This window comes from Cytobacillus oceanisediminis, assembly GCF_003182355.1.
In the GTDB taxonomy this organism is placed as follows: Bacteria; Bacillota; Bacilli; order Bacillales; family Cytobacillaceae; genus Cytobacillus; species Cytobacillus oceanisediminis_A.
In genome coordinates this window covers 115,161-172,831 of record NZ_QGTW01000010.1, presented here as the reverse complement: position 1 = coordinate 172,831, position 57,671 = coordinate 115,161, and the positions used below count along the sequence as shown (strand labels likewise).

Sequence of the window (57,671 nt, the reverse complement as noted above, 5' to 3'; positions counted from 1 at the left end):
TTCCCATCCATTTCTAATGTCTCAACAGTAATATTGACGGGCGGTATACAACTTTGTGCCTTATCCAGGATGGTCAGTTTAAAACCGTCACTAATTTTATGCCCAACTACTTTCCCCTTTTGTTTCCCATCTATGTCCCTTTCTTCCTGAACCCCTATATATATTACTCCCCCTTGTTCAGAATTTGCGAATGCAACTAAATCCTCTGAATCAAGTCCCTTAATATGAAGTTTATACTCAACGTCCAAACCTTCTTCTTTTATGATTGTGCTGACCATGTTCTCCTCCGAAATCCCTGTCTCATTATTATGTAAAGGTATTTACCTTTGAACTTACCATCGAAATTTCAAACAAAAGACATTGTTACATCCCTAACACAGATAAAATAGGAAAGGAGACTAAATAAAATTAGTCCCCCAGTTCAAAAAATTCATTTTATCTAAACACCTGCTCCAGTTCTTTCATTCTCTTTGCGTTTTTTTCTAATGCTTTATTAATTAAATCATCCACTTCTTTGTTTCTCGGCACGCGAGTTCCGATTGGAATTGTAATAATCTGTTGCCGAGATGCTGCAATGACTGGTTGTTCGTTAACCTTTTTCTTCCTGCTAAAAATATTCTTAAAAATACTCAAGCCAGTCACCCCCTACTTTTATTATATTTTATACAACACGAGAAAAAATGTATAGGAATTAACAAAGTTTTTTTGCTGAAACAATTAATTGTGCATATGGCTCAATTATTTTTGTTAATGCATACTTTTCTGTTTCGCTTTCCTCAAGTATTGCATTGGAATGTAAATTAATTACACCAATTGCTTTCTCGGCATCTTTAGGAATTATCGGTATTCCTATAATACCTTTATAAACGCGATATGAATTTTCTTCAAAGCCATACTTTACCCTTGCTCCTTCTTCTGATACATCCGGAATCCAAACTATTTCTTTTCCTTGAACCACTTTACCGGCGAATTTATCGCCGATAGATATTTCTTTGGAGTTTATAACACCATTTGGAATATTATATTGTCCTTCAATTTTTAAATTCCCTGTTACTTCATTTATTAACATAATTGTTGCCTGTTTCATTAAAGGTTTAAGAATTTCCACTGAACTCATTTCAGAAAGCACCCTATCCAAGACATGGGAAAAATTATTCCTATCTGCTTCTTTATCAATTGCAAAATCTGTAATCACTTCAATTTGTCTAGACAGAGATTCAAAAACATCATTCGGAAAATGAGTGAGCTCCCTTAACCTTTTAATCAGCTCGGTTAATTCACTATTTTCCTTTTTATATTCCTCTACTTTTGCATCAACAACTGCCTTTGCAAAATAAGTTAACACCTTATTAAAATCCTCAGAATATTTCCCTGAAGCCTCTATAGAATAAAATGGATTTTTTATAAACCCTTTATAATTTATTGCCCATATAAGATGAATCTCCCTGCTTACAAAGTTTTTTTGTATTTGTTGATAAAATGCTTTTAATGAAAATAAGCATAGATATATGATAAATACCCAAATATATGTACTAAAATCGAGTGTAAACTTTTCTTGATAAGATTGAACAATTTTCTCAACAATCCATAAGCCGGCTATAACCAATAGCGGATAATTTAAAGGTAAAATCAATGCAAAGAATAGGTTTCCTAAAAATTTCACCAACCATGATAATTTCGTTTCATTTAACTTATTTAAGTATCTAGAAAAGCGTCCATCCTTTACCTGACTTGCCATATCATCATATAGCTTTAAAGGAACCATATAGTCCTTGTCCGCATTCGTGTTTCTTTTAGTTTTTTGTGAATTTCTCATGGTTCTTCCTTTTGCCAATTTTTTTATTTTCTAATTACTAGATTAATATATTTTTCTATTTTATGGTATCTTTTTTTGATTTTGGTTATAAACCGATGCTAGAGGTCCTTACTAGTTCAATTCCTTCACTTCATTCTTATAATGATTTTATACTTCCTATTTACAATTCCTTTTCTCGGTGTATTTCAAGACCAGCTCCGTTGGAAGGTGATAACTGTTCACTCTCCATTAGGCTCAACAAGGGGCTGAGAGCGATTTTATTGTCTCTTGGGTAAGAAATGTATGGAGTGATGATAATAATTGCAGAGGAAGGTCAGGAGCTTCTAAATAAGGTTTTCAGGCAAAGCCGTTCAAGTTCATGGAAGCATAGTTTATTAAAATCCTTTTTTACTCTTCTCTTTAGCACTAACCTTGGAGCAAGATAAAACCAGTTCGGACCATAAACCAGTTCCACCTTTTCGATTATGTAGCTCCTTAATGATTTTCAATAAAGTATAATTTGTAGTATGCCTTTTCATTATTTCGACCTTAGATTGAAAATTCTTTGCCATAAAAACTTTTACTCCTTCCTTTTAAAATTCATCTCAGGTTTTTAGAAAAAAATAATCGAGCCTTCTAAGTTAGAATGTTTTAGAGGTATGATAACAATAGCTCCACTTAGGGTGATTAATTTCTAATATAGGGTTCATCGCGTTATCCTATCTCAATCTTTATTGTTTTTTTATTTGTCTTATCTCAATCATTCCGAACAAAAGTACACTATATCTCAATGGTTGTGATTCTAATTTAGTTCATAAAGCTTGAGATAGGAGAAATATAGGTAGCTTAACTTAGCTCATTTGACCCTTTTTTGGCTGTCTCAATCTTTGTGAATTTAGTGGTTGATGTACCAAGGGTTTTGGTTGGTTTGTGTCTCAACCTTTGTGGAGTTGTCTCATCCTTTATGACGATATCTCAAACTTTCTGAAGGATTACAACGATACACAGCCCCTTTCGCATCCCTTGTATGCATTGTGCTCAGGACTAAATGACCAGTCAGAGCAGCCCTTACTGCTATCTTTGCTGTTTCTGCATCCCGGATCTCTCCAACCATAATAATATCTGGGTCATGGCGAAGAATGGCCTTTAAACCCGCAGCATAGGAAACGCCAGCTTTTTCATTAACTTGAACTTGGAGAACCATGTCATTTACTTTTTCAATGGGGTCTTCCAGAGTTATGACATTTCTGTGGAACATATGGGAAGTCTCATTTAATAGGGAATACAAGGTCGTGGTTTTTCCGCTTCCGGTTGGACCGGTGAAAATTATAAGTCCGTGGGCATGCTTAAGCAGTGCAAGCATTTTTCTGGTCATGTTCGGAAAAAGACTGATTTGAAAGAAAGGAATTTGTTCCTGCTGGGGAAGAATTCTGATTACAAGGCTTTCACTGTGGCTGGATGGAAGAGTTGAAAAACGGAGTCCAATCATTTGTCCATCGATTTCCAGAGAATAAGCCCCGCTTTGCGGCCTCCTCTTTTCACCAATATCCATTGAAGCAGTAAACTTAAAATGGGAAATCAGTCTGTCGCATTCTTCTTTAGGGAGATAAAGCCTTGGGGCCAGTTTGCTGCCAAATCTTAACTGGATAAGAGTGTCTTTTCTGCGGGGAATAATATGAATGTCTGAGGCATGGATTCTAACGGCATCTTTAATGATTCGCTCAGCAATTCGTTCGATTGTGCTCAATTGATTATAACACCACCTTTTTTTAATGTAATAAATGTATTCGACTTATTCTGAGCATTTCCTCTTCTTAACGGCATAAATTTTTGGCGAATTTGTGAATAAAAAAATGGGAGATATCTAAAAATATTATCGTAACAAGCCGAAAGGCATTTAATTCAATGGGCTATAGCCAAGCGGTAAGGCAACGGACTTTGACTCCGTCATGCGTAGGTTCGAATCCTGCTAGCCCAGTTGTTTATGGAAGGAAGATATCATGCTTCCTTTTTCTTTCTTTTTTTCGCTTCTTATTTTTAACTCTACTTAGGAGTAATCGGCATATTTAACTACATTTCTTTGATGTTTTCTCTCTGAAGCCCATTCCGAAATGCAATTAAATATGCCGGTGATTTTTCTTGATGATCATTCAGTGATGTTTTTCTTGGAGCTTATTCAACGGGCAACGGACTTTGACTCCGTCATGCGTAGGTTCGGATCAACACATTTAACTAAATTTTAACAATGAAGCTTTTACTGAAGGAAAAATTCAATTAAATGTGTCTGCGGAGTGAATACACGTGGTATTTCAGGAAGCCGTTCATGGGGATTAATCAAGTCCTGCTAGCCCAGTTGTTTCTCAGAAGGTAGCTAATCTTGCTCCCTTCTTTTTTTCGTGTTTTTATTTCTCTTGGAGAGGGAGTATTCTTGAAGAGATGCCTTTCTACAAATTCATTTGAATGGGCAGTCAGCCATTGCTTTGTTTTTCTGCAGGATGTACAGCTGGATACGTGAAAAAAGAACAGTTGGCTCGTTCCTCTTCACCTCACAATTATTTATTTTCTTATTTCATCAATAGTATTGATATCTTTTGTATGACTTTTGTACATTTGTTGGCAGCCGAATAAAAAATTAATTGTGAACATTTTCTAAACTTATAGTGATTACAGTGTTAACCTGCACCGCCTGTATTATAATGGGAGAAAGCAACGCAGTAAAGTTTAGAAATCAGGCTTTTTAGCGTGCAGTTTCCCAATAGCCTACTTCATGGCCCTGCTTTCTCGGGATATGGAACTGCCCGTACAACGGGACTAAAAAAACCTTTTTGAGGTGAAAATAAAATGGAACAGACATTAAAAATTACAAATGTGTTATCCGATCCAACTCGCTATTATATTTATCAATACATTACAAAAAGGCACAATGATGTAACCGTTCAGGAGATTGCTGATAACTTCAGCATCCATCCCAATGTAGCAAGATTGCATTTATCGAAGCTGGAAGATGTAAATATGCTCATTTCTGAAACGAAGAAAACAGGCAAAGGCGGAAGGCCAAGCCGGTTATATCGCTTGTCTGATGATGTAATCCAGCTGCATTTTCCTTATAGGGACTATCAGCTTCTTGCGAAAATTGCAATGGAAACTATGCTTGAATTAGGCGAAGAAAGCAGAAGAGCGTTATATGCTACAGGAAAGAAGTTTGGCAAAGAGTTAATTAATCAGGAGCTTAAAAGATTTTCCGGCTTTGAAGAACTTACTTTTGACCAGAAATTAAATATTTTAAAACATGCAGCAAATCTTTCAGGATTACATCCGGTATTTGATACTAATGAAGAAAAGTCTAAAGTATATTTCCAAATTTATAATTGCCCATTTAAAGAGGTAGCAGCCAAACATGCAGAGCCTGTTTGCAATATGCATTTTGAATTTTTGAAGGGAATGTTTGAAAGTTTGTTTGATTCCATACAATTGGTTGAAAAAGGAAATATGCTGACTGGCTGTGACACTTGCACCTACCAGGCAATTGTGGGAAAGTAAATAGAAAGATTATTTACTTTTAATAAGCATTTACTTTATAATATTGTAGTGATGGACTTGTAAGGGTAAAAGGAGGGATACATATGGATCGTATGTACAGAGTATTAGGATTCTGGACGGGAATTTTCGCCGTTATGTTTTACTTGGGCGATATGTATACAACGTCCCTGATTTTCTTCGGCCAAACAGGATTTTTCCTGCTTTTAAGCTACTTAAAGCTTTCCGAACGTATGTATATTTATGTTTTTGGAGCGTACCTAACAGTTTTCTTCGTAGGCTTCACTTACTGGTCAACTTTTATGATGACTCCAGGCGCGGGCGGCCACTAATAGCCCACGTGCAATAATAGCATTTATACTTAATAAAAAAGCGATGAATCTTCATCGCTTTTTTATTTGGCTTCTACCCCTTTATGCTGAAGGATGACATGGAATGCCGAACTCATTCCGGAAGGCATAATCAGGCTCCTTATAGCCCGGTTTCTTTTGCTGACCTCTGAAAATGGATTAGGGTCATAGTGGTCTTCCAGCTCCTGCAAAATTCCTGTTGATAGCAAGAATTCATCCTGCCTAAGCTTTTGAATAAATTTTAAACCATATTGATCGCCAATCCGGATCAGCGAGTCAAAATGGATATGGCTGGTGATGTCCATTTCACCAGGATGCTTAAGAATATTATTTATTTGCGCATGCTTATAATATCCCCGCAGGCTCCCATCTCTTCTAGCAGGCTCCTGCCACTCTTCATTTGAATACCCATAATCTACTGTTAACACCATTCCCTGCTCCAGTGATTCAGCTATGTATTTTATCATATTTTCCATTTGCAGAGGAATTTCAATCCTTTGTCCATTACTCAACTTTAAGCCGCTTTCCTCAAGGAAGAACAGAATATCTTCATTATTTAAAGGAACAGCCACTTCGGCCAACTGCCCCTCTTTAACCATCACCATCATCTCATACAGCCCGTCACTTTTTTTTTCAATTACATGAACAGGAAAAGCATCAAACAATTCATTTGAAAAAATCAGGCCTTTAAATGGCGATAATTCATCAAGGCTTTCTATTTGCCTGATATGATCTGAAAATGAAATTTGCTCTTGCTGCAGCTGGCGGTGATAAGGGCTCGTTTCCAATATATAGTATTGAAGCTGCCCATCTGTAAGCAATTTCCATTCATTAATAAATGCCTTGGCAAAGCGCCCATTTCCTCCCCCGATTTCACAAACATGAAAAGGCAGATGGTTATTACAGGCCTCATTATAAAACCACTTTGCGACTGTCTTTCCATAAATATCAGATATATTGCTGGATGTTATAAAATCGCCTTCAGGACCGATTTTGGGTTTACTTTTCATATAGTATCCGTATACAGGATGATAAAGAGCCTGCTGGATATACTCGGCATAGCTAATCATTCTTAATGTGGAATTCCCAATATAATTCTTTATATAATTCAGCATATTAACTCCTTTTTTCTGAGTGGAATCTGCATAAAAAACGTTGTTGATAACAGCCAATTATATTGTTTTATTTATCTATTTTCACTATTGACATAGTGTTTTCTGTGTTATATTGTTAAAGTAGTAGCTTAACTATATCCCCTCCCATTATATGAATAAAACATCCCCCAGAAAAGCCCTTCTCATTTGGAGAAGGGCTTTTCTATTTTTTCTAGAATCCATTCAGAAACGGATTTGAATCCATTTCCTGTCCAACCGTCGTAGCGGGCCCATGTCCTGGAAGCACTTCGGTTTCTTCAGGTAAGGTCAAGAGTTTGGCATGGATACTGTCCAGCAGCTGCTGATGATTGCCGCCCGGCAGATCTGTGCGGCCAATACTGCCATTGAATAAAGCATCTCCTGCAACTACGAGCTCTGCATCCTTAAAATATAAAGAAATACTGCCAGGGGAATGACCTGGTGTTTCAAGAATTGTAAATGTAAATTCCCCAATGCTTAATTCTTTTTCACCCGTTATAATATGATCTGCGGGCTTGGCTTTGATAAGCTTGCCAACTTTGAAAAGGTGTGAGCCGTTCAAGGCTGGATCAGGAAGCCATTCTGCCTCTTTTTCATGTATGTATACAGGGATGCCGAATTCTTCTCTAATATCGTCTACTGCACCAATATGATCAAAATGGGCATGAGTAAGAACAATGGCTAAAGGTTTTAGCCATTTTTGCTTAAGGAAGCTGCTAAGCTTTGCGCTTTCTTCACCCGGATCAAAAATTAAGCATGCTTTGTTTTCATTTGATAGTACATAACAGTTTGTTTGCAATGGGCCAAGCGGAATCTGGTTCCATTCCATCGCTGACACCTCCGATTGATGTATAAGTTACCTTTTATTCTACACTATAATAGCTGCATAATTAAATGGAATGTATAAACCTTGGATGAAGGAGAATAATATGAAAGTTCTTTATGGAGTTGAAGCGAACTATATTGTTGAAGAAGTGCCCGAATTTATGGATTTCATTAAAAAAGAAACTGAATTCTTTGATTTTCAGAAATGCCTTTTTTTATATGAAAACAAAGATCAAGCAGAACTTGCAAAAAGCCTGCTGGTAGAGTCAGACCTATTTGAAGGAACTTCACTGCTGTATTACATAATGAATGGCGAAAAGGGAGAAACTTTTGATGACTTTGGGTTAAAATCTGCAAAAGGATATTATTTATACTCAGAGCTCCTTTGCGCTTTCTTCATAACAGGAGGCGCTGCCGAAGCCATTCGAATGGCTGAATATCAGTTTCAGGAACATTTGGTTTTTACTGCGAAGGATGTTAATGCTGGCCAGATTTACTTTTCTGAGCTGCACTTACAGGATTTAATAAAGGGCATTGCTAAAGCATATGACATACAAGTGTCATTTTTAGACCTCGACAAATAGAGAAAAAAAATATAAAATAAATTACGAATGTATACTTAGGCACTACATACAGGGTATATTACCTGAAAAAAGATTTTAACATGGCTTTCGCCTGCTGATCACGAAATAAAGGGGGCTATCTTAATGGGACTACCTATTATCTTTGCATTAGTTGCAGTTCTTGCAGCTTTTGGTGCCATTAGCGCACTTAAAAACAAGAATTTCCTTGGATTGTTTTTTGCTGCCGGAACCTTTGCCGTTTTCGGATGGTTTGCTGTTATGACATTAATAAACAGCGGATACCCAGCGGTTCACTAAAATAAAAGGGCTGCCCTATACGGGCAGCCCTTTTATTTTAGCTTTCTAATTGACTTTCTACTCTTTGGACCTTTTCTTCCATTTTTCTTTTAATATCCCGCCTGTCATCAATGCGGATGTTCGTGGCCACTCTCATTAGCCCTTTTTCGAAAGGGACTTCATGCATCGCTTGAATTACCTCGAACAATACGGGAAGCTCGCCTTCTATGATGGTGTTCATTGGTGTTAATTGAAAACGTATTTTTCCGCTTTCTTCGTATTTTTTCAATACACGCTGTATATCGGCTACATAACTGCTGACACTTGGTGTTTCTGTTCCAATAGGAATTACTGTAACATCTGCGATTGCCATAATCTGACTCCTTTAGTATTACTTTATATTCCTTTATTCTCCACTAGCGGAACCTTTTCCTTGCTATCGAGAATAATTAACTCTTCAAGATAAAAACCTGCTAAGCAGGCTTTGCCATTAGGAGAGCAGCTAATTGGCGTATTTTCCATTCCTTCCATCACAACCTCTTTAGCACCCGTCTCACTGTCAAATGCAATAAGCTGAAAACCGCCTGCATACATATCACTTTCGGCACTATAGAGAGGCTGGAAGGTTATGAAATTACCTTCTGCCCAATCATAATAAGGTACCAGCCAGTCAGAAAATCTTGTTAAATGCGGGACTGTAAGTGACGACAATTTACGGAAATTATTATCCATGAACGTATAAACAGCTTGTTCCGATTCATCTGACGGCACCGTAATGGTCATAACTCTGTTTTTTGCTGCATCAAATTGAAAAATGTTATCCATAACCTCTGTTTCATTATCCCCATTAATAGATTGCATTATTAAAGGAGCAAAAAGAGACGGGTCTTCACTGTCCCAGCCAAGAAATAATAATTGACCATTCTTAGCCCATTTGGCAAAGGGTTCCCTGATTTTGAGTTCTTGAAGGCTGCCTGTCTCAATATCCATATGGAAGGAAGTAAAATCCCAATCCTCTGTAAATGAGGAAACTAAAAGGGACTCTTCATTATAAGGATTCCATTCAACAGCAAGATCAAATGATGATAGACTTTCATTCATTAGAACTTTTCCATTTCCTTTTACAACCGTCAAGATATTTTCATAAGTGCCTGGAGACGACCGAATCAGCACGTATTTTCCGGTTGGGCTTATCGTAACCGTGGCAATAGGCGCCGAACTTTCGAAAAGAAGGTTTTGCTCTCCGGTAAATAAGTTATAAACGTACACACTTGATTTGGTTCCTGCATTTACAGTGTAAACTATTATTTCATCGCTGAGCCAGCCATTTGCTCCCTGGAACTCCTCTGCTATAGCTTTGATAGGTACTATCCTATCTTTCTTATATTCAGCTGGAGATACGGACACTTCCGAAGATTGATCTTCCTGCTTTGATTCTGGCTGAATCTCAGTCTTTTCTGCTTGTTCACAGCCCACGATCGAAATAATGAAAATAAGGAGAAAAAGAAGTAAAAAAAGAAACCTGCATCTATGTGTAATATGTATAATTTTCATAATCCGCACCTCCTTTTCTCCCTATATATAAGTACGTAAATGGCGTAAAAATGTTTCAATTATAATAAAGATAATTTCAAGAATAGGAAAAAGCCGATTTTCCGGCTTTTAATTGGAAAAGCGGCTAAAACTCATGCTGCTGATAGCTGAAATAATAGTAATGATAGTTTATTTTAATCTCTGCTGAATTAAAAAACAATAAGAAACAGGCCGTGTAAAAAATATATTTTTTACATATAAAGCGATGCGAGGAAAATACCTAGAACTTCTTCATATATTTCATCAAACTGCGATAAAGGCAAAGGATTGATTCCACTTCCAAGTTCGATTGTGAATCCTGGCTTGCGAAATTCCTGAATAAACCAATCCTTATAGCCGGCAAAACTGTCAATAAATTGGACCGCTCTATAGCCGCTGACACGTTCAAATTCAGCAGCGATCACTTGTGATTCCGGAGGTTCCATTCCCTCATATCCCCAATAAAACTCTGATCCCTGGGTATGGAAAGCGAGCATTCTATCAAATTGGTTGTTCCTTGCCAGGTCAGCCATGGCTATTGCTTCCGGTTCTGTTAAGGGCGCTTCCCCAAGGTAGTCTCTTGGCGCAGGGGCATTTTGTTCTGATCTTTCTTTTTCAAATTCCCATTTGGCAGGAAATTGATTATTTAAATCCACCCCTCTAATATTTGCCTTCCAGCCGGAAAAATCAGTACTTCCTCTGTTTATCTCCATAACCTGTTCCCTTACTTCAGGCGGTGGACCGTTTAAAACCAGATCAACCCCATCCGGGTTAACCATCGGCACTATGGAAAGATCCACGGAATTATATAAAGGCATTGTTGACAAGCCCCTTATAGGCCTAACATTGGTTAAAGATAAAAGGAAATTGTTTAGTAATGCCATTAAAATCGGTGTTGTAATCCATTCGTTCGCATGGAATGAAGCATTTATTTGAACTTTTTTATTTCCCTTCCCAAGACGAATTTCCTGAATGGGCTTCCCGAGAACACTATTTCCAATTGTATTTATCTTAATAAATGGATAAATGGCAGCCAATGTGGATATATCAGCCATTAAAGCCTGAAAATCATATTGTCTCCTGCCTGCGACAATCGGCGAAATGACGCGTATAGGCAGTTTGATGACTGCTCCGATAGTCAGGCTATTTGGATTAAGGGTTTGATTAATCAGCAGAAGGGCATCTACGGACAGGTTTCGGGAGGCACCTAACTTCCAAAAGGTATCACCCTTTTTTACAGTATAGTTTTGTAAGGTAAAACCTGGAATATTTATCTCCTGTCCAATCTTTAAAGAAGCCGGATTTACGCTTGGATTGGAATCAATAATAAGATTCATTGGCATCATGAAGAGCTGGCTGTAATACCATAATGAATCTCCGGACCGGACTTTAACTTTCATCTTTCTCCCCCTTTCCATCGTTTCAATCTTATGAATGCAATAGAAAAAAGATGACTGTTTTTCCGCAGAAAAAAGCCTGCGAAACCGCAGGCTTTAGGCTATTCAGTACCATTCATATTTATTCTTGGTCTGCAGCTTCATAGAAACGCAGCAAGTCTCCATAAATGATCTTATCCGAATATTGGAGTTCATTTTTTGCTTTAGCCAGATATGGCTCGCAAGCGTTTTTGTCGGTTGGCTGTTCCGTTTCCTTGTCATAGCAGATATCCCGGGTATATACATACTTCTTAGTTACAAAGCTGCCGTCCCGCAATACTGTAAAATCCATTTTATCTTTTGCAAATAAATCAGCACCAAATTCAATCGACCCTTTTGTGCCAATGCCAAGCATATGAAGAATAGTTGGTTTAAGATCAATCTGACCGGAAACCTTGGAAATCGTCCTTCCTTCTTGTCCCGGAATGTGAATGATTAACGGAACTTTTTGCAGCTGTGTGCTGACAAAAGGCGTAACTTCTTTTCCAAGGAATTGGCCCATTGCTTCATTGTGGTTTTCGGAAATTCCATAATGATCACCGTAGAGAATAATAATTGAATCTTCATATAAGCCTTCTTCCTTTAATCGCTGGATGAAATTTTTGAGCGCCTCATCCTGATAACGGACAGTCGGGAAGTAATTATTCACTGTTTTATCTGCAGAATTATAGGGCTGGATGAATTGGTCTTCTTCCTCCAGATCAAATGGGAAGTGATTCGTAAGTGTAATAAATTTTGCATAAAAAGGTTTTGGCATCTCTTTTAAATGCTGTACAGATTGCTCAAAGAAATCAATGTCCTTTAAACCCCAGCCGACAGAATTCTCTTTGCTAACCTGATAATCCGGCAAGGAATAAAAACGGTCATAACCAAAGGACTGGTACATGATATCCCTGTTCCAAAAGCTTTTGTTATTCGCATGCAGGGCTGCTGTAAAGTATCCTTTATCTTTTAAGATAGCTGGAGTTGCATTATACTCGTTTCCGGAGTGAGTGAAGAATACCGCTCCACGGCTGAGCGGATACAGCGAGTTATCCACCAGGAACTCAGAATCTGATGTTTTACCCTGGGCTGTCTGATGATAAAAATTTTCAAAATAATAGCTTTCCTTAATAAAATCATTCAGAAATGGCGTTATCTCCTGTCCATTTACTTTTTCATTGATTACAAAATTCTGGGTAGATTCCATAGAAATAAGAATAACGTTCTTTTCTTTCGCAATCCCAAACATCTCTTCATTCGGCTTTTTATAATTCGCTGAAACGTAGTTTTTTATATCTGCCAGTTCACTTCCATCTGCAAGTGCCCTTTGGGCAGAAGATTTAGATTGGAGAAAAATATCATAGATATGATAATTGTAGGTTCCGATGTTTTTAACAAGCATCTCCCTGTCAAAGGTGCGGGTCAAAAGCTGCGGGCGTTCTGTTTCCGCCAATGCAAGATTAAAAAATGCAACAGCAGCCGCACCCAAAAAGTATGCCCTGCGATGCATTTTTGAGGCAGGGCGATAGGCTGCTAGGACAGGTTTCACGGAAACAATAAGGGCAAGGATTGCAAAGTCAGTAAAATACAGCAAGTCACTTACATTTAAAAGTTCATTTACACTGCTTCCAAGATCGCTCATATTACTTGTTTGGAAAAGCACAGGAATTGTTAAAAAATCGTTAAAAAATCTGTAGAAAACAACATTAGCGAATAAAACAGCCGAAATGGCAAAGCTGGAAATCAGAATATAGCGTTTTTGTTTTGTTTCCTTCATAAATAACCCGAATCCAAATACAAACAGAAGAAAGCTTAATGGATTGAGAAACAATATGAACTCCTGTTTCCAGTTTTCTATCTTAATTTCAAAGCTGGTTTTATAGACTATATATGTCTTAAGCCAAAGCAAGACCGTAGCAAGGGCAACCAGTGATAACCTTGACCATTGTATTTTTTTCATGATCTACTTCTACCTCCTAGAAGTTGTGGAAGCAAGCAAGCTCTTTGCATGATAAGGAATATTATATTTAGGCAAATCAAATCTTAATACTTTTTTTACACAAAATCAATTCAGAATTTACACTCAACTTGTAAAATTATAGAATGGCTGCTATTTTGTTTACCCAATTTATTAGACGTTTGAAACCTTATTTAGTTCCTACATTCACAGAATTCAGAATTATTAGATTTTAAATAAAAAAGAGTACCCGTATAAAACAGGTACTTTTAATGCTTTATTTATTTTTTGCCAGCCAGGCTGCTCCGATCACACCAGCATCATTCCCTAAAGTGGCAATATCGATTTCTGTTGATTCCCTCACTCTCGGGAATGAAAATTTGGCAAAATTTTCTACAACAGGTTTTAACAATATATCCCCTGCTTTTGATACGCCTCCTCCTAATACGATTTTTTCCGGATTAAGCGTATTAGCAGCATTGGCCAAAGCCAATCCGAGGTGTAAGGCTGTATCGCTGACAACTGAAAGGGACGTTGCATCTCCAAGCCTTGCTGTATCGAAAACATCTTTTGCCGTAATCTGGCCATTCTCTTTATAAATTTTAGCAAGCTCGCCGTCTTCGCTCAACTGCAGCTTTTCAATAGCCTGCCGTACAATCCCTGTAGCGGACGCGATCGTTTCAAGGCAGCCCGTCTTGCCGCAATTGCACTGTGCCCCTCCTAAAGGGACAGAGGTAATATGGCCAATCTCTCCTGCGGCACCGCTCACACCCTGAACGATATCTCCGTTGGCTATCACGCCTCCTCCTACACCTGTTCCCAGAGTGACGCAAACAAGATCTTTTGCTCCATTGCCGGCACCCTTCCACATTTCGCCAAGGGCAGCACAATTTGCATCATTATCAATAATGACTGGAAGAGACGTTTCCACTTCCAGCAGGTCCTTAAGCGGATAGTTATCATTCCAGCCGAGATTAACGGTATTATAAACGACACCAGTGGCCAGATTAACCGGTCCGGGGGCCCCCATGCCAAGCCCTATTATTTTGTCCTTCGTCAGATCAAGCTCTTCAAGTTTGCGGTCTATCGCTTTTGCAATATTAATCGTTATATTTTTACCTTCTTCACTATTATCAGTTGGGATTTCCCATTTGTGAAGAATTTCCCCATAGTAATTGATAAAAGCAAGTTTCGTAGTTGTCCCGCCTAAATCTACACCAATTAGCCACTTCTCTGCCAAATTAATCACCTTTTCTGTCTATTTTTTCTCTCTTAGACGCTGAATTTCAGTCCGTATAAGCAAAGCTGCACTTTGGTAGTCTTTCACGTCAATAAGCTGTGAATCATAAAGTTCTTTTAATTCGGATGCCATAAGCTCCAAGTCAGCTTCTCTGTCTCCTATGTATATAATCGTCCCATATTTCTTCAGGAATTGCTGTATATCATAAATGGTTTTCATCCTTTACCTCGACCTTTATCAATAAGTTTTTACCACATTAAAGTATAATCTAAATTATGCCCCTCCTCAAGAGGGAAGGAGCAGGCTGCACTGTTATGATAGCTATTTCTGCTATACCAAAAAGAATCCCTCCCTGATTCTTCCAGGGAGGGATTCTGAAGTAATCTAGCGGTCGGGATCCTTCGGATGAAGAAACCGCGGGCGCCTGTTTTTTAACGGGATGGGCGACCTGACCAAAACATCTCTAAATGCCCTTAAGTTGAAAGGGATAAACGGCCATAGGTACGGAACTCCGAAAGACTTCATTCTTGCAAGCATAATAATCAGCAGCACAATTCCAATTACATATCCGTATGTATGGAATAAGCTAGTCGCAATCAGCAATCCTATTCTGATTAATCGATTTGCCAGGCTCATTTCATAGCTTGGCGTTGAAAAAGTTCCAATTGCTGCAATCGCCAAATAGAGAATAACTTCATTAATGAACAAACCAACCTCAACAGCAACCTGCCCGATCATCAGAGCCGCCACCAGTCCTAGGGCTGTGGCAAGTGAGGAAGGTGTATGAATGGCAGCCATCCTCAGCATATCCAGCCCAAGTTCAATTATGAGAAATTGGACTACTAAAGGAAGCTGCCCTATATCATTCGGACCTATATATGATAAAGCCTCAGGCAGCAATTGCGGTTCAACAGCAAATAAATACCATAATGGCAAAAGAAAGATGGATGCCCAAACCGCTAAAAAGCGCACAAACCGTAAATAAGCACCAACAAGGGGCTTATTCCTGTATTCCTCTGCATGCTGCAGATGGTGCCAAAAAGTAGTTGGCGTAATGATAACACTTGGTGACCCATCCACAATAATACAAACATGCCCCTCATATAGATGAGTTGCTGCTGTATCGGGCCTCTCGGTATACCTGACCATTGGATATGGGTTCCAATGCCGTCCAGATATAAACTCTTCGATGGATTTTTCAGCCATGGGAAGCCCATCCGTGTCAATTTTCGAAAGAGACTCTTTAATTTTTTCCACCATTATCGGATCGGCTATGTCTTCTATATAGCTGACTACAATGTCTGTTTTGGAACGTCTCCCGACTTGCATATATTCCATTCGGAGTGTCCGATCTCTGATCCTTCTTCGTGTAAGAGCAGTATTAAAAACAAGTGTCTCTACAAAACCATCCCTTGACCCACGGACAACTCTTTCAATATCCGGTTCTTGAGGGCCTCTTACAGGATAGGTCCGTGCATCAATTAGAATGACCTGATCTACTCCATCCACGACCAGAGCAGTTGGGCCAGCCAGCACCATATCCACGACTTTATTTAAGTCGTCGTTTGCTTCTACCTCAACATATGGAATATACCTTTTAATCAGCTTGGAAAGGGTATCACCCTCAAGCTGTTCTTTATCCAGTCCGGCGAGAAGTTTCATCAAGAAGTGCAAAATATCATCTTTTACAAAACCATCTACAAGATAGAGGGCCATTTCCCTCTCTGCATATTCAAGATCCAGCTGAATAACATCAAAGCTTTTTTCTACACCAAGAGCCTCTCTTAGGTAGGCAATATTTTCTTTCAGCGACACCTTTACAGGCTCACGTTTAACCTGCTCCATAATCCCCACCTCAGCAATCTATTCCATTCTTTTCCTTGCATACTATTCAACAGGATAGACATGCAAAAAAAAAATCATACCAGCGAATGGTATGATTCTAAAAAAATGCCTGAATAGCACGGAATATTTACTAGGAGGAAAACAAAATTGCCGCCTGTAAATTAAACTTTATTGCTGCCCGGATGTTTCCAAGTCTGCAATTTGCTCTAAGAGCTGCTGATACTCCTCCTGTCCCGGATTCAACTCAGCCGCTTTTTGGGCATGCTGCTGTGCTTTTTCAGTATTTTCTTCCTCTAAATAGATGAGCGCCAGGTTATAGTGCGCCTCATGAAAAGCCGCTTTTTCATTAATAACGTGATCGAGATGCTCCTTCGCTTTCTGAAGATCACCCTCTTTAATTTCTGCATAGGATAAAAGAAAATAGACTTCAGGAGAAGCCTCTTCTTCATTAATAAAATCAGCAAGCAAAGAGCGCGCTTTATCATACTCCTCCGTCTTAATATACTCCTGAGCCATAACCATGGCTGTCTGTTCATTCATCAAATTTCCCGGTTCATTGAATCCATATTTTAATAAACCGGCAACTAAGCTTGCCGTAACGGCTAAAAATAAAAACTGCAGCCATGGTTTTTTCTTTTTCGGAAAATGAACGATGCCAGTGGCAAGAAAACCTCCTATTAGCCCGCCTATATGGCCCGCATTGTCAATTCCGGGAATCGTAAACCCGAAAGCCAGGTTTATTCCCAGGACAACAAGTATATTGAATCCCATCGTCCTAAAAAAGAGTTTGGGATAGATGAGCCCGAAATATAACAGTGCACCAAAACATCCGAAAATAGCTCCACTCGCACCCGCTGACAGGGTGGGACTGAAAATAAAACTGGCTAAAGTCCCTCCAAACCCCGCGAGGATATAGATGAACAAGAACCTTAAATTTCCGTATACCCGTTCCACTGCTGATCCAAGGTAATACAATGCAAGGGTGTTCATTAATAAATGAAGCAGTCCGATATGCAGAACAATTGGAGTAAAGAACCGCCACCATTCCCCTTCCAAAATAAGAGGATTAAATTTAGCTCCATACTTAATCAATGTGGAAGTGTCTGTGCTCCCGCCCTTCCATTCCAATAACATAAAAACAGCTATTTGAATAAAAACGAAGATATACGTAAAAAAAGGCTTTCCAAAATTGAATAACGCCTTTTCTTTTTTCGCTTTACTTACAGCTTTTGAAAGGGTTGCATGCTTTACCTCATCGGCGTCAGTTTCAGTAAACTCCCCGACAGGCATGGATAACGGATCATGAAAGATGGCCTCAATCCTGTTTATGCTCTCAGGATGACTGGAATCAAAAATCAATGTTTGAACAGAAGCCTTTCCCTTTTCAGCCATAAATGGCGCTGATATCCGGAATTCATAATCATCAACAGGCGGGTAGGCAGTAACATATATATTTAAAATTGGCAATTCCTTTCTGCCAAGCTGCCTTCTGATTGATTCAGCTTTTTGAGCGGTGTTTTCAATATCCCGCTGCATCCAATTGCTCCAATCAAGATTATATTTTAGCAGCCGTATTACCTTTGCTTCTTTATGTTCCAGCTTTTCAAGCCACAGTTCGTCCTGGCTTTTTGATAGTTGAATCATCCTATACTCTTGGTCAGATATAAAATAATGAGCTAATGCCCAAAATATATAATCCTCTTGAAAGCCCAATTCTTCCCCCACTCTCTTACTGCTTTTATTTAACTATAGGCAAAAAGTCTTCATTTTGTAAAAGAAAAAGCATTTTATGAATAACAGCAAAATAAAAAGACCTTTTACGGTCTTTTTACTCATCTACTGCCGCCCTTCCGAAGCTCCAGATGAAAAAACGGAGCTCATCATCCGGTCACGGATACCTGGAAAACTCATAACTGAGCTGACAAGGAACCTGCGGAGTAAGGCATTGCCAAAAAGGACATTTATTAATCGATAGCGGTTCTGATAGGCAAAGTAACCGCCAAGCCCAATCATGAATATGGATAATAATCGAGACATTCGAAATCCCTCCTCTTTATTATTTTGAGATGAGGGCGAGGCTTTTATCCATATTTCAGCAGAAGCAAAAAATAACAAATGCAATATCCCGAATGCTCAATAGATAAATATTAATTCTTAATAACAGGTTCCATTGTCTTTTTAAGCACCTTTACCGATTGGGTAAATTTATCCTGTTCGTCTTTGCTTAAATTTAGCTCAACGATGTCACGTATTCCATTTCTGTTAACAATAGCCGGAACGCCAATATAAACATCATTATGTCCATATTGTCCATCCAAATAAGCTGAAACAGTCAGCACCGAATTTTCATTTTGCAGGATTGCCTTTGTAAGCCGAACCAATCCCATGGCAATTCCATAATAAGTAGCGCCCTTCCGTTCGATAATCTGATAAGCTGCATCACGCACATTTAAAAATAAAGAGTCCAGATCCTCCTGCTTATAGGCTGCCTCTTTACTTATCCAGTCATCTATATTCTTTCCGGCAATGTCTGCATGGCTCCATACGGGCAGTTCCGTATCCCCATGTTCACCAATTATATAGGCATGGACATTCCGAGTATCCACTTTAAAATACTCGCCAAGCAGATACCTGAAACGGGCAGTGTCCAATATTGTACCTGATCCGATAACCCTTTCCTTGGGTAGCCCGGAGAACTTCCAAACCGCATATGTCAAAATATCAACAGGATTGGTAGCGACAAGAAAGATTCCGTCAAATCCGCTTTCCATTACTTGGCCAACAATACTTTTAAAGATCTTTGTATTCTTTTCCACAAGGTCAAGGCGGGTCTCACCAGGCTTTTGATTTGCTCCCGCCGTGATCACAACTAAATCGGCATCTTTGCAGTCAGAATAATCACCAAACCATATAGAGGTAGGAGATGGAGCGAATGGCATCCCGTGGTTTAAATCCATTGCATCTCCTTCAGATTTCTCTTTATTTAAATCAACCAAAACCAATTCTTCTGTAACACCCTGATTTAACAATGCAAAAGAATAACTGGATCCCACAAACCCTGTTCCAATTAATACGACTCTATTAACCCGACTCCTCATCAAAACCGCCCCTTTACCCATCATTTTATTAAATGAATGCGAAAACTTTTATTCCGATGCCGCTGCCATTATTCCCTTATGTCATTAATATATATAGAAGCATTCCCAGTACTGTTGAAGCTAAACCTGCAAAAAAATTGACAAAGTCATTATCAGCAATCCGTTTGCCTCCAATTAAGGACGTCTTCTTTCCGCAGTGATTCAACTTCTCCACTTCTGCTCCACAAACATTGCACTTGTATATCGCTTGCAGGTAAGCCCCCATTAAGGAATCAATTACATTTCCCGCAAAGCCGAAAGCCAATATTAACAAAGCTTCAAAAGACGTAACGTCGAACAAAAGGAATGCTATTAATGCAATGGCCGAGGCACCTGCCAGGGCGGCAAATGTCCCTAGAAGGCTGACAGCACCTGAAGTACCGGTTTCAGCAGGCTTCAAGGTGCGGATGGCCAACGGCGGTTTTTTACTCAATGAACCGATCTCTGATGCCCATGTATCCGAATTGGCTGAAGATAAGCTAATCAGGAAGCCCATAAGCCAAACAGAAGATGGGTAAGCAAGATAAAACAAACTTGCAATGGCCGCAATACCGCCATTGGCAGCTACCTGCTGCCAATCTCTGCGTGAGCCTTTTTCATGCTTGTCTTCGACTTTCACCTTTTGTTTACCTTTAAATTTTGACCATAGGCTTGAACTGGCAAAAAAGAACCCCAGGACAAGAAGCCCATGAAGCCCAAATCCCCAGCCAACAGCTATACCAATGATAAATGCAGCTAAGCTGCCTGAAATTGATAATAATTTCAAATAAAAGCCTGCGAGCGCTGTAATAAGTATAAAGAGTAAAATGAAAGCATTCTCAAGCATGGTTCGTTTTCCATACCTGCTCATCTGTAATAATCATTTCCACCGGCCGATCATGATCTTCAACCGGAAGGCTCTTAATCACTTGAAAGTCAAATGCCAATGATAGTGTATGGCCTTTGTAGCTCTCAAGGTAACGATCATAATACCCTCCCCCGAAGCCAAGGCGATAACCATTTTTTATATAGGCCACTCCCGGAACAATTAAAGTATCGATTTTTTCTCGCGGAATTTCTTCAGTTTTTTCTTCAATCGGCTCCCATAAGCCATAGTATACTGACTCCAGGTCACTGAACCGTTCCAAACTTCTGAATACCAATTCCTTTGTTTTGGGTAAGCACTTGGGAACAGCAACTCTTTTTCCTTCCTCCCAAGCTTTTCTGATGATTTGCCAAGTATCAGCCTCCGGCGGATTTGAAACTGTAATTCCTATCGTTTTTGCCTGAAGCCACAAAGGATTTTGATAGAGTTTCCGTGCTATCGCATAAGAGCGATGTTCATACTCTGGCTTGGCCAATATTTTTAGCCTTTTCAGCATTTCATTTCGAAGAACCTTCTTTTCTGCTTCCAATTTATAAACCTCCAACAGACAAATTTATGACAAGCAGCTTCCGTACAATTTAGCCAATAAAGGTAAGTATACCCATTAAAAAAAATCAACAAAAAAAGCAGTAGGAGTCATCCTACCGCTTATTTTGTTTCGCGATGTGTAGTCGAACGCTTATCTCTTGGGCAATATTTTTTAAGCTCAAGACGATCTGGATTATTTCGTTTATTTTTTTTAGAAATATAGTTACGATCTCCACATTCTGTGCAAGCTAACGTAATGTTCACACGCATGTAATTTCCCTCCAAACTATGTTCAAACTAGTTCGTTCATACGACTTTTCTATAATATCATTTTTTAAATCGAAATGCTAGTACGTTTTTTTAAAAGTAACTGGTTATACCGAAGAAGCTCTGATTTACTGTCACCGCTCACAATCCACGACTCTGCTTCAACTGTTCCTTTGCCTTCAAACCCAACATTGAAGACAAATATGCTTATGGCATTTCCCTTGACCATTGGGTGGTACCTTAGAATACCTTTATTTCTGCACTTCCAAATTTGATCACTATATAAATTCCAATATGGCTGAATCGAGCATTCCGCCATTTTCTTTCCGTTCAATTGCCCGTTAACCAAAAATACTTTTGAATCAGCCATATGGAAAATGACATTTTCTGCAGGAGAAATAAATGAGAAATGTTCACGAGAAGAATATTCATGTTTATGCTGTATTAAAAGCTTCACATTACGTGGCTTATCATCATGATTGGTAATATAACTTCTGAAAAAAGAAATTTTGGAATGGACATTATCCCGCTTTACATGGACAGAAATATTTTCTTCCGGAAATAATTCTTTAAACCCATTCTCCATCCAATAGGTTTTCCCATCTATCCATAATCCCGGAATCATTCTCAGCTTCCCTTTTGCCGCTTGCTCCATTTCTTCATAAACATCAGATCTGATCCAGTTTAATGTGTTCATCTCCATGCACCTTTTTCTATCGTATTTTGAAGTCCAGCGGGTATCCAAATGGCTTGGCAGTATTAAATTAACACAGGTTTTGCAAACTGCAAATGTCATACCAGATCTTCAAGTTTCTGGCTGATTAGTGTCTCTTCAAAAACTCTTTTGGTTTCTTCCGCAATACGTCCCCAGCTGAACAGACTTTCAGCTACCTTTTTTCCATTGGCCCCAATCGTTTTGGCTATATTCTCATTTTCCAACAGATGAGCGGCCTGTTCGGCAAAACTGGATGGATCACCTGGAGTCATGAGCAGCCCTGAATAACCATGCTTCACAATCCCTTTCAAGCCACCGGTGTTGGAGACTACTGCAGGTTTGCCCGATATCATCGCTTCAAGTGCAACAATCCCAAAAGGCTCATAATAACTTGGAAAAACTGCAAGAGTACACATACGGAATAAAGCCGAACGCTGCATGTCATTTATAAAACCCGGGAAATGGATGAGACTCTCCAATTTCAATTCTTTGGTTCTTTTCCTATATGTCTCAAGCATTGGCCCTTTTCCCGCTATGATAAAATAAACATCCGGAAACCTTTCTTTCATCGTGTCTGCAGACTCAATCAAGGTATCAAAGCCTTTTTCTTTTACCATTCGGCCAATAGAGAAAATCAGCCTGCCGCTATCCCTTACTGGAAGGCCTGCAAGTACGATTTGAGGATTCTCCAATCGAACTTCTTTGTTAATCCCATTAGCTATAACTGCCATTTTGTCACTGCTGATAGCAAATTGCTGAATCAATTCTTCCTTCATATAATCACTGCAAACAATCACTCGATCTGAGCCGTTCACCAGCTGCTCTTCTTTTTCGTGTATAAATTTTTGAAGCTCCGTGTAAATTCCATTATTCCTTCCATACTCTGTGGCATGGATGGTCGTGATTAAAGGAAGTTTAAGGCTCTCCTTTAATGATAGTCCGCAGGCTCCTACAAGCCAGTCATGGGCATGGATTAGCTCGAAATCATGATAGGATGACAGCTCCCTTGCTTTTTGCTCCATTGCCAGATTCAAACCCAATATCCAGTGCAGAAAGTTTGGGTCCTTTTCTTTAAGCGGACTGACACGATGAACCTGAGTTCTCTCATTATTTTCATAGCTTGGAAGGTTACCTGGGTTTGCAGTCAGGACATGTACTTCGTAACCCTTTTGATTCAACCCTCCAGCTAGCCCGTGTACATGTCTTGATAAGCCGCCCACTACATTGGGCGGATATTCCCACGTAAGGAGAAGGATTTTTGGCATCCCATTATTCTGCACATATTCTTTAGGTTCGGCAGTAATTGGTTTATTCATGGTTTATCCTTCTCCTTCACTTACAGTTTCATAATATGTGTATGTACTCACGCTTTCTGTCCATTCTGCTGCCTTCTGGATTTGCTCTTGGGGCCTCGAGATATTCTCAAATCCTGTTTCCGATGAATACAAAGCATCTGAACGGAGCAAAGGGAAGAAGATATTTTCTGTAAGCTTCATTCCCATTTCTATACAGTAGACCCTGTTAGATTTTAATCCTTTGAAGATCCATTCCGTATGATGTTCTTGGAGAACCACTTCATGGTCGCTCTGGGCATTTCCACCGTCAAAAATAACTCCTGTTACATCATAGATTCGCAAAGCCTTTCTCCAAGAGGAGATGGGCCTATTAAAATACTGTGCAACCATATTTTCTTTATAAATAGAAAGCTTCCAATCCACCTTAATCTTTTCATCTGCTATGCGAGTAAGGTTAATCTTATCTTCGATGATAGAATCATTCTTTTTATCCGTACCCTGATTAGGAGAATTGATTTGAAACGGCTCTTCGCTGCTGCGTTTTGCTTTGTTTTGAACCAGCTTCGTCCATTGGTATTGCACCTTGCCCACCGTCGTATCAAGCTCGCGGGCAATTTTGCGGAACGAAAGGCCCCTCCTGCGCAGCTTAATAATTTCATCTATCATACCGGCACCTCTTGTTTTCAATTTTCTATCTCATTAAGCATTATTTATTTTAGAAAAATGGAATATATGAACAAAGGCGAAATTTTATGACTTTTTTTATAACTTAATGTTAGCATTGAAACAGGCTTGCTACAATGAACGGAAATTGTCGCTTATTGCGAGAGCCTATATAGCAGAAGTATCGGAGCGGAAAAAATTTTTACGAGTGTTTTAAGGCGGCGTTTCGACAGTTTTGTCCGGTAAACAACGACAAAAAAACTTTATTTTTCCAAGATTTTGGATTGATTATCGAAATTTGTCGCCAATGATGATAAAATGTTTCTGTTCAAATGAATATGAGGTGACTTTTTTGGAATACATCATGTTGGCACTGTTGGGAATATCTATTGCTTTATTCTTTATTTCGATATTTTTAAAAGATCCTTACAAAGAAATACGGGAAGAAATAGATCAAATATCCATTCAGCAGATTCAGGAAATGTACCAGATCAAGCAGAAGCTAAAGGTTTTGGAGGAGGAACTTCTGCTAGCGGACGATAGTTTCCAGCCGCCATTCCCTGTTAAAAGCACTCCTCCGTCCATTGAGAAAAAGGAAGTACATGAAATAATAAAGAACCAGGTAGTGCTGCTTACCCAGCAAGGGTTATCCGTTGACCAAATCGCGAGACAATCTTCACTTTCCCCTCAAGAAGTTAAAGCAATTCAAACTGAAATGATGTTTAGAGGCCAGAGCTATGAATAAGAGGAACACCCGGGCATTTGCTTTTGGAATATTGATTTCGGTTTTGATTATGGGTTCTGCATATTTTTTAAATCCGAATGATCTGCCGGAAAATGCAAAATTGGATGAATCATCTGCAAAGGAATTTTTAATACGTGAAGGTTATATTATATTGACAGAAAAAGAGCATGCAAGTTTGAAGGAGCCACTACATGAGGATTCCAAGGAAACAGCGGCCCGCAGTGAGGAACAAACTGAAAAGCAGCACTCAGAATCTCCGAAAGCCTATCAGCTCGAAATTGCAAGCGGCATGACCCCCGGAGAAATAGCGGAACAGCTTGAAAAGGAAAACATCGTAGATGATGCTGCCGAGTTTGGAGTTTATCTGGAGGAATACGGCTTTAGCAAAAAAATACAGCTTGGCACGTTTGAATTAACAAATCAGATGAGCTATAAAGATATTGCAAAAACAATAACAAAAAGCTAAAAGGAATTGCCTCCTTTTAGCTTTTTTGTTTAGTTATTTAAATCATATTGCCGGCCTTTGACCAGGTAGAAAATATGTTCTGATATATTGGTTACATGGTCTGCAGCTCTTTCCAAATACCGGCAAACAAATGAAAGCTGAGTAATCTGCGGCAAAAACTCAGGCTTTTGCAGATTGATTTGCAGCAATTCCTTTATTGTCTCACCATATAAGTCATCTACCTGATCATCCATATCCGCTACTTTTTTGGCTTTATTTATATCCTCATCATTGAAAGCTTCCAAAGACATGCGAAGCATTTCTGTCGAGATCTTATGCATTTGCTTGATATGCTCAATCGGCTTTATAAGCGGTTCTGAGCCGATTCGGATTGTCGACTTCGCAATGTTAACTGCAAAATCGGCAATTCTCTCTATATCTGTTGCAATTTTAATGGCCACGATAATGCGGCGGAGGTCGATCGCAACAGGCTGCTGTTTGGCAATTAGAAGAATAGCCAAATCATTAATTTCCTCGTACAGCAGATCTGCCTGGGAATCGTCATCCATAATTTCAAGAGCCAATTCAATATTTTGAGTTTCAAGTGCTTCAATCGCTTTATGCAGGGCCTCTTCAGCAAAGTTTCCAATTTCAAGAAGTTTCTTTTGCAGCTCCTGCAAATCATATTCAAACCTTTCGCGTACTGCCATCATTTTTATCCCCCTTCATCCTATTCGATATGAATTAATTTTCAATGATTTTACGCTTAAGAAATTAGCCGAATCGTCCTGTGATATAATCTTCAGTTCGTTTGTCTGAAGGGGTTGAGAAGATCCTGTCTGTTTCGGCAAACTCGATCACTTCACCGTTTAAGAAGAATGCTGTCTTGTCAGAGATACGGGCAGCCTGCTGCATGTTATGTGTAACGATTATGATGCTAAATTCTTCTTTTAGTTCTTGCACAAGCTCTTCTACCTTTAACGTCGAAATTGGGTCAAGGGCAGATGTTGGCTCATCCATTAGGATGACATCCGGTTCAATCGCCAAGCAGCGAGCAATGCAAAGGCGCTGCTGCTGACCGCCAGATAGGCCGTATGCATTCTGGTTTAAACGATCCTTTACTTCATCCCAGATTGCTGCGCCCCTTAAGCTTTTTTCAACAATCTCATCAAGGGTTTTCTTATCGCGAATTCCGTGAATTTTTGGACCATATGCTACATTTTCATAAATGGATTTAGGAAACGGATTTGGCTTTTGGAAAACCATGCCGACACTTGTTCTTAAGTCTTCCACTTTAAACGATTTATCAAGGATATTTCGTTCACGGTATAAAATTTCTCCGGATATCTTTACAGAAGGCACTAATTCAACCATCCGGTTTAACGTTTTAATATAGGTTGATTTACCGCAGCCTGAAGGTCCAATAATGGCTGTTACTTCATTCTCATTAATAGCCAAATTAATATTCTTTAGAGCATGGCCTTCCCCATACCACAAGTTAAGGTCCTTCGTATTATAAACAACCTTCTTGTTTTCTTTTGTTCCTGCGTTTAGTTTATCTGTTTTTACATTTGGATTTGCTTTTTCTGTCATTACAGGCATTCTTTAAACCCTCCCAGACTAAAATCTTTTTTGAAATTTATTCCGAATCAAAATGGCAATTGAGTTCATCGCGAACAAAACAATTAATAGAATAACGATTGTCGCGGCTGCAAGGTTTGCGTATTCAGCTACAAGGGCCGAGTCAATTGTCCAATAATAAATCTGCACCGGCAAAATGGTAAATTTGTCAAAGACTCCGTCCGGAACAGGAATTAACAATGCCGGTATACCGATTACGACCAGCGGTGCTGTTTCACCAATTGCACGGGATAACGCAAGAATGACTCCTGTAAGAATTCCCGGCAAAGACGCGGGAAGAACTACATTCTTAATAGTCTGCCACTTTGTAGCGCCCATTCCATAAGATGCTTCCCTTAGAAATTGAGGCACAGCCCGGATTGCTTCCTGGCTGGCAACTACAACAACTGGAAGAACGAGCAGCGCCATAGTCAAGCCGCCTGCAAGTACTACAGAACCCAAATCCAATGCCCTTGCGAAAACAGTTAATCCAAGAATACCAAAAACAACGGATGGAACACCTGCCAAGTTGGAGATATTTGTTTTAATAAATGAGGAAATACGTCCCTTAGCGGCGTATTCTTCAAGATAAATAGCTGTACCTACTCCTAAAATCATCGTTACGGGAGCAACAACCAGCATGAGCCATAAAGTTCCCGTTATAGCTCCCCAGATTCCCGCTCTTTCTGGATCGGTTGATAGTCTATTCGTCAAGAAATCAATATTAATCCACCCTAATCCATCTGCAATGACCCTATAAATCAAAACAACTAATACAACAAGGCCAAATAATGTTGCCAAAAAGAACAGAGTTTTTGCCAGGTTATTGGCAAAAAGGCGGCTGCCCATTTTTTTATGCACTTGAGTTGAGTCAACGTACTTCATATTAATATTCCTCCCTGAACCTGCGAGAGATATACTGAGCGAAAAGATTCATAATTAACGTAAATACAAACAATGTCATCGCAACTGCATAAAGGCTGTAATACAAAGTTGTACCTGCTGCTGCTTCTCCGCCTGTTACTTCTACTATATAAGCAGTCATTGTCTGCATGGATTGAGTCACGTCAAAGGTAAAGTTTTTCGAACTTCCGCTTGCAATGGTTACGATCATAGTTTCTCCAATTGCCCTCGAAATTCCGAGTACAAAGGAAGCTATAATACCTGAAATCGCTGCTGGAACCACTACTTTCCAGGTTACTTCAAGCTTCGTAGCACCCAATGCAAGAGCACCTTCTCTCATAGCATTTGGCACTGAACTCATCGCATCTTCAGATAACGAAGCTACCATCGGGATGATCATGATCCCCATTACAATCCCAGGGCTTAGAATATTAGTTGGTTCGAGGCCAGGAATAATGGATCTTAATATTGGCGTTACAAATGTAAAGGCAAAAAATCCATAAACGATAGTAGGAATACCTGCCAGTATCTCTAGAAGAGGCTTTAAAATTCTTCGTAATTTTTCTGACGCATATTCACTTAAGAAAATAGCGGTCATCAGTCCAATCGGGATGGCTACCAGCATGGCAATTGCAGATGAAATAATTGTACCAGTCAACAGCGGCAGCACTCCAAAGACTGCATTTTCCCCTAATGGCTTTAATTTTGTGCCTGTAAAGAAATCTATAATAGGAACGTCTTTAAAAAAGGCGATTGTTTCCGTTAGTAAAGTAAGTACAATTCCAATAGTTGTTAGTACAGAAATAGCTGCTATTCCAAATAGAATTTTAGGTATTAATTTTTCCGTAACGTTATTAACGCTTCGAGATTTTTTCTTTTCCTGTATGATTTCACGTACATTCAACTTTTTGTTGTTGTCGTGAACAGCGCTTTTTGCCAAGTGTAAAACCCCTTTCATCCTTCTCATCCAAGGAAGAACTCTTTAGCTTATATTACCCAAGGGAAACCCAAATTAACATTTAACACCAACAAGAAGATGAGAAGGCTAACTTCTCATCTTCCCATGTTCAACACTTTTAAAAACTTACTTTAATCCGTTTAAAGCATCTAGAGAAGCTTGGACATCTTCATCAGATAACGGGGCAAAGCCAGTCTCTGCTGCAACATCCTGTGCATTTTCCATTGTATAAATAGCGTAATCAAGCACTTGCGGCTTTTCTTTAGCCATATTTGTATTCAAGTATGTGAATACAGGACGTGTAAATGGAGCATAATCGCCGTCTTCTTTAATTGTGTCTAAAGATGGCTCAACAGGGCCGTTGCCAAAGTCAACTTTAACAGCGGATAACTTGTCTTTATTGCTATCGTAGTATCCATATCCAAAGAATCCAATTGCATTTTTATCTTTAGATACAAGGTCTACAAGAGTTGAGTAATCCTGCTGCAAGTTAATGTTTTCAGGCAATTCTTGTTCTTCCAGAATATTTTCAAACATAAATTCGTAAGTACCGTGGTTTTCATTCGGTCCATAAGTTTGGATTTCTTCATCCGGGAAGTCAGGGCGAACGTCTGACCACTTTTTCTTGCCGGCACTTGCAAGGAAGATATCAATAACCTCTTGCTGTGTAAGCTCTGTAGCCCAGTCATTTTCTTTATTAATTACAATTGTTATACCATCTAATGCAACCTTCATTTCCTGTACATCAATGCCAAGCTCTTCTGCTTGTGCCTTTTCTTCATCTTTAATTTGGCGGGAAGCATCATTAAAGTCTGTTCCGTCTTCTGCAAGGAATTTCTTGAAGCCAGCTGAAGTTCCAGAGCGGCTTACTTCAACAGAGACATTTTCCTGTTCTCCCATATAGTTCTCGGCCATGCGTGCCATAAATGGATAAACTGTACCAGAACCGTCAATGACAACACTGCCTTCTAGCTCTTCACCATTTTCACCGTTTCCATTTGCACCTTCATTTGTATCTCCGCCGCCGCAAGCTGCAGTAAATACCATCACAGCTGCCAGCATTAAAAACAGGCTCATTTTTTTAAGACTCTTCATTCCTGAATTCCCCCTAAGAAAATTGGTTGTTTTGTCCTACGAGTAATAGAATAAGGGTTTACTGTTAACGCGGTTTTAACTAATTGTAAAGCTTTTGTAAATGTCGGCGATTAATGTGTAAATTTGTCGAAATAGAGGTATAACGTTTAATTAGCTTTCCAATTTAGCCAGTTTCAAATACATAAACTCTTCATGTAAAAAAAAACTGTCTCCCATACCCACGGGAGACAGTTTATCAAACCTTATTAATTTTCTTCACGTACTTCTTCCTGCCCTTCGAGAACTTCATTGATATTTTCTACTTTCTGGACAGGATCTTCGCTGTCTTTGCCTTCTTCATGGCGATTTTTTTTAAGATCAAAGTATGCATCCAGCACACGTTCGCCAATTTTTTTGTTTGCTCCATGATCCCGGCCGCCTTGATATGCCCACGGAACCAGTACGGCCATAGCTACCTCCGGATTTTTAGATGGTGCATAGCCGACAAGGCTTAGATTCATTACCTCAGGAGGCTCCTTGCCAAATTTACTTCGTTCAGGACCATCGTAAAACGCCTCTGCAGTTCCAGTCTTTCCTGCCGGCTTATATTCTTTGCCTGCGAAATAGGTATAAGCCGTCCCCCCTTTTTCTTGCATAACTCTTCGGAAGCCTTCCTGCACACGTTCCATCCAGCCTTTTTCAAGTTCAACCCGGTTAAGCACTTTGGGTTCCATTTCCTCCACAATAGGTCCGAGCTCGTTGTTTTCCATTAGCGGTTCTCGGATTTCCTTAACAATATGTGGTTCCATTCTATTTCCGCCATTGGCGATAACTGAAACATATTGTGCGAGCTGCATATTGGAATATGTATCATACTGGCCAATTGCTAGGTCAAGCATAAAACCAGGCATAGTACTCATTCCTTTAAAGCCTGTTTGCTCATTCGGCAAATCAATTCCAGTCCGGACTCCGAGTCCAAATTGGGCAAAGGAATCCCTGATCGTATCAAAGCCTTTCGGATCAAGAGGCAGTGGACGGTCAAATTTATATTCACCGTTTCCAATTCGTATAGCTGTCTCAAACATATAAACGTTAGAAGAATACTTTAGCGCATTGATATCATTTAATGGACCAAAATTTTTCCATGATTTCTTCACTGGTGTATTTTTAATTTGGAGAGGCCGGTCATAAATGACTGAATTAGGCTGAATAACTCCTTCCTTAAATCCTGTGAGTATAGTCGCTCCCTTAACAGCAGAACCAACATTGTAAGTCGTTGTAATATTGCCCAGTGCATCATCCTGCATTTCAGACTTCCCTGTCTTCTCATCCTTCACAATTCTTTTTCCGGCCATTGAAAGAATCTCCCCAGTGTGAGGATCCATTAACACAACATAAGCCCGGTCAAGCAATGCCGTACCTGGAGAAGCTTTGGCAGCGCGCAGTTCTTCCTCAATGATTTGTTCCACTGCCTTCTGGAGATCCATATCGATGCTTAGTACAAGGTCCTTTCCTCTTTGCCCATCCGTGATCGGCACAGTTTCCAGGACGTTTCCGGCTTTATCGGTAATATTTTTTACTTTAGCCTTTTGTCCGTGCAGCACCTCTTCATATTGCATCTCAATATAACTTTTTCCAACTCTGTCATTGCGGCTATAGTCACGGGCCATATAATACTCAAGCTGTTCAGCAGGGATCCCTTCGTCAGAACTTGTCACCTTGCCAAGAACTGATTTTAAAGTATCGCCAAAAGCATAGTATCTTTCCCAATCAGTTGTGGTATCAACACCAGGCAGCAGCTGAAGATTCTCGCTTACAACTGCAAACTCTTCCGGGGTAACATCTTTATTTTTTACGATTTGCGGTGTTAACGCATAGCCGCTCGTAAACTCTCTGAATATTGCAAGAACTTTCAAGTCTTGTTCCTTCAGTTCTTTCAATTCCTCTTCCGTAATCCGGTCCAATGTAAGCTGATAAATTGCTTTATCAAGTTCTTTTTGCTCTCCTTCATGCTTCTTCTTAAGTGCTTCTATTTCTTTTTCAGATACCTTCTTTTCTGCCTCATCTGGATTCTTTATAATCCAATAATCCTTTTTATCGCGTTCCTGGACTTTTTTTGTATCTATTTCTATGAGCTGGGCAAGCCTTTCTGCTACCTCAAGCATCTCGTCCTGTTTGTAACCGTTATTTGTAAAGGTAATTGCGTTTTGCGGGGTATTGTCAACGATCACCTTCCCGTTTCGGTCAAACATCTTCCCTCTAGGAACCGGACTATTGACTGTAACATCTTCCGTTCTTTCAATCTCACGCTTGTAGTCATCACCATAGACAATCTGAACCATCCCCAGCCGGAGGATCAGCATTGAAAACAATAAAAAAACAACAAAGAAGAGCATATTCAGTCGAAAAGGAACATGGGTCTTCTTTTTTTTCTTTCTATTCAAGGTATCGCACACTTCCTTTAAAAAAGTCTCTTTTACCATTCTAAAAGAAATCGGCAATTAATTCTATAAAGAACCTTTTTTTGACACAAATAAAATGCTGGAAATACTATCCTGCCACAAAAAAGAGAGAGGCTGCCCTCCCTCATGTCGACTGAAAATGTATTTTCCGGACGAAAAAATAAATGACAGCATGTCCAGCTCCAATGAATGCAAGTAATATTGGAATGCTTTTTTCATCATTGAAAAAAGTAACAGCTGCCAAAAAGCTCAAAATAGAAACAATTCGTCCCGAGTTTAAGAAAATTTCCCTGACCACTATATACTCTATCCTCATTTCCGCTGCTTTCCAGCCACGGCCGATGACATCATAAGTTAATGAAATATAAGGGACCAGCAATAATGGATACGCTATTGCTATAGTTGCAGCATACATAAGCAGCTTTGGATAAGTAACTTCAAATATGATAAAAAATATGGCGGCATACAATAACAGTCCCCCTATTAATATCGCCCTTTTCCGAAACTGCTTTTTTAGAAGCCTTGATACCAGAAAATATCCCATAAAGGAAATGCCCGAGTTAACCAGCCCGTAAGTTCCTAGGGCAAGTTCACTTCCTGTTGAAATAAATACATATACCGAGATAACAAAAACAAATGTGCCTTCCCTAAGTCCCTGAAAAAAATGGGCGTTGGTAATCATTCGCCAATTCGGGTTGTTTTTCCGTTCAGAAAGGATTCTTCTAAACCAATACCTCCCATTTGCAGGCCGCCGTTTTAGAAAAAAGCTTAAAAAGACAGCTATTGAAAAGAGCGTCAGAGAAATCCCAAAAATAACCGAATAGCCGGTGAACTTTTCCATCCTTGAAATAATGAAACCCGCTGCAATCGGACCGATCATTCCCCCAACGGATGTGAGTATTCCAAGGAAGCCATTGAAGAAATCTCTGTTTTCCGGCTCCGTTATTTCAAAAGTCAGCACATTGAACGCAAGCCAGTAAAATCCATATCCAACACCAAGCAGAGCACCTAGCAGCACCAGAAATTTTGAAGCATCTGTACCAATAAATAGGACTGTCAGGTAAAAGGATGCCAAAAAGATTACACCTATTCTTAATACAATAACCCTGTCAATTTTCTTCGCCCATCTCCCCGCCAAAATAAACGTTAAGGGCTGCATAACCACGATAGACAAATTGTATAGTGCAAGATCGCTGAACTCACCAGATTGCTTCCATAGATAAATATTTACAAATGTATTTGAAAGGGCAGCGCTTAAGGAATAAAGCCCCCCAATAATCAGAAGCAATTTTAAATCTCTTGTTAAGTCCACATCTCCGATCAGTTTTTTGAATCTGCTCATAAAAAAACTCCCCTTTGGTTCTAAAGGGTAGTTTCCTACAAAGTTAGTGTGCTTATGCAATGATTTAAAGATTGGCGAAAAACACACAAAAAAACACGGCAGGGATTTCCCGCCGTGTTTAATCTTTTATTATTTTGCAGCGCTGTAACGCTTGGTAACTTCATCCCAGTTTACAATATTCCAGAAGGAATTGATGTATTCAGGACGGCGGTTTTGATAGTTCAGGTAGTAAGCATGCTCCCATACGTCAAGACCAAGGATTGGAGTCTTGCCTTCCATTAAAGGAGAATCCTGGTTAGGAGTGCTTGTTACTTCTAGTTGGCCATTGTTCACAACAAGCCAAGCCCAGCCGGAACCAAAACGAGTTGTAGCAGCTTTTGCAAATTCTTCTTTAAAGCTATCATAGCTTCCGAACTTGCTGTTAATCGCGTCAGCAAGCTCACCAGTAGGCTCTCCTCCGCCATTTGGAGAAATAACCTGCCAGAATAATGAATGATTGGCATGGCCGCCGCCGTTATTGCGGACAGCAGTGCGAACAGCTTCAGGAACAGCATCCAGGTTGGAAACAACTTCTTCAACTGTTTTAGAAAGAAGCTCTTCGTTTCCTTCCAATGCATTGTTCAGGTTTGTTACATAAGTATTGTGATGCTTTGTGTGGTGGATATTCATCGTTTCTTTGTCGATGTTTGGCTCCAATGCATCATAAGCGTAAGGTAATTGAGGTAGTTCGAATGCCATAAAAAATTCCTCCCTATGTATCTGTTTAGTTTAGATCCCGAAACATTCAATCGTTTACAAAATTCTGATATTAGAATGTTTCTAAAGGTCTTTAGCTTAAGATTACCAAAGTTGGGTTTTTGTTTCAAACAAAAAGCATTGCTACAAATATACAATTGCCTATTTATTTTTTATTATTCAAGTTTCCCCTTGTAACCCTCTATCCATAGATAAAATAATTGCAAAAACCATCTCCTTGTGCAACTTTCATAAATTCGTCAATAGTGTTTGGATATGACGGGCAAAAAGTCATTATTAAAGATTTGAGCTATTATAGCGGGAAACAGATTGCCTAAACTGCCAAAGTGAAAATGTGCAGTGAATTAAGTAACTCAATAAAAAAAGGAACAGCCATACATCGCCTTATGACTGTTCCCTCTCATGAATTATTTAGAGTACCACGATCAAGAAATAAAAAATCATTACTGCTTGAACAACGGCTTTTGCCGCCACACTGCTGACAAATCCTATAACAGAACCAAATCCAATTTTTATTGCATCATTCAGGTTTTTTCTATTTACCGCCAGTTCAGCTAGGATTGCGCCCAGGAATGGCCCGATCAGAATTCCTAATACCGGAATCACAAACGGTCCTATTAAAAGTCCAATTGTACTTCCCCAAATGCCGGCTTTGGAGCCGCCATATTTTTTTACCCCAATCATATTGGCTATATAGTCCGCCCCGAAAAGCAAAACAACAAAAAGCGCCTGGATGGTCCAAAACAGCCAATTAAAGGGTTCAAAAGAAAAGAGAACGCCATAAAGAATAAATCCGCCCATAATAAACAGCACACTGGGTATAATTGGGAAGACCAACCCAGCAAAAGCTATAACAAATAAAATAATAATCAATGTCCAATAAATAATTTCCATCATCAGCACCCTTTTTATAAAATGCGTTAAAGATAAACAAAAAGCAAGGGGAATTCCCCTTGCTTATTTTACCACTTATTCTTCTCCTAAAACAGCTTCGGCAATATTCACAGCGTGGTCACCAATTCGCTCAAGATTGCTGACAATGTCAACATACACAATGCCTGCTTGTCCGGAGCAGACTCCTTCGTTCAAACGAAGAATATGCTGTTTTCGGAGTTTTCTTTCCATTTTATCGATCTCTTCTTCTTTTTCCACAACTTGTCTTGCTATTTCTTTATCATTATGATCCAATGCCTGAAGAGCTTCCTTAACCGTCGAAATAGTAAGGTTAAACATTACATCAAGATCATCCATTGCATTTTCAGTGACTTTAACTTTGTTTGCCTGCTGGTATTCGGCAAGCTCAATGATATTTTCAAAGTGGTCACCGATTCGCTCAATATCTCTGACAGTATCCATCAGAACTGTATGTTCTTCAGACTCATGAACTGAAAGTGAGCTTGTTGAAAGTTTAACTAGATAATCTGTAATTTTGCGATCTAAATTGTTAATGGCATCTTCAAGTTGATAAGCTGTTTCAGAATGCTTTTGCTGTTTATTTTTTAAGAACCAATTTGTTTCCTCAAGTCCCCGCACAGCAAATTGACCCATTCGCAATACTTCTTCTTTTGATTGACCAAGAGCGATAGAAGGTGATTGCTCAATAAAAACAGGGTCTAAGTGTTTTGTTTTGTATTCTACAACTGAATCTTCTCCTGGTATAAGCTTTGTTACAACCAAAGCAAGAATTCCAATAAAAGGAAGTTGTATAAGCGTATTAGTAGTATTAAAAATTCCGTGAGCAAACGCTATGGTCATCTCATGATTAAGGTTTAAATTAACCGCTAAAGATTCAATTAGCAATGTGAAAGGCTTTAAAAGCAATAAAAACACAGTTGTTCCTATTAAATTAAACAGGACATGAGTAGCAGCAGCTCTTCTCGCTGCAACGGATGCTCCAATAGCTGCTAAGACAGCCGTGATCGTTGTACCGATATTATCACCGAATAAAATCGGCAAGGCAGCATTCAAATTAACAAGTTCTTCAGCATAAAGACCTTGCAGGATACCGATTGTCGCACTAGAGCTTTGAACAATCACTGTAAATACAGTACCAATGATTACTCCAAGAACCGGATTTGAACTCATACTTACTGTAAGGTCATGGAAAGCCTCTAAACTGCGTAATGGTTTCATACCGCCGCTCATTAGTTCCAATCCATAGAAAAGTGCTCCAAAACCAAAAACAATTTGCCCGAAATTGTGTATTTTTTTATTTTTAAAGAAAAACAGAAGTATTGAACCAGCAGCAATGATTGGCAGGGCATATTCACCAATATCAATACCTATAATGAATGCAGTAACAGTTGTACCTATATTCGCACCCATTATTACCCCAATTGCTTGACGGAGTGTCATGAAACCGGCACTAACCAGTCCAACTGTAATAACAGTTGTACCACTGCTAGTCTGAAGTAATACTGTTACAACAATACCAGCTAATACCCCCATTAGCGGATTTGTCGTAAAGCGATCCAGAATATCTCTCAGCTTGTCACCAGCTGACTTCTGCAGTCCATCACCCATGAACTTGATTCCATATAAGAAAATACCAAGTCCGCCAAGAAATTCAAAAAGCATTTGTTGAACGTCTAGTTCCACAATATTTCAACCCCTATAACTGTTTATTCGACATGATTCATCAAACCCCATACAATTATTAATGAAAAGTGAATAAAAAGTAAAGATTTATTTTATCAAATTTACAATAGCTTAACATTTCGTTTAAATATTACAGTTGTGTTACAAAAAGAGGGAATCCCTTGCTAATTTTAAATAAGCTGAGTTACTTGTAGAGTCCGGGTAATGTGGCTAAACTAATAGGATGAATCTTTATAAGGGTGTGTCTAAAATGAATATTTTTCAGCAATTTTACAAAAGCTTATTTTCTCCCAAAGATATAGCTTTATTCCGCTTTCATGGAATTGGGAAAACCATACTATATGTTTTTTTTCTTACCCTATTATCCATCATTCCAACCGTCTTTTATTCCAGTACAGCAATAGTGGATAGCTTAAATGCTGTAGATGAAACAATCGATAGTGAATTGCCGGATTTCCAGATTAAAGATGGAGAACTGCTTACTGAACAAGAGGCGCCTGTTACCATTAACAAAAATGGCTTTGCAATTATTGTGGATTCTACAGGAACTGTAAAGCCCTCTGCCTTTTCCAACAGCGACAATACAATCGCCCTTCTCAAAAATGATATATACATAATTGCTGCGGGGCAGGAACAATCCTATCCTTATTCGATGCTAACCAACGGCACACTTACAAGAGAAAGCTTATCAGACTATTTGGCTTCTGCTAAATCTCTGGTGCCCATAATTATCCCGTTGATTGCGATTGTCATTTATATTTTTACCGCTGGAATAAGGTTTATTGAGATATCCATTCTCGCATTAATTGGCCTTCTTATTAAAAATGCCTTAAGGAAAAATTTGCAATACCGGCATTTATGGCGAATGTCTGCCTATAGCATCACCTTGCCGGCCGTCTTTTTCACAATTATGGCATCCTTGCAGACTCCTGTACAGAATGGAGCTTTTATAAACTGGTTTGTCTCGCTGATCATTCTCCTGCTTGCTGTCAAAGAAGTTCCACAACAAACGCAGAAATAAAACGTGTCATTTATGCGCGTTTTTTTATTTTCTTAGGGGGATGAAATTTTCTCTGGTTTTTAATGCGGTTTTCTTGCTTCACCTATTTATTAAATTCACAAAAATAAAGATTCCATTATTACGAATAGTAAAGATAAAAGATATTTGAAGTGAAAATTTCAACTAATAACTTGGAAAAACGGGGTTTTAGAATGAAAATAAGTCAGTTTATTAAAGAAATGGCCATTATTTGGAGTTTGAAGGATAAACTAAGTAGGTATATTGGGGCAATGGCCTTCATTCGTGGGTAAGAACCAAATGGCTTAAAAGTTCGTCCCCTATTTGCTGCAATAACTGTTTATTATGTTCTATCAGGAATAGGACAAGCATACATATTGGGTAAACACGCTAATTACAGGGGGTTGGCCAATATGAAGCGAATTGCTGGAATCCTGCTTTCAGTTCTTGTTATTTATGTTATTTATTATGATTTAAGCCAAGGCACACTCCCCGCTGGAAAAGAACAAGTATTAGAGGCCAGCACACAGCCGGCTGAATCCGGTATGTCTTATTTTGAAAAAAAAGTAAGTCCTGGAGAAACCGTTCTTTCGATTGTGGAGTTAAATCTTGATGGGCCAATCCCTGTCAGCATAGACGAGGTTGTGTCAGATTTCTCTAAATTAAACAATGGCATGGAACCAGAAGAAATCAATTCAGGAAAAACCTATAAGTTTCCGAAATATGATAAGGAACACTAATCTTTATCATCATTCTTGTCAACCCCAGCGGTTCATTGATACAATAAAGTGAACCTTCTTTAATAGCAAAATGTTCATGCTGTTATATGAATAGATAAAAAGGAGCGAATCTCCATTGAGTGATATTATACATCGAACTAAAACACGGCCTGTTAAAGTCGGGCCTTTAACCATTGGCGGCAGCAATGAGCTGTTCATCCAAAGTATGACCACGACTAAAACACATGATGTGGAAGCTACTGTAGCAGAAATTAAAAGGCTTGAGGAAGCCGGCTGCCAAATTGTCCGTGTGGCTTGCCCTGATGAAAGGGCAGCAAATGCAATTGCAGATATTAAAAGGCAAATAAATATACCGCTTGTGGTCGATATTCATTTTGACTATAAACTTGCTTTAAAAGCAATTGAAGGCGGGGCAGATAAGATTCGGATCAATCCCGGCAATATCGGTAAACGCGAGAAAGTTGAAGCCGTTGTTAAGGCGGCAAAGGAAAAAGGAATACCAATCCGTATTGGGGTAAACGCTGGGTCCCTTGAAAAACGGATTCTAGAGAAATACGGGTACCCTACTGCCGATGGAATGGTTGAAAGCGCCCTTCATCATATCAAGATACTAGAAGACCTCGACTTTCATGACATCATCGTATCAATGAAAGCTTCGGATGTTAATCTGGCAATTGAAGCATATGAAAAAGCGGCAAAAGCCTTTGATTATCCATTGCATTTGGGAATCACAGAATCAGGCACACTTTTTGCCGGTACTGTAAAAAGTGCTGCCGGCCTTGGAGCAATCTTAAGCAAAGGAATCGGTAATACTTTAAGAATCTCATTAAGTGCTGATCCTGTTGAAGAAGTTAAGGTAGCGCGTGAGCTTCTAAAAGTATTTGGCCTGTCATCGAATGCTGCCACGCTGATTTCCTGCCCAACCTGCGGAAGGATTGAAATTGATTTAATCAGCATCGCAAATGAAGTGGAAGAATATATCCAAAAGATTAAAGCACCGATTAAGGTGGCAGTACTGGGCTGTGCGGTTAATGGTCCAGGGGAAGCACGAGAGGCTGATATCGGCATTGCCGGTGCCCGCGGTGAAGGTCTTCTATTCCGTAAAGGCCAGATTGTAAGGAAGGTTCCTGAAGAAACAATGGTGGATGAACTGAAGATCGAAATAGATAAAATTGCTGAAGAATACTTCGCAAAACAAGAAGAAGAAAAAATCAAAGCTGAAAGCATCCAATCATAAAAAAAGCCTGGCCAGAAGGTGCCAGGCTTTTTTACTTTGCTTTAAAAAAACGGCAAGATAAACATGCCAACAATAATCGAAATGGCTCCAATTCCTATTGCCCAGTTCCCAAGGGTTTCTGATCCTCTTCGGCGGGCTATAAAACCAAGGACAATGCCTGTCGCTCCAAACAGAACCGGCAATACAAACAGAGATAGAATGGACAATGCCAGGGCCGCGTATCCGACTCCCCTGCCGGCAGTAGCTATTTCATTTTCATCCTCCCTGTCCACTGCCCTGTCATAGACACCAGGCGCTGCGATTTCCGCAGAGGTTTCTTCTCTATAATCTGCATTAGCTTCTTCCCTGTCCAACGCCCTGTCATAGACACCAGGCGCTGCGATTTCTGCAGAGGTTTCTTCTGTATAATCATAATCAGTAGTAGCTTCCCCAATTCGCTCGCTATGGCGAAGATCGTACTCTTCATTGGTGCGCTCTTGGTCTGCCATCATGAACCCTCGCTTTCTTTACTGTGTTCCTTACAAAAGTATTACTTAATGGAGCATTTATAGTGTTTACGATATGTGTTCTTTTTAAGATGTTAATGTTTGACTATCGATTAATGCCTGGCAGAACAGCATTAGAGCCATTGCTCTTTTGCATGGACGGGACTTTTGTTAAGATAAGGGATATATGTAATTAAAGGAGAGCAACTATTATGAAGAAGCGTTTTGGAATTGACATTGATGGCACGGTTACATGTCCATCATCCATGATTCCATATTTAAATAAAGCATTTAATCTGAATATAACCCTGGCTGATATTAAACAATATGATTTAACTCCACTTGTGGATATATCCGAAAAAGAATTCGCGAAATGGTTTAAAGAAAATGAACCAGTAATATACAGGGAATCTCCCCTTGCAGATGGAGCAAAAGAAATCCTGACAAAATGGAGACAAGACCATGAACTATATTTTATTAGTGCACGCGGCTCACATCTTCAGCAAATAACAGAGGAATGGTTTTTGGAGAACGCTTTAGAATTTAATCACATTGAACTGATTGGAACACATGATAAAATTCGGGCAGCAAAGAAGTTTGAGGTAGACATCTTTCTTGAAGATAAACATGATAATGCTGTCATGATTCATGAAACTTGCAAAATCCCTGTCATTTTATTCGACACCCCCTATAATCGAGACCCTCTCCCAAATGGAGTCATAAGGGTCAGCAGTTGGCAGGAAGCTTATAAATGGGTAGAAAACTGGCTAAAATAAATTCACCATATATAAAAAGCATGGGAGCTTTTCTAAGCACCCATGCTTTTTTGTGCTTAATTTAGAAACATTCCGGACATTTTCCGTATATTTCAAACTTGTGACCGGAAACATCATAACCTTTCAGGTTTTCTTGAACCTGTTTCATGGGACAAACTTCAATCTCTTTAGTCTTCCCGCAGTCTAAACAGATAAAATGATGATGGTGATGCTCATGTGAACATGTAAATCGGAAGTGTTTTTCTCCAGAAAGCTCTGTCATCTCAAAAATATCCAAATCCACAAACAATGATAAATTTCTGTATATTGTATCAAAGCTTAGCCCAGGGTAGTTGTCCTTCATTTTTTCCAGAACATCTTTGGCAGTTAAATATTTATCGCTATCAGCGAAAAGCTGAAGCATCTCTTCCCTTTTTCCTGTATGCTTATAGCCTTTATCTTTTAAAAGCTGCATTGCTTCATTCACATTCATTCTTTTCACCTCGTGTTCCTGCTCTCAAGAATCAAAGCTTTTGCCTAACCGGTAACAACCTATCCAATAGTGCTAAAAAACTCCTCTTTTTATTAAAATTTGTTTTAGGCCGGCCTCATGCTTGAAAGCTTCTTTACCAGAATGGTGATAATCAGTATGAGTATTGTAATAATGACAATGGTTCCTCCCGGCGCAAGATCAATATAATAAGAAATCGTCAATCCGCCTATCACGGAAACTTCACCAAACAGCATGGATAGGAAAATAGTTTGTTTAAAGCCTTTGGCAACCCTGATGCTTGCTGCAACCGGCAATGTCATTAAAGAGGAAACCAGAAGGATACCGACAATTCTCATAGAGGCAGCAATAACCAAAGCCACCATGATTATAAAAATAAAATGAACACTCTTTGCTGCTATGCCGGATGCTTTTGCATGCTCTTCATCAAAAGACAGCAAAAATAATTCTTTATACAATAAAAGGACAAGTGCAATAACAAACACACTAATGATCAGTATGGTCCATAAATCTAGACGGCTTACCGCACTTACACTTCCAAATAAATAGCTAAATAAGTCGGTATTGAACCCGTCGGCCAAGGAGATAAATATTGCGCCAAGTCCAATTCCCCCTGACAATATAATGGGAATTGCCAGCTCCTGATAATGCTTGTATACAGCCCTAAGCTTTTCAATAAACAAAGACCCAGCGACTGAAAAAGCCATTCCCATATAAAGGGGGTTTAACCCGCTCAACCCCAGCACTTTTTTCTCAAGCAGAAGACTGGCAGCAATCCCGGCAAGCGTTACATGACTTAAAGCATCAGCAATTAGTGACAGCCTTCTGACAACGATAAAAACGCCAAGCAAGGGAGCGATTATTCCGATTATGATTCCAGTTAAAAATGCATTTTGCAAAAATTCGTATTGTAAAATCCCTGCTATCATCGGGCTGTTCCTCCGTGGTTGTGATGGTCATGATTATGGGTCAATACATGGACATCATGGCCGTAAATCTCCGACATCTCACTAATATTCAAGCTCTCAAATTCTGCTGTATTTCCATGGAAATGCAAATTTTTGTTCAGGCAGGCAACATGAGTGACCTTATCCGAGATTGTCCCAATGTCATGTGTAACCAGCAAAAGAGTTATTCCAAGCTTTTTGTTTAAGTCGTCAAGCATTTCGTAAAAGGATTGGACAGTTTTTGCATCTACTCCTACTGTCGGCTCATCAAGTATTAACAGCTTCGGGTCGCTCACTAATGCACGTGCAATGAAAACTCGCTGCTGCTGTCCGCCCGAAAGTTCTCCGATATTCCGTTTTGCAAATTCAAGCAGGCCCACTGAATCAATCGCCTGGAGCACTTTATGATGTTCTGCTTTACCAAAAAACTTAAAAAGCCCGAGCTTCTTTGTCAATCCGCTGGATACAACTTCAAAGACAGTTGCAGGGAATCCTGTATTAAATGAATTAGCCTTTTGCGAAACAAATCCTACTTTTTGCCATTCCTTAAAGCGATTTATTTCCTGTCCAAAAAGCTTAACACTCCCTTTTTGAACTTTCAGCAAACCCAGTATCTGTTTTATCAAGGTGGATTTACCGGAACCATTTGGTCCTACAATGCCCAGAAAATCCCCTTCATGTATGGTTAAATTTATATCCTCAAGAACATTTTCTTTTTCATATCTATAAGAAACGTGCCTTATTTCTATTATTGGCTCTGCCATTTTTATCACCCGTAATATTAAGAATCATTCCGATTTACAAATGAAGTATACAGGAACTTGCTTTTAAAGTAAAGAAAACAGGACTTTTATAAGTTAACAGCCGGTATATAAAAACTGTCACGATTTCCCTTCTTCCCTCATAAAGTACAGAGGAGGAGTGATGAGGATGAAAATTTTTGAAAACATTATAAATCATAAAATGAGCAATATTACTGCAGAAGAATTATTAAAATATGGAGAGCAATTCAACATCAGCATTACAAAACCGCAGGCACAAAAGATTGCTGGCTACCTGCGAGGAAAGCAAATAAATATCTTCGAAGATCGCGAGAGAACAAAATTAATAAAGGAAATTGCCAAAATTGCCGGACCGGAAACCGCCAGGGAAGTAAACCGCCTCTTCCTGCAATTTACAAAATAGCCTTTTGTTTTTACTAATACTTAATTTACCCATACAAAAAGCTGTGTAATCGATACACAGCTTCTCCATTCATTTAGCCTTCCAAAATAGCATCCAAAAGGTTTTCATCGAATTCCTTATTGCGGAGCATATTAATTTCATGCTTGTATGGCGCCTTTTTATTATTCTTGTCTTCCCCAACATAAGGGGTCTCAAGAATTTTTGGGACATTCTTTAATTGAGGATGATGGACGATATAATTTAGCGCTTTAAAACCAATATGGCCAAAACCGATATTTTCATGGCGGTCTTTGCGCATGCCGCGTTCATTTTTGCTGTCATTAATATGAAGAACCTTTAGGCGATCTAAGCCGATAATCTTATCAAATCTTTCCAATACGCCATCGAAATCATTAACGATATCATACCCCGCATCATGCGTATGGCATGTATCAAAGCAAACAGAAAGATGGTCATTATAATTGACCCCATCAATAATCATGGCAAGCTCTTCAAAAGATTTTCCGCATTCTGAACCTTTGCCAGCCATGGTTTCAAGTGCTATCTGTACCTTTTCTTCGCCACCTAGCACCTCATTCAGACCTTCGACTATTTTCTTAATTCCTTCTTCCGTACCAGCGCCTACATGCGCCCCCGGATGAAGGACGATCTGTCTTGCACCTATTGCTTCTGTACGGTCGATTTCAGAGCGCAGGAAATTAACACCTAATTCAAAAGTCGACGGGTTTGTCGTATTGCCAATATTAATGATATATGGGGCATGTACAACAATATCAGCTATACCGTTCTCTTCCATATGCCTTAACCCGGCTTCAATATTTAAATCCTCTATTTTTTTTCTTCTTGTATTTTGCGGGGCGCCTGTATAAACCATAAAAGTATTGGAGCCGTATGAAACAGCTTCTTCACTTGCTGCTAAAAGCATTTTTTTCCCGCTCATGGAAACATGTGAACCAATTTTCAGCATGATGATCCCTGCCTCTCCCTTATAAGCTTTATTTACGCTTTATTCTTCTTTCGCGTTTTTTAATTTTATCCATTTCCCATTTCATTTTCTTTTTATAGCCTGGCTTCACTTTTTTCGGCTTTTGCACCAAGGATGAAGCTTTTTTATCTATGTCATCCGTTTGTTTTTGGCGGTTCTTCCGTTTATTGCGACTTTCAAGATCTGTCCATTCCCCTTTTTGCAGATCCTTATGCTGGAATTCAATCCCCATCTTTTCAAGCCTATTTAATGAATCTTCATCGGAAGTCTCATACACTGTCAATGCAATTCCTGAGAAACCTGCTCGGGCTGTACGACCCACACGATGAATATAAAAGTCCAAATCAGTCGGAAGCTCGTAGTTAATCACATGGCTGATTCCCTTTATGTCAATTCCTCTTGCTGCAAGGTCAGTCGCCACGATGTATTGGAACTCGAGATCCAATATTTGCTTCATCATTTTTTTCCGTTCACGCGGGTTTAGGTCCCCGTGAATACGGCCGACTTTAAGGCCTTTGCTGATTAATCCATCCGCGACTTCATCCGCTTTTTTCTTCGTATTTGTAAAAACAATGGCTAAATAAGGATTAAAAGAAGTCAGTGCTTCATATACCAGATTTACTTTATTGCGATGCCTGGATGGAAGCAGCCAGTGTTCAATATTAGCGGCAGTTGCCTGCTTGGGCTCAATATGAACATACTTTGGATTTTCCATATACTTCTTTAAAAATGGCTTCAGTTTCTCAGGGATCGTTGCTGAGAACACAAGCATTTGCAGTTTTTCAGGCATTCTCGCCGCAACCTGGTCAACGTCCTCGATGAATCCCATATCAAGCATTAAATCGGCTTCATCAACCACAAGGATTTCTGCGGTATGGACAAACAAAGCCTGCTCCTTCACAAGGTCATTAATTCTCCCAGGTGTCCCAACTACAACATGCGGCTGTTTTTTCAGTTTTTCAATCGTCCTTTGCTTGTCCGTTCCTCCAATATAACAGCGTGCTGTTATTTCTTCTCCCTCAGGACAATGCTCAGTCACCTTCAGGATTTCATGATAGATCTGGTTGGCAAGCTCTCTTGTAGGCGCGGCTATTATTGCCTGAACCTCCTGGCGGGAAGGATCAACCTTTTGCAAAATAGGCAATACGTAGGAATGGGTTTTGCCTGTACCTGTCTGGGACTGGCCAATGGCGCTTTCCCCCTTGAGGACAGCTGGAATCATTCTTTCCTGAATTTCTGTTGGCTCGTAAAAGCCAAATTCTTTCACTGCTTCTATTATAAATGGCTTAAGGTTAAATCGGTCAAATTTCGTTTCGTTCATATAAAAACTCCTCAGTGATTCAGGTTAACCTATGCTGCTTGATATTCAGCAGCATTGGAATGCACCCGATTCATTTATTTAAAAGTAAGAAACATACTTGTACCAACTAAAAGTGTCCAGCTTCGAGCTTTTCTTACATCCTGTTATTATAATAAAGTTTCCTCCAAATAACCACTCATACAGGCATATATATTTTTATGATGGGCTATTCAAATGATTTTTAACAAGAAAATAAGAATCTTCCGCATAATACCTAAACCAAAATGTAATAAACGCATACTTTAATGTATGGGTGCAATTAGACTATTTCCACTGCCTGCTTCTATGGCAGAAGAGAGTGTTTTTGAAAGGAGGCAAACAATGATGATGCCAGGACCAAGGCCTCCCATGCGCGGAGGAATGCCCCCGTATCCTTTTATGAATCCGATGCAAGGCAGAGCTCACATGGGGCCAACTATGAGAGGCGCTCCGGGAATGCGCCGTGGAGGCGGGGGATTGCTCTCTAAACTATTAGGAAAAGGAAATGCCCAGACTCCAGGCGGAATGGGTGCTGCCAGAGCAGCAGGAGGCTCACGTACAGGCGGGGGCATACTGCAGGCAATAAGCAATCCTGCTTCTATAAATGGCTTTTTAAATAATACCCAAAAGGTTTTAAATACAGCACAGCAGATTGGGCCCATGGTTCAGCAGTATGGGCCGCTGGTTAGGAACCTGCCGGCCATGTGGAAGCTGTACAGGGGCTTGAAGGATACTCCGGAAGAGCAGTCTTCCGAAGAAACAGAAAAATCAAGCACAGAAGTTAAAGCCAGAGCTAAGCAATCTCCATCACAACGAAAAAAGACTGAAACAGTTAATGAAAAAGAACCGCCGGTCTCCGGAAGTTCGAGAAGCCGTGAATCCAAGCCCAAATTATATATATAATGGCAAAGAATGCGAAAGGCATTCTTTGTTTTTTTACTTTGTAGTTTCGTGGCTATTAAGATTTTAGTGGCTTTATACAAGAACCATCACTCCCTTTCATCATTCTCTCCTCCGGGAATAGTGTCATTGAAGCCTAATGCATGTTATTTTCATTCCCTTTTTTGCTTTTTGTATTATCCCGCTATCTCTTATATAATAGAATAAGCATACTGGGGTTTTCCCTGGTGTTTTAACATGAACATAATCAAAATTCAATTCAGATAAAAGCTGTAATTAGGGAGGATAAACGGATGAATGTCATAAAAATCTCTCCTCGGGGATATTGTTATGGTGTGGTTGATGCGATGGTAATTGCCAGAAACGCAGCACTCGACCCATCATTGCCAAGACCGATTTATATTTTGGGTATGATCGTCCACAATAAGCACGTAACGGATGCTTTTGAAGAAGAGGGCATCATTACTCTCGATGGAAATGACAGAAAAGAAATTTTGGATAAAGTTGATAAAGGGACTGTCATTTTCACAGCCCACGGCATTTCTCCGCAAGTACGGGAAGCAGCCAAACAAAAAGGCTTAGTGACAATTGATGCTACGTGTCCGGATGTAACAAGGACTCATGATCTGATTAGAGAGAAAGAAAAAGAAGGTTTTCAGATTATCTACATCGGCAAAAAAGGACATCCTGAGCCTGAAGGGGCAGTAGGGGTAGCGCCGCACGCTGTTCACCTTGTACAAACAATCGAAGACGTGAACGAATTAAATATCAAAGCTGATAAAATTCTTGTGACAAACCAGACGACAATGAGCCAATGGGATGTTGGCCATGTCATGGAGCAAATAAAGGAAAGATATCCTCATGCAGAATTTCACAAAGAAATATGTATGGCTACCCAGGTACGCCAAGAGGCTGTCGCAGAACAAGCCGGCCAGGCAGATGTCCTGATTGTTGTTGGGGACCCAAAGAGCAATAACTCGAATCGACTTGCCCAGGTTTCTGAGGAAATCGCAGGTACGAAAGCCTACCGGATTGCCGACATCACAGAACTTGATGTAAGTTGGCTTAAAGACGCTTCCACTGTTGCAGTTACTGCAGGCGCCTCAACACCAACACCTATTACGAAGGAAGTCATCACCTTTCTTGAACAATACGATCCAAAAGAAGAGTCTACATGGACACGCGAGAAAAAAGTACCGTTAAATAAAATTCTTCCTAAAGTGAAGAAAGCCACTAAAATGTAATACAAAAGAACCGGTTTCGAGGGAAGCCGGCTCTTTTTATACATTTATACAAATTGAAAAGGATCCGTATGTATCTCGGAAGGAAATATCGACACTTCATACCCTTTTTCCGTACAAAGCATTTCCAATTTCTTTGTGACGCCTTTTTTCATTACCTTTTCCACATTATGGCCAGGGTCCACTATATTTAGACCCGCCATCATGGCATCGTGGGCAACATGATAATACATATCTCCGGTAACATAAACATCCGCACCCTTCATTTTCGCGGACATAAAATACTTATTTCCATCACCGCCAAGAACAGCCACTTTCTTAACTTTCGAAGAAAGGTCTCCTACAACGCGGACTCTATCTACTTCGAGAGTTGTTTTTACATGTCCGGCAAATTCCTCTAATGTCATCTCGCGGATTTCTCCTATTTTACCGAGACCTAAAACTTCCCCTTTGTTTTCAAGTTTGTAAATATCAAAGGCAACTTCTTCATATGGATGGTTTTTGAACATGGCAGAAAGTACCCTTCTCTCCAAATGCTCAGGAAAAATAGTTTCTATGCGGACCTCAGCAACAGATTCAAGCCTACCCTGCTGGCCAATATGAGGATTGGCTTCTTCGTTTGGCTTGAATTGGCCGGTACCTGCTGAAGAAAACGTACAATGGCTGTAATTCCCAATAGCACCTGCTCCTGCATCCCCAAGAGCCTTTTTTAACACCTCAGCATTTTCTTCTGGCACATACACAGCAAGCTTTTTCAAAACGGTTTCAAAGGTTGGATATAAGACTTCAGTACTGGAAAGCTGCAGAGCATCCGCCAGCATATCATTGACACCGCCTTTGGCTACATCAAGATTAGTATGAGCTGCATATACCGCTATATCATGTTTAATAAGCTTTTCAATAATTCTTCCTGACGGAGAGTCTGTAGCAATCTTTTGTAACGGCCTGTATATAAGCGGATGATGCGCAATAATAAGCTGCACATTCTTTTCGATTGCTTCATCCACAACTTCCTCCAAGACATCAAGGGCTATCATAACATTTTGTACAGGATTGTTAAGCTTTCCGATTTGCAGGCCGATTTTGTCACCTTCCATCGCGTATCCTTTTGGAGAGAACTGCTCAAACAATTGAATAATCTCATGCCCGTTTATTTTTTTCACTGTTTTAAAACCTCCCCCACCATTTTTATTTTCTGTTTTAATTCCTGTTTTCTCTTTTTAGTCTCTTTATTATCTGCTGCCTTCTCAAGCTGCATGAGAATACGTTCCCAGTTTCTCAATTCCCCCTGCCACTTAGTTTGGAAGACAACTGACTTTTCTTCGATTAAAAAAGGACCCATAAGCAAGCCTTGTTCCGTGTTTTTATAAGGCTTAAGCGGTTTCCCTTTTTCTGCTGCGAGTATTTCATAGATCTTTCCGTCTTCTTCAAGAATCTCTTCGGCTATAAGCTCCCAACCATGTTCTATAAGCCAGGTTCTAATCGAAATTGCACTTAAATTGGGCTGCAGAACAAGCCTTTGAACTGAATCAAGCTTGCTCTTTCCTTCTTCAAGAATGGCCGCAATTAAAGCGCCCCCCATACCAGCAATTGTAATGCAGTCTACTTCCCCTGGGTTAATAACCTCAAGGCCATTTCCTTTTCGAACAGATATCTGATCCAAGAGCCCCTCCATTTCAACCTGTTTTTTAGCCGATTGAAAAGGCCCTTCCACTACTTCACCAGCTATAGCAAAAGGGACAATACCCTTTTTTACTGCATAGCATGGCAAATATGCATGGTCTGAACCAATATCAGCTATGCGTGCCCCACTGGGAATATAATTTGTTACAGCTTCAAGCCGCTGTGATAGTTTGTCCGTATTCATTCTGTCACCACTTATCTATGTATTTAAAAGCGCAGAGCGCGCCATGCCTATCTATTCCTAGTGCGAAATAGTTAAAAAGCTATCGAATATTTACGATAGCTTTCTTATAGTATAAAAAAAGTCCTTTACATATGCAAAGGACTTTCATTATAGGTTTACTTAAGGCCTGCTAACCATTCGGCCATTTCTGCAGCCTTGTCTTGAGGCACTAACCCTGGAGGCATAGAGCCTTTACCATTCACAACAATATCTGCGATTTCATCCTGAGATAAACGTTCGCCTACACCAGTAAGAGCTGGGCCGACTCCGCCTTGATACTGGTCACCGTGACATCCAATACAGCTCTTCTGATAGATTTCTTCAGGGCTTGCAGCTGCTGTTTCTTCGGTTTCAGCACCGCCGCCTTCCTGTTCTTTTGCAAGCTCGTCCATATCGCCAAGACCTTTAAAAGAAACAAGGAACATTGCTACCACACCGAAAACCATAATTAATACAAATGGAATGATTGGATTGCGATTCATGACTTAACCTCCCTTATGTAAGCACATTTCAGTTTAAGTAAGTATACAAACAATTTCTATTTTACTTTAAAAAGGGCAGAAGGAAAAGCCCTAAAGTAAACTTTGTCATATCTTGTTCATAATTTAGACAAAAACTCCATCCAGGGGACGGAGTTTTTTTAAATAATTGTTTACATAAATATTTTTAATCCTTATTTGCAGAAACTTCAACATGGATGCCGGTTAAAAGCAGGTGTGAATTTCCACTGGATCTCCCTTGGGTGTGCTACTCCCACAGGACTTTGAATAAGCATCCTCGAATAGACAGCCCACGAAGAAAATGCGAATGCATTTTCTAGGATCTCGCGCCTTTCGCTCCAATCAAACCCGTACTACATAAAATCCGCGGCAATTACTTTTCATGGAGTTAATAGTTACTTAGCAGCCAATTTGGCGTGCAATAACCATTCGTTGGACCTCGGAAGTACCTTCTCCAATCTCAGTAAGTTTCCCATCTCTCATGTATCGTTCCACATGATAATCTTTCATATACCCGTATCCGCCATGAATCTGTACTGCTTGATCGGCTATTTCCATACAGATTTCCGAAGCATATAGCTTGCACATAGAGGCCTCTTTCGCAAATGGTCTTCCTTGGTCTTTTAGCCATGCAGCTTTATAAACCATGTTTCTTGCCAATTCAATTTTCATTGCCATATCAGCCAACTTAAACTGAATGGCCTGAAAGTTTGATAGAGAACGCCCAAACTGCTGGCGCTCCTTTGCATATTGCAGGGCTTTTTCGTACGCAGCCTGAGCAATACCTAAAGCCATAGCACCAATTCCAATACGGCCGCCATCCAAAGTGATTAAGAACTGTTTAAAACCCTCTCCTTTTTTGCCGAGCAAGTGCTCAGTCGGCACACGCACATCTTCAAGAACAAGTTCTGTTGTATTGGATGCATTCAGTCCCATTTTTTCATAATTATCAATGACAGTGAATCCTTGGGCATCCGTCGGCACAATAATTGCACTGATTTCTTTTTTTCCATCCTGTTCACCAGTTACAGCTGTTAAGGCCAAATGCTTGGCATAGCTGGCATTTGTGATAAAGCATTTATTTCCATTGATTATATATTCTCCGTCCTTTTCGACTGCCCTTGTCCTCGTACCGCCTGCATCCGATCCTGCATTAGGCTCAGTAAGACCGAAAGCTCCAAAAGTTTCTCCAGTACAAATCGGTACAAGATATTTTTGCTTTTGCTCTTCCGTCCCGAATAAATAAAGCGGTGCACCCCCAAGAGAAATATGGGCTGAATAGGTAATCCCAGTAGAAGCACAAGCCCTGCTTAGCTCTTCAGTTACAATTGCAAAGCTGATTGTGTCTGCCCCTGCTCCGCCATATTCTTCAGGAAAAGGAAGTCCCATTAAACCAAGGTCGGCCATTTTCTTGAAAACTTCTACAGGAAATTCTTTCGTCCGGTCTCTTATAAGAGCTCCTGGCGCTACCTCTTCTTCAGCAAACTCCCTTATTGTTTTAAGTATCATATTCTGTTCTGTTGTTAAATCGAAGTTCATTTACATCCCCCTCATTCCGTTTTCTGTATCCGCTTTCATTACCATTATATAAGGGATGGATAAGTTTTCTCAACATTTAAAAACTTTTTAAAATATTTTATTATATGAATATAGAAATAAATATGAGCAGTAGACTAAATATCCCGGATATCCAGAAATAGTAAAGCTTTAGCTTCAAACCTGCCACAAGCCAAAGCAAACAATTTAAAACCAAAGACAAATAAAGTATAGAATGACTTTCTATGTATACATGCGACACAAAAGCAGCAGATCCAATCAGCAGGTTTACCGCGGCTGAAATCATAGGTAAATGATAAGATATTCCTTTTTTAGAAAAATAAAAAACCGCGAAAATACCTGCAAAAACAAAAAGGGACAAAAAGGCGATTTGCAAAATAATAGACAATTCAGTAAAATAAATTAAAAACACAGAAATTGGAATAAGCAGCAAGAAAATAAGGTTTATTAAATATAACGTTATTCCTATTTTCTCTTTTCTTATTTCCTTCGGCTGATTTCCTTCCGTGTAAAGAGCTAATAAATAATCACAATATTGATCAGGAAGCATTCGGCTTTTCTTCCAGTATAATAGCTCGTTAACAATGATTTGTTTTCTGCTGTTATTCACCTTTGCACATCCCATATGAAAATTTCGCAAAAAAAATAGTTTACTTCCCATTTTAAGAAGTAAACTATTTTCTGGCAATCCTTTTTCTATTCTAAAAAGTCTTTTAAACGTTTGCTGCGACTTGGATGTCTTAATTTTCTTAATGCCTTGGCTTCAATTTGACGAATTCGTTCACGGGTTACGCCAAATACTTTACCTACTTCTTCCAAAGTCCTTGTGCGGCCATCGTCCAATCCAAAACGAAGGCGGAGAACATTTTCTTCACGATCTGTAAGTGTGTCGAGAACGTCTTCCAGCTGCTCTTTCAATAGCTCATATGCAGCATGTTCAGATGGTGATGTCGCATCCTGGTCTTCAATGAAATCACCTAAATGAGAGTCGTCCTCTTCGCCTATAGGTGTTTCCAAAGATACAGGCTCTTGCGCAATCTTCAGGATTTCACGTACCTTGTCAGGAGTCAGGTCCATATCTTCAGCGATTTCTTCCGGAGTTGGTTCACGCCCGAGATCCTGGAGAAGCTGACGCTGAACGCGAATCAATTTGTTAATGGTTTCAACCATATGCACAGGAATACGAATCGTTCTTGCCTGGTCGGCAATAGCTCTCGTAATGGCCTGGCGGATCCACCATGTTGCATAAGTACTGAATTTATAACCTTTACGGTAGTCGAACTTTTCAACTGCTTTAATTAATCCCATGTTTCCTTCCTGGATCAGGTCAAGGAAAAGCATTCCGCGGCCTACATATCTTTTAGCGATACTAACAACCAGCCGAAGGTTTGCTTCTGCCAATCGTCTTTTTGCTTCTTCATCGCCTTCCTCGATTCTCTTGGCAAGCGAAATTTCTTCCTCTGCCGAGAGCAAATCCACGCGTCCGATTTCTTTTAAGTACATACGGACAGGATCATTGATTTTAACTCCTGGAGGCACGCTTAAATCATTAAGGTCGAATTCCTCTTCACCTTTTGCAAGTTCCTGGACATTTGGATCGGCATCTTCATTATCGCCTACCAATTCAACACCCTGATCGCCAAGGAACTCATAAAACTCATCCATCTGATGGGAATCAACCTCAAACTGAGACATTCTTTCCGCTATATCATCGTAGGCAAGGACACCTGTCTTTTTTCCTATTTCAACTAATTGGTCTTTTACTTGTTCAAGGGTCAACTCTGAATCAACCTCTTTTGAACGGGCCGATTTTTCAGCCATATGTCCCCCTCCTTCCAAAAATCACAGACATTCTTCATCCTTCATGCAAATGGGAAAATTTTATAGGAGACGTTTATCCCAAGTAGCATGTGCCAGGCGCTTTTTCCTGGCCTGTTTCAATTTACTGCCATCTATAGTGACTTGCGCAATTGGATAATTTCCATTGCGATTAATGCCGCTTTCGCATAATCCTTTTGTCGTTCTGCTTCTTTTTCTTCATTAAGTTTTTCCTTTATTTTTAACATCTTTTGATAATTCAACACCTGTTTAATATAATCAGTTAATTCCTGTTCGCTTATTTCCTCATTTATGGACATCATTTCGATATCCACCACAATTCGCTTAAGCTTTTCATCGTTTATAAAATTTATAAATGCACTTGGATCAGGTGAATGGCCTTTTTCGTAAAAACCTAAAAGATAGGTGATAATGGCCTGGTGCTCATCGATGTTAAAGGTATTTCCCTGAAGCATATCCTGAACTTTAAAAGCTACGTCACTATCCCGAAGCATATGGGCGATCAATCTTCTTTCCGCTGTATGGTATGCGGGTTTAAGATGGTCTGCCCTTTTCGGCACCACTTGAAGCTTTTTATGAAACTCAAAAGTCCCCTTGCCTTGGTGGTTCTTTTTCTTTTCCGCGTAAAAAACCTGCTTTTGCTGCTCTTTCAAAGCTTCAAGGGAAAGTGAAAACTCACTTGAAAGCTGACGGAGATAATGGTCTCTTTCCACCGCTTTGTCCAGCCGGCTTATTTCCTTTAATACTTCTTCGATATAAAGAAGGCGATCTCCTTCATTCTGAAGCCTTTTGCCTCTGCGCAGATAAAGCAGCTTGAAAGCCATAAGAGTTACACTTGAGTCAATTACCTCATTGCGGAACTTGTCTTCGCCATACTCATTAATATAATCATCAGGATCATATCCATCAGGCATTAAAGCAACTTTTACCTGGCAGCCTGCTTCCGTCAGCAGATTCGCAGCTCTATGAGCTGCTTCTATCCCTGCATTGTCGGAATCGTAACAGATCGTGATTGATTGAACATTTCTTCTTAAGGAAGCAACATGCTCCTCCGTTAATGCTGTACCCATCGTACCGACACCATTTCCGACACCGGCGCGATCAGCGGCGATAACATCTGCAAACCCTTCAAAAAGAACGGCCCTTTGCAGTTTTTTTATTTGAGGCCTCGCCAAATGAAAATTATATAAAGTTTTACTTTTATTAAAGATTGCTGTTTCAGGGCTATTTAAATATTTGGGCTCATCGTCCCCTAGTGATCTTCCTGAAAAAGCAATCGTATTTCCGCTGCGATCAAAAATCGGGAACATGATTCTGTCTCTGAATCGGTCAAAATAGTTCCCATCTTTCTCCCGTTTGATAATCAGCCCAGCTCTTTCCATAACATCTGCAGGGAATTTTCTTTTAGTCAGAAACTTAAAGACAAAATCCCAGGACTTCAATGAATAGCCGATTTGGAACTTTTCAATTGACTCCATTGTAAAACCTCTGTTAAGCAGGTATTCAAGTGCATGCTGACCATCTTTTGTGTTTACAAGCAGATGGTGATAAAATTTACGTAGAAGCTCATGGGCTTCCATCATCTGCTGCAAATCAACAGGCATTGATTTTGCTGACGCAACTGATGAAGCATCAATCTCAAGCTTAACATTTCCTTTTTCAGCGAGTTTTAGTGCAGCTTCCTGGAAGGAATAGCCTTCTAAATCCATCAAGAATGAGAAGGCATTGCCTCCCGCTCCGCACCCAAAGCAATGATAGATTTGCTTTTCAGGTGAAACAGAAAAGGAAGGAGTATTCTCACCATGAAAAGGGCAAAGACCAAAATAGTTGCGCCCTTGCTTGTTTAATTGAATATAGTCGCCAATGACATCAACAATATCTACAGCTTGCCGAATTTCATTAACTTTTTCCTCGGCGATCCGCTCTGCCATATGAACAACTCCATTACTTACTGAGGTATTCTATAAATATTACCGAATCCCTTCAAAATTCGACAAAATGTTTGTCAGTTGTTCCACAAACCTGGACCGGTCCTCCCGACTATAAGGTTTTGGGCCTTTCCCGTATACTCCTTTTCTGCGCGCTTTCGCTGATAAATATCTCATATCAAGCGCAGTGCGAATTTCATTTTCTTCAAATAAAATTCCCTTGGGTGAAAGCACATAAACTCCTTTTAGCAAAAGAGTGGATGCCAATCCAATATCCTGTGTAACAACCACATCTCCAGATTTGACATTATTCATGATGAATAAATCAGCTGCTTCCTTGCTGGAATCAACAAACTGCCAAACTGCCCCATTCAAATCATTTTTCATGTGGGCAAAGGAAGCAACAAACACTGCGTCCACGAAAAAGGAATTGGCAATTTCGACAATTTCTTCTTTTACGGGACAGGAATCAGCATCCACCATAATCATTGGTTTGCCTAATGTTCTAATAATTCTACATCACTCCGCATATTCCTTCTTTCCAAAAATAACTTTTGCATTGAGATATATGTCGAATTTTTTCTTGGACGAAACCTTGACATGCCACAATAAATAGTTTATTCGTTCGGAATGAACTCTAAACCTATTCGGGTACATTTTTATCACAATTTTTTATTATAGTACATTAAAGTCTATTTTGCCATTATTTTATCTCTATAATCTGAAACTTCAATTTGAAAATTTTTCAACTAGCGATCGGAAGTCTACAGACAGCCGCACCGTCTCTTCCCAGTTTGCTTACTTTTGAAGAACCAATGTCCGATTTTATAAGTATTCAGCAATTGATGGAAAGATTCCTGGTTTAAGAAGCATATTTTACAGTTCATCGAAGAAAACTTCGGCAAAAGAAAAAGGCACATAAAAAATTTTATGTGCTAACTTCTCGGAAAGCTTTTTCGGTATTGATTTAAAATCATATTTGCCGTTTCTTCAACCGCTTTATTGGTAACATCAATAACCGGGCATTTGATTTTGGAAACAATTTTTTCAAAATAAGATATTTCTTCTTTAATTCTCTCTATATTTGCATAGCTTGCACTATCACTTAATCCCAAAGATATTAAACGTTCTCTACGGATATAATTCAATTTTTCAGGACTGATCTTTAGGCCATAGCATTTTTCCGGCGGCACAAGAAAAAGCTCTTCAGGAGGATCCACTTCAGGCACAAGAGGAACGTTTGCGACCTTCAGCCTTTTGTGTGCAAGATATTGTGAAAGTGGTGTTTTCGAAGTTCTTGAAACCCCAATTAAGACAATATCTGCTTTTAATATTCCCCGAGGATCGCGGCCATCATCATATTTAACCGCAAACTCAATGGCTTCGATCTTTTTAAAGTAATCCTCATCAAGCTTTCTGACCAATCCTGGTTCAAAAAGCGGTGTTACATCACACGCCTTTTGGATTTGATCCATTAAAGGGCCGACGATATCAAATGCATAAATTCCTTCTTCAGCTGCCCTTTGGTTAATATATTTTCTCATATCAGGTTTAACCATCGTATAAGCAATCATCCCATTATCCAGCTTAGCAAGAGAAATGACTTCATCAATATGTACCTTTTCCTCAACATACGGAAAACGCTTAATGGTTATATCACTGCCGTTGAACTGGCTCGTTGCAGCCTTTGTTA

58 protein-coding genes, 1 tRNA gene and 1 pseudogene (2 of these 60 cut by a window edge) are annotated in these 57,671 nt (G+C 39.6%); 14 read left to right on the top strand and 46 right to left on the bottom strand.

Features of this window, described 5'->3' with window-relative positions:
* The 4 genes and pseudogenes from DFO73_RS18475 to comGA form a co-directional block, all read right to left on the bottom strand.
* Positions 1-278 carry the 5' end (the start) of an RNA-binding domain-containing protein gene (locus DFO73_RS18475; RefSeq protein WP_110066185.1) on the bottom strand. 667 nt of this gene lie to the left of the window's left edge, so 278 of the gene's 945 nt are visible here — the first part of the coding sequence; it begins with the start codon at positions 276-278; the stop codon falls past the left edge of the window.
* 157 nt (positions 279-435) lie between these two features.
* The gene (locus tag DFO73_RS18470) at positions 436-633 is read right to left on the bottom strand and encodes a hypothetical protein (RefSeq protein ID WP_110066184.1); all 198 of its coding nucleotides are present in this window, start codon (positions 631-633) and stop codon (positions 436-438) included.
* A gap of 58 nt (positions 634-691) precedes the next feature.
* The gene (locus DFO73_RS18465; RefSeq protein WP_110066183.1) at positions 692-1,816 is read right to left on the bottom strand and encodes a hypothetical protein; all 1,125 of its coding nucleotides are present in this window, start codon (positions 1,814-1,816) and stop codon (positions 692-694) included.
* A 976-nt stretch (positions 1,817-2,792) separates the two neighbouring features.
* A pseudogene (gene comGA / locus DFO73_RS18460) lies at positions 2,793-3,542 on the bottom strand (competence type IV pilus ATPase ComGA); the annotation flags it as partial.
* Between the two features lie 159 nt (positions 3,543-3,701).
* Here comGA and DFO73_RS18455 point away from each other — a divergent pair.
* The 3 genes from DFO73_RS18455 to DFO73_RS18440 all read left to right on the top strand — a co-directional run bounded on the left by DFO73_RS18455 (position 3,702) and on the right by DFO73_RS18440 (position 5,664).
* A tRNA-Gln gene (locus DFO73_RS18455) sits at positions 3,702-3,773 on the top strand.
* A gap of 863 nt (positions 3,774-4,636) precedes the next feature.
* Positions 4,637-5,335 carry a helix-turn-helix transcriptional regulator gene (locus DFO73_RS18445; RefSeq protein ID WP_110066181.1) on the top strand — a complete coding sequence of 233 codons (699 nt, stop codon included), beginning with the start codon at positions 4,637-4,639 and terminating at the stop codon, positions 5,333-5,335.
* An 83-nt stretch (positions 5,336-5,418) separates the two neighbouring features.
* A complete protein-coding gene (locus DFO73_RS18440) occupies positions 5,419-5,664 on the top strand; it encodes a DUF2626 domain-containing protein (protein WP_009332938.1) in 246 nt (81 codons plus the stop codon).
* 62 nt (positions 5,665-5,726) lie between these two features.
* Here the strand turns inward: DFO73_RS18440 and DFO73_RS18435 are convergent, their stop codons facing one another.
* Both DFO73_RS18435 and DFO73_RS18430 read right to left on the bottom strand, forming a co-directional pair.
* Positions 5,727-6,797 carry a class I SAM-dependent methyltransferase gene (locus tag DFO73_RS18435; RefSeq protein WP_110066180.1) on the bottom strand — a complete coding sequence of 357 codons (1,071 nt, stop codon included), beginning with the start codon at positions 6,795-6,797 and terminating at the stop codon, positions 5,727-5,729.
* Positions 6,798-7,008: 211 nt separating this feature from the next.
* On the bottom strand, positions 7,009-7,644 hold the full coding sequence (locus tag DFO73_RS18430) for an MBL fold metallo-hydrolase (protein WP_110066179.1): 636 nt from the start codon (positions 7,642-7,644) through the stop codon (positions 7,009-7,011).
* A 100-nt stretch (positions 7,645-7,744) separates the two neighbouring features.
* Here DFO73_RS18430 and DFO73_RS18425 point away from each other — a divergent pair, with 100 nt between their 5' ends.
* Positions 7,745-8,224, top strand: a complete 480-nt coding sequence (locus DFO73_RS18425; protein WP_110066178.1) for a hypothetical protein — start codon at positions 7,745-7,747, stop codon at positions 8,222-8,224.
* A 123-nt stretch (positions 8,225-8,347) separates the two neighbouring features.
* Complete coding sequence (locus DFO73_RS18420; RefSeq protein WP_110066177.1) at positions 8,348-8,521, top strand: DUF2759 domain-containing protein; 174 nt, start codon at positions 8,348-8,350, stop codon at positions 8,519-8,521.
* Positions 8,522-8,558: 37 nt separating this feature from the next.
* Here the strand turns inward: DFO73_RS18420 and DFO73_RS18415 are convergent, their stop codons facing one another.
* The 16 genes from DFO73_RS18415 to DFO73_RS18340 form a co-directional block, all read right to left on the bottom strand.
* A complete protein-coding gene (locus tag DFO73_RS18415; RefSeq protein ID WP_110066176.1) occupies positions 8,559-8,873 on the bottom strand; it encodes an MTH1187 family thiamine-binding protein in 315 nt (104 codons plus the stop codon).
* A gap of 23 nt (positions 8,874-8,896) precedes the next feature.
* A complete protein-coding gene (locus DFO73_RS18410; protein WP_110066175.1) occupies positions 8,897-10,054 on the bottom strand; it encodes a hypothetical protein in 1,158 nt (385 codons plus the stop codon).
* A gap of 230 nt (positions 10,055-10,284) precedes the next feature.
* Entirely contained in the window at positions 10,285-11,472 is a 1,188-nt protein-coding gene (locus tag DFO73_RS18405) for a M14 family metallopeptidase (RefSeq protein ID WP_110066174.1), read from the bottom strand.
* Between the two features lie 118 nt (positions 11,473-11,590).
* Positions 11,591-13,450, bottom strand: a complete 1,860-nt coding sequence (locus DFO73_RS18400) for an LTA synthase family protein (protein ID WP_110066173.1) — start codon at positions 13,448-13,450, stop codon at positions 11,591-11,593.
* 274 nt (positions 13,451-13,724) lie between these two features.
* On the bottom strand, positions 13,725-14,687 hold the full coding sequence (locus DFO73_RS18395; protein ID WP_110066172.1) for an ROK family glucokinase: 963 nt from the start codon (positions 14,685-14,687) through the stop codon (positions 13,725-13,727).
* An 18-nt stretch (positions 14,688-14,705) separates the two neighbouring features.
* A complete protein-coding gene (locus DFO73_RS18390; protein ID WP_110066171.1) occupies positions 14,706-14,906 on the bottom strand; it encodes a YqgQ family protein in 201 nt (66 codons plus the stop codon).
* Between the two features lie 165 nt (positions 14,907-15,071).
* Complete coding sequence (locus DFO73_RS18385) at positions 15,072-16,532, bottom strand: spore germination protein (RefSeq protein WP_110066170.1); 1,461 nt, start codon at positions 16,530-16,532, stop codon at positions 15,072-15,074.
* 168 nt (positions 16,533-16,700) lie between these two features.
* Complete coding sequence (locus DFO73_RS18380; RefSeq protein WP_110066169.1) at positions 16,701-18,245, bottom strand: rhomboid family protein; 1,545 nt, start codon at positions 18,243-18,245, stop codon at positions 16,701-16,703.
* 123 nt (positions 18,246-18,368) lie between these two features.
* Complete coding sequence (locus DFO73_RS18375; protein WP_110066168.1) at positions 18,369-18,569, bottom strand: hypothetical protein; 201 nt, start codon at positions 18,567-18,569, stop codon at positions 18,369-18,371.
* Positions 18,570-18,679: 110 nt separating this feature from the next.
* Entirely contained in the window at positions 18,680-19,630 is a 951-nt protein-coding gene (locus DFO73_RS18370) for an L-lactate dehydrogenase (protein ID WP_110066167.1), read from the bottom strand.
* 76 nt (positions 19,631-19,706) lie between these two features.
* Entirely contained in the window at positions 19,707-20,495 is a 789-nt protein-coding gene (locus DFO73_RS18365) for a DUF92 domain-containing protein (RefSeq protein ID WP_110066166.1), read from the bottom strand.
* Entirely contained in the window at positions 20,488-21,063 is a 576-nt protein-coding gene (locus DFO73_RS18360) for a 5-formyltetrahydrofolate cyclo-ligase (RefSeq protein ID WP_110066165.1), read from the bottom strand. The genes DFO73_RS18365 and DFO73_RS18360 overlap by 8 nt, the downstream gene beginning before the upstream one ends.
* A 119-nt stretch (positions 21,064-21,182) precedes the next feature.
* Positions 21,183-21,332 (bottom strand): 50S ribosomal protein L33, encoded by a 150-nt coding sequence (rpmG, locus tag DFO73_RS18355; RefSeq protein WP_009332954.1) that lies wholly within the window; start codon positions 21,330-21,332, stop codon positions 21,183-21,185.
* A gap of 64 nt (positions 21,333-21,396) precedes the next feature.
* Positions 21,397-22,026 (bottom strand): hypothetical protein, encoded by a 630-nt coding sequence (locus tag DFO73_RS18350; RefSeq protein WP_110066164.1) that lies wholly within the window; start codon positions 22,024-22,026, stop codon positions 21,397-21,399.
* A gap of 95 nt (positions 22,027-22,121) precedes the next feature.
* Positions 22,122-23,360, bottom strand: a complete 1,239-nt coding sequence (locus DFO73_RS18345) for a glycosyltransferase family 4 protein (protein ID WP_110066163.1) — start codon at positions 23,358-23,360, stop codon at positions 22,122-22,124.
* A gap of 3 nt (positions 23,361-23,363) precedes the next feature.
* A complete protein-coding gene (locus DFO73_RS18340; RefSeq protein ID WP_110066162.1) occupies positions 23,364-24,005 on the bottom strand; it encodes a DUF4912 domain-containing protein in 642 nt (213 codons plus the stop codon).
* A 349-nt stretch (positions 24,006-24,354) separates the two neighbouring features.
* Between DFO73_RS18340 and DFO73_RS18335 the strand changes: the two genes are divergently transcribed.
* On the top strand, positions 24,355-24,747 hold the full coding sequence (locus tag DFO73_RS18335) for a hypothetical protein (protein ID WP_258309582.1): 393 nt from the start codon (positions 24,355-24,357) through the stop codon (positions 24,745-24,747).
* Positions 24,740-25,213 (top strand): endolytic transglycosylase MltG, encoded by a 474-nt coding sequence (locus tag DFO73_RS18330; RefSeq protein WP_110066161.1) that lies wholly within the window; start codon positions 24,740-24,742, stop codon positions 25,211-25,213. The genes DFO73_RS18335 and DFO73_RS18330 overlap by 8 nt, the downstream gene beginning before the upstream one ends.
* A 29-nt stretch (positions 25,214-25,242) precedes the next feature.
* Here DFO73_RS18330 and phoU read toward each other — a convergent pair whose 3' ends face one another.
* From phoU to DFO73_RS18280, 10 genes are all read right to left on the bottom strand, one after another.
* Entirely contained in the window at positions 25,243-25,902 is a 660-nt protein-coding gene (gene phoU, locus DFO73_RS18325; protein WP_181396064.1) for a phosphate signaling complex protein PhoU, read from the bottom strand.
* A 64-nt stretch (positions 25,903-25,966) separates the two neighbouring features.
* Entirely contained in the window at positions 25,967-26,785 is an 819-nt protein-coding gene (pstB, locus tag DFO73_RS18320; RefSeq protein ID WP_309043767.1) for a phosphate ABC transporter ATP-binding protein PstB, read from the bottom strand.
* Positions 26,786-26,812: 27 nt separating this feature from the next.
* Positions 26,813-27,697: a phosphate ABC transporter permease PstA gene (gene pstA, locus DFO73_RS18315; RefSeq protein ID WP_110066158.1), complete on the bottom strand. Its 885-nt coding sequence runs from the start codon at positions 27,695-27,697 to the stop codon at positions 26,813-26,815.
* 1 nt (position 27,698) lies between these two features.
* Entirely contained in the window at positions 27,699-28,673 is a 975-nt protein-coding gene (gene pstC, locus DFO73_RS18310; RefSeq protein ID WP_110066157.1) for a phosphate ABC transporter permease subunit PstC, read from the bottom strand.
* Positions 28,674-28,799: 126 nt separating this feature from the next.
* Entirely contained in the window at positions 28,800-29,768 is a 969-nt protein-coding gene (locus tag DFO73_RS18305; protein ID WP_110066156.1) for a PstS family phosphate ABC transporter substrate-binding protein, read from the bottom strand.
* Positions 29,769-30,013: 245 nt separating this feature from the next.
* Positions 30,014-32,191, bottom strand: coding sequence for a peptidoglycan D,D-transpeptidase FtsI family protein (locus DFO73_RS18300; RefSeq protein ID WP_110066155.1), 2,178 nt, complete (start codon positions 32,189-32,191; stop codon positions 30,014-30,016).
* 142 nt (positions 32,192-32,333) lie between these two features.
* Entirely contained in the window at positions 32,334-33,551 is a 1,218-nt protein-coding gene (locus tag DFO73_RS18295) for an MFS transporter (RefSeq protein ID WP_110066154.1), read from the bottom strand.
* A gap of 129 nt (positions 33,552-33,680) precedes the next feature.
* A complete protein-coding gene (locus DFO73_RS18290; protein ID WP_110066153.1) occupies positions 33,681-34,289 on the bottom strand; it encodes a superoxide dismutase in 609 nt (202 codons plus the stop codon).
* Positions 34,290-34,718: 429 nt separating this feature from the next.
* Positions 34,719-35,201, bottom strand: a complete 483-nt coding sequence (locus DFO73_RS18285) for a DUF456 domain-containing protein (RefSeq protein WP_110066152.1) — start codon at positions 35,199-35,201, stop codon at positions 34,719-34,721.
* A 75-nt stretch (positions 35,202-35,276) separates the two neighbouring features.
* The gene (locus DFO73_RS18280; protein ID WP_181396056.1) at positions 35,277-36,905 is read right to left on the bottom strand and encodes a Na/Pi cotransporter family protein; all 1,629 of its coding nucleotides are present in this window, start codon (positions 36,903-36,905) and stop codon (positions 35,277-35,279) included.
* Between the two features lie 250 nt (positions 36,906-37,155).
* Between DFO73_RS18280 and DFO73_RS18275 the strand changes: the two genes are divergently transcribed.
* The 3 genes from DFO73_RS18275 to ispG all read left to right on the top strand — a co-directional run bounded on the left by DFO73_RS18275 (position 37,156) and on the right by ispG (position 39,900).
* Positions 37,156-37,926, top strand: a complete 771-nt coding sequence (locus DFO73_RS18275) for a DUF1189 domain-containing protein (protein ID WP_110066150.1) — start codon at positions 37,156-37,158, stop codon at positions 37,924-37,926.
* Positions 37,927-38,336: 410 nt separating this feature from the next.
* Positions 38,337-38,663, top strand: a complete 327-nt coding sequence (locus tag DFO73_RS18270; protein ID WP_110066149.1) for a hypothetical protein — start codon at positions 38,337-38,339, stop codon at positions 38,661-38,663.
* A 124-nt stretch (positions 38,664-38,787) separates the two neighbouring features.
* Positions 38,788-39,900 carry a flavodoxin-dependent (E)-4-hydroxy-3-methylbut-2-enyl-diphosphate synthase gene (ispG, locus tag DFO73_RS18265; protein WP_181396063.1) on the top strand — a complete coding sequence of 371 codons (1,113 nt, stop codon included), beginning with the start codon at positions 38,788-38,790 and terminating at the stop codon, positions 39,898-39,900.
* A gap of 41 nt (positions 39,901-39,941) precedes the next feature.
* Here the strand turns inward: ispG and DFO73_RS18260 are convergent, their stop codons facing one another.
* On the bottom strand, positions 39,942-40,388 hold the full coding sequence (locus tag DFO73_RS18260) for a DUF4190 domain-containing protein (RefSeq protein ID WP_375137333.1): 447 nt from the start codon (positions 40,386-40,388) through the stop codon (positions 39,942-39,944).
* Positions 40,389-40,597: 209 nt separating this feature from the next.
* On the opposite strand from DFO73_RS18260, the gene DFO73_RS18255 reads away from it, so the two are divergent.
* Positions 40,598-41,161: a 5' nucleotidase, NT5C type gene (locus DFO73_RS18255; RefSeq protein ID WP_110066146.1), complete on the top strand. Its 564-nt coding sequence runs from the start codon at positions 40,598-40,600 to the stop codon at positions 41,159-41,161.
* 61 nt (positions 41,162-41,222) lie between these two features.
* On the opposite strand, the gene DFO73_RS18250 is transcribed toward DFO73_RS18255, so the two are convergent.
* The 3 genes from DFO73_RS18250 to DFO73_RS18240 form a co-directional block, all read right to left on the bottom strand.
* Entirely contained in the window at positions 41,223-41,633 is a 411-nt protein-coding gene (locus tag DFO73_RS18250) for a Fur family transcriptional regulator (protein ID WP_110066145.1), read from the bottom strand.
* Between the two features lie 104 nt (positions 41,634-41,737).
* Complete coding sequence (locus DFO73_RS18245; RefSeq protein ID WP_110066144.1) at positions 41,738-42,580, bottom strand: metal ABC transporter permease; 843 nt, start codon at positions 42,578-42,580, stop codon at positions 41,738-41,740.
* Positions 42,577-43,362, bottom strand: a complete 786-nt coding sequence (locus DFO73_RS18240; RefSeq protein ID WP_110066143.1) for a metal ABC transporter ATP-binding protein — start codon at positions 43,360-43,362, stop codon at positions 42,577-42,579. The genes DFO73_RS18245 and DFO73_RS18240 overlap by 4 nt, the downstream gene beginning before the upstream one ends.
* A 166-nt stretch (positions 43,363-43,528) precedes the next feature.
* Between DFO73_RS18240 and DFO73_RS18235 the strand changes: the two genes are divergently transcribed.
* Complete coding sequence (locus DFO73_RS18235; protein WP_110066142.1) at positions 43,529-43,783, top strand: DUF2624 domain-containing protein; 255 nt, start codon at positions 43,529-43,531, stop codon at positions 43,781-43,783.
* A gap of 73 nt (positions 43,784-43,856) precedes the next feature.
* On the opposite strand, the gene DFO73_RS18230 is transcribed toward DFO73_RS18235, so the two are convergent.
* Together DFO73_RS18230 and DFO73_RS18225 are read right to left on the bottom strand one after the other, a co-directional pair.
* Positions 43,857-44,750 (bottom strand): deoxyribonuclease IV, encoded by an 894-nt coding sequence (locus DFO73_RS18230; RefSeq protein WP_110066141.1) that lies wholly within the window; start codon positions 44,748-44,750, stop codon positions 43,857-43,859.
* A 28-nt stretch (positions 44,751-44,778) separates the two neighbouring features.
* Positions 44,779-46,089 carry a DEAD/DEAH box helicase gene (locus DFO73_RS18225; RefSeq protein ID WP_110066140.1) on the bottom strand — a complete coding sequence of 437 codons (1,311 nt, stop codon included), beginning with the start codon at positions 46,087-46,089 and terminating at the stop codon, positions 44,779-44,781.
* A 360-nt stretch (positions 46,090-46,449) separates the two neighbouring features.
* Here DFO73_RS18225 and DFO73_RS18220 point away from each other — a divergent pair, with 360 nt between their 5' ends.
* Positions 46,450-47,010: a YqfQ family protein gene (locus DFO73_RS18220; RefSeq protein ID WP_258309579.1), complete on the top strand. Its 561-nt coding sequence runs from the start codon at positions 46,450-46,452 to the stop codon at positions 47,008-47,010.
* Positions 47,011-47,300: 290 nt separating this feature from the next.
* Positions 47,301-48,251 carry a 4-hydroxy-3-methylbut-2-enyl diphosphate reductase gene (locus DFO73_RS18215; protein ID WP_110066139.1) on the top strand — a complete coding sequence of 317 codons (951 nt, stop codon included), beginning with the start codon at positions 47,301-47,303 and terminating at the stop codon, positions 48,249-48,251.
* A gap of 44 nt (positions 48,252-48,295) precedes the next feature.
* On the opposite strand, the gene DFO73_RS18210 is transcribed toward DFO73_RS18215, so the two are convergent.
* The 8 genes from DFO73_RS18210 to DFO73_RS18170 all read right to left on the bottom strand — a co-directional run.
* On the bottom strand, positions 48,296-49,411 hold the full coding sequence (locus DFO73_RS18210) for a Nif3-like dinuclear metal center hexameric protein (RefSeq protein WP_110066138.1): 1,116 nt from the start codon (positions 49,409-49,411) through the stop codon (positions 48,296-48,298).
* Positions 49,408-50,115, bottom strand: a complete 708-nt coding sequence (locus tag DFO73_RS18205; RefSeq protein WP_110066137.1) for a tRNA (adenine(22)-N(1))-methyltransferase — start codon at positions 50,113-50,115, stop codon at positions 49,408-49,410. Before DFO73_RS18205 ends, DFO73_RS18210 begins: the two co-directional genes overlap by 4 nt.
* Positions 50,116-50,270: 155 nt before the next feature.
* The gene (gene cccA / locus DFO73_RS18200; protein WP_110066136.1) at positions 50,271-50,636 is read right to left on the bottom strand and encodes a cytochrome c550; all 366 of its coding nucleotides are present in this window, start codon (positions 50,634-50,636) and stop codon (positions 50,271-50,273) included.
* A gap of 417 nt (positions 50,637-51,053) precedes the next feature.
* Positions 51,054-52,193, bottom strand: a complete 1,140-nt coding sequence (locus tag DFO73_RS18195; protein ID WP_110066135.1) for an acyl-CoA dehydrogenase family protein — start codon at positions 52,191-52,193, stop codon at positions 51,054-51,056.
* A gap of 714 nt (positions 52,194-52,907) precedes the next feature.
* Positions 52,908-54,032, bottom strand: a complete 1,125-nt coding sequence (gene rpoD / locus DFO73_RS18185; RefSeq protein WP_110066133.1) for an RNA polymerase sigma factor RpoD — start codon at positions 54,030-54,032, stop codon at positions 52,908-52,910.
* 131 nt (positions 54,033-54,163) lie between these two features.
* On the bottom strand, positions 54,164-55,981 hold the full coding sequence (dnaG, locus tag DFO73_RS18180) for a DNA primase (RefSeq protein WP_110066132.1): 1,818 nt from the start codon (positions 55,979-55,981) through the stop codon (positions 54,164-54,166).
* 39 nt (positions 55,982-56,020) lie between these two features.
* On the bottom strand, positions 56,021-56,467 hold the full coding sequence (locus DFO73_RS18175) for a YaiI/YqxD family protein (protein WP_258309578.1): 447 nt from the start codon (positions 56,465-56,467) through the stop codon (positions 56,021-56,023).
* A 446-nt stretch (positions 56,468-56,913) separates the two neighbouring features.
* On the bottom strand, positions 56,914-57,671 hold the 3' portion of the coding sequence (locus DFO73_RS18170) for a pyruvate, water dikinase regulatory protein (RefSeq protein ID WP_110066131.1). 61 nt of this gene lie beyond the right edge of the window; only the last 758 of its 819 coding nucleotides appear in the window; the start codon falls outside the window, past its right edge; it ends in the stop codon at positions 56,914-56,916.

Excerpts from the sequence above, each read along its gene's own strand:
- DFO73_RS18410 (WP_110066175.1), bottom strand. The coding sequence starts at position 10,054 with ATGAAAATTATACATATTACACATAGATGCAGGTTTCTTTTTTTACTT.
- pstA (WP_110066158.1), bottom strand. The coding sequence starts at position 27,697 with ATGAAGTACGTTGACTCAACTCAAGTGCATAAAAAAATGGGCAGCCGC.
- DFO73_RS18225 (WP_110066140.1), bottom strand. The coding sequence starts at position 46,089 with ATGAACGAAACGAAATTTGACCGATTTAACCTTAAGCCATTTATAATA.
- DFO73_RS18220 (WP_258309579.1), top strand. The coding sequence starts at position 46,450 with ATGATGATGCCAGGACCAAGGCCTCCCATGCGCGGAGGAATGCCCCCG.
- DFO73_RS18305 (WP_110066156.1), bottom strand. The coding sequence starts at position 29,768 with ATGAAGAGTCTTAAAAAAATGAGCCTGTTTTTAATGCTGGCAGCTGTG.
- DFO73_RS18195 (WP_110066135.1), bottom strand. The coding sequence starts at position 52,193 with ATGAACTTCGATTTAACAACAGAACAGAATATGATACTTAAAACAATA.
- DFO73_RS18350 (WP_110066164.1), bottom strand. The coding sequence starts at position 22,026 with ATGAACACATTAAACTGGATCAGATCTGATGTTTATGAAGAAATGGAG.
- dnaG (WP_110066132.1), bottom strand. The coding sequence starts at position 55,981 with ATGGCAGAGCGGATCGCCGAGGAAAAAGTTAATGAAATTCGGCAAGCT.
- DFO73_RS18415 (WP_110066176.1), bottom strand. The coding sequence starts at position 8,873 with ATGGCAATCGCAGATGTTACAGTAATTCCTATTGGAACAGAAACACCA.
- cccA (WP_110066136.1), bottom strand. The coding sequence starts at position 50,636 with ATGAATCGCAATCCAATCATTCCATTTGTATTAATTATGGTTTTCGGT.
- DFO73_RS18340 (WP_110066162.1), bottom strand. The coding sequence starts at position 24,005 with ATGATAGATGAAATTATTAAGCTGCGCAGGAGGGGCCTTTCGTTCCGC.
- DFO73_RS18215 (WP_110066139.1), top strand. The coding sequence starts at position 47,301 with ATGAATGTCATAAAAATCTCTCCTCGGGGATATTGTTATGGTGTGGTT.
- DFO73_RS18400 (WP_110066173.1), bottom strand. The coding sequence starts at position 13,450 with ATGAAAAAAATACAATGGTCAAGGTTATCACTGGTTGCCCTTGCTACG.
- pstB (WP_309043767.1), bottom strand. The coding sequence starts at position 26,785 with ATGACAGAAAAAGCAAATCCAAATGTAAAAACAGATAAACTAAACGCA.
- DFO73_RS18175 (WP_258309578.1), bottom strand. The coding sequence starts at position 56,467 with ATGATTATGGTGGATGCTGATTCCTGTCCCGTAAAAGAAGAAATTGTC.
- DFO73_RS18430 (WP_110066179.1), bottom strand. The coding sequence starts at position 7,644 with ATGGAATGGAACCAGATTCCGCTTGGCCCATTGCAAACAAACTGTTAT.
- DFO73_RS18345 (WP_110066163.1), bottom strand. The coding sequence starts at position 23,360 with ATGAATAAACCAATTACTGCCGAACCTAAAGAATATGTGCAGAATAAT.
- DFO73_RS18330 (WP_110066161.1), top strand. The coding sequence starts at position 24,740 with ATGAATAAGAGGAACACCCGGGCATTTGCTTTTGGAATATTGATTTCG.
- DFO73_RS18465 (WP_110066183.1), bottom strand. The coding sequence starts at position 1,816 with ATGAGAAATTCACAAAAAACTAAAAGAAACACGAATGCGGACAAGGAC.
- DFO73_RS18390 (WP_110066171.1), bottom strand. The coding sequence starts at position 14,906 with ATGAAAACCATTTATGATATACAGCAATTCCTGAAGAAATATGGGACG.
- DFO73_RS18370 (WP_110066167.1), bottom strand. The coding sequence starts at position 19,630 with ATGAGGAGTCGGGTTAATAGAGTCGTATTAATTGGAACAGGGTTTGTG.
- DFO73_RS18385 (WP_110066170.1), bottom strand. The coding sequence starts at position 16,532 with ATGGAGCAGGTTAAACGTGAGCCTGTAAAGGTGTCGCTGAAAGAAAAT.
- DFO73_RS18445 (WP_110066181.1), top strand. The coding sequence starts at position 4,637 with ATGGAACAGACATTAAAAATTACAAATGTGTTATCCGATCCAACTCGC.
- DFO73_RS18440 (WP_009332938.1), top strand. The coding sequence starts at position 5,419 with ATGGATCGTATGTACAGAGTATTAGGATTCTGGACGGGAATTTTCGCC.
- DFO73_RS18275 (WP_110066150.1), top strand. The coding sequence starts at position 37,156 with ATGAATATTTTTCAGCAATTTTACAAAAGCTTATTTTCTCCCAAAGAT.
- DFO73_RS18435 (WP_110066180.1), bottom strand. The coding sequence starts at position 6,797 with ATGCTGAATTATATAAAGAATTATATTGGGAATTCCACATTAAGAATG.
- rpoD (WP_110066133.1), bottom strand. The coding sequence starts at position 54,032 with ATGGCTGAAAAATCGGCCCGTTCAAAAGAGGTTGATTCAGAGTTGACC.
- DFO73_RS18260 (WP_375137333.1), bottom strand. The coding sequence starts at position 40,388 with ATGGCAGACCAAGAGCGCACCAATGAAGAGTACGATCTTCGCCATAGC.
- DFO73_RS18295 (WP_110066154.1), bottom strand. The coding sequence starts at position 33,551 with ATGAGCAGATTCAAAAAACTGATCGGAGATGTGGACTTAACAAGAGAT.
- DFO73_RS18375 (WP_110066168.1), bottom strand. The coding sequence starts at position 18,569 with ATGTCTCGATTATTATCCATATTCATGATTGGGCTTGGCGGTTACTTT.
- phoU (WP_181396064.1), bottom strand. The coding sequence starts at position 25,902 with ATGGCAGTACGCGAAAGGTTTGAATATGATTTGCAGGAGCTGCAAAAG.
- DFO73_RS18420 (WP_110066177.1), top strand. The coding sequence starts at position 8,348 with ATGGGACTACCTATTATCTTTGCATTAGTTGCAGTTCTTGCAGCTTTT.
- DFO73_RS18245 (WP_110066144.1), bottom strand. The coding sequence starts at position 42,580 with ATGATAGCAGGGATTTTACAATACGAATTTTTGCAAAATGCATTTTTA.
- DFO73_RS18285 (WP_110066152.1), bottom strand. The coding sequence starts at position 35,201 with ATGGAAATTATTTATTGGACATTGATTATTATTTTATTTGTTATAGCT.
- DFO73_RS18205 (WP_110066137.1), bottom strand. The coding sequence starts at position 50,115 with ATGAATACGGACAAACTATCACAGCGGCTTGAAGCTGTAACAAATTAT.
- DFO73_RS18240 (WP_110066143.1), bottom strand. The coding sequence starts at position 43,362 with ATGGCAGAGCCAATAATAGAAATAAGGCACGTTTCTTATAGATATGAA.
- DFO73_RS18365 (WP_110066166.1), bottom strand. The coding sequence starts at position 20,495 with ATGCTTGAGAATGCTTTCATTTTACTCTTTATACTTATTACAGCGCTC.
- DFO73_RS18230 (WP_110066141.1), bottom strand. The coding sequence starts at position 44,750 with ATGCTGAAAATTGGTTCACATGTTTCCATGAGCGGGAAAAAAATGCTT.
- DFO73_RS18235 (WP_110066142.1), top strand. The coding sequence starts at position 43,529 with ATGAAAATTTTTGAAAACATTATAAATCATAAAATGAGCAATATTACT.
- DFO73_RS18425 (WP_110066178.1), top strand. The coding sequence starts at position 7,745 with ATGAAAGTTCTTTATGGAGTTGAAGCGAACTATATTGTTGAAGAAGTG.
- DFO73_RS18270 (WP_110066149.1), top strand. The coding sequence starts at position 38,337 with ATGAAGCGAATTGCTGGAATCCTGCTTTCAGTTCTTGTTATTTATGTT.
- DFO73_RS18405 (WP_110066174.1), bottom strand. The coding sequence starts at position 11,472 with ATGAAAGTTAAAGTCCGGTCCGGAGATTCATTATGGTATTACAGCCAG.
- pstC (WP_110066157.1), bottom strand. The coding sequence starts at position 28,673 with ATGAAAGGGGTTTTACACTTGGCAAAAAGCGCTGTTCACGACAACAAC.
- DFO73_RS18290 (WP_110066153.1), bottom strand. The coding sequence starts at position 34,289 with ATGGCATTCGAACTACCTCAATTACCTTACGCTTATGATGCATTGGAG.
- rpmG (WP_009332954.1), bottom strand. The coding sequence starts at position 21,332 with ATGCGTGTGAACATTACGTTAGCTTGCACAGAATGTGGAGATCGTAAC.
- DFO73_RS18250 (WP_110066145.1), bottom strand. The coding sequence starts at position 41,633 with ATGAATGTGAATGAAGCAATGCAGCTTTTAAAAGATAAAGGCTATAAG.
- DFO73_RS18255 (WP_110066146.1), top strand. The coding sequence starts at position 40,598 with ATGAAGAAGCGTTTTGGAATTGACATTGATGGCACGGTTACATGTCCA.